General features: G+C 69.7%; 57 protein-coding genes (1 of these 57 cut by a window edge). 39 read left to right on the top strand and 18 right to left on the bottom strand.

All coding sequences use genetic code 11. The features are described from left to right. Window positions 1-111 precede the first annotated feature (111 nt). The gene (locus ACFWIW_RS22990; RefSeq protein WP_378370306.1) at window positions 112-687 is read right to left on the bottom strand and encodes a TetR/AcrR family transcriptional regulator; all 576 of its coding nucleotides are present in this window, start codon (window positions 685-687) and stop codon (window positions 112-114) included. Window positions 688-774: 87 nt separating this feature from the next. On the opposite strand from ACFWIW_RS22990, the gene ACFWIW_RS22995 reads away from it, so the two are divergent. Both ACFWIW_RS22995 and ACFWIW_RS23000 read left to right on the top strand, forming a co-directional pair. Further along, a complete protein-coding gene (locus ACFWIW_RS22995; RefSeq protein ID WP_378370307.1) occupies window positions 775-1,659 on the top strand; it encodes an alpha/beta fold hydrolase in 885 nt (294 codons plus the stop codon). Then, a complete protein-coding gene (locus ACFWIW_RS23000; protein WP_378370308.1) occupies window positions 1,656-2,276 on the top strand; it encodes a VC0807 family protein in 621 nt (206 codons plus the stop codon). The genes ACFWIW_RS22995 and ACFWIW_RS23000 overlap by 4 nt, the downstream gene beginning before the upstream one ends. Window position 2,277: 1 nt before the next feature. On the opposite strand, the gene ACFWIW_RS23005 is transcribed toward ACFWIW_RS23000, so the two are convergent. Then, complete coding sequence (locus ACFWIW_RS23005) at window positions 2,278-3,075, bottom strand: hypothetical protein (protein WP_378370309.1); 798 nt, start codon at window positions 3,073-3,075, stop codon at window positions 2,278-2,280. A gap of 242 nt (window positions 3,076-3,317) precedes the next feature. On the opposite strand from ACFWIW_RS23005, the gene ACFWIW_RS23010 reads away from it, so the two are divergent. The 4 genes from ACFWIW_RS23010 (at window position 3,318) to mshC (ending at window position 8,806) form a co-directional block, all read left to right on the top strand. Then, a complete protein-coding gene (locus tag ACFWIW_RS23010; RefSeq protein ID WP_378370310.1) occupies window positions 3,318-4,715 on the top strand; it encodes an ATP-binding protein in 1,398 nt (465 codons plus the stop codon). Between the two features lie 37 nt (window positions 4,716-4,752). Beyond that, entirely contained in the window at window positions 4,753-6,708 is a 1,956-nt protein-coding gene (locus ACFWIW_RS23015; protein WP_378370311.1) for a hypothetical protein, read from the top strand. A 19-nt stretch (window positions 6,709-6,727) separates the two neighbouring features. After that, window positions 6,728-7,492, top strand: coding sequence for a MerR family transcriptional regulator (locus ACFWIW_RS23020; protein ID WP_378370312.1), 765 nt, complete (start codon window positions 6,728-6,730; stop codon window positions 7,490-7,492). Window positions 7,493-7,567: 75 nt separating this feature from the next. After that, window positions 7,568-8,806, top strand: coding sequence for a cysteine--1-D-myo-inosityl 2-amino-2-deoxy-alpha-D-glucopyranoside ligase (gene mshC, locus ACFWIW_RS23025; RefSeq protein ID WP_378370313.1), 1,239 nt, complete (start codon window positions 7,568-7,570; stop codon window positions 8,804-8,806). 50 nt (window positions 8,807-8,856) lie between these two features. Here mshC and ACFWIW_RS23030 read toward each other — a convergent pair whose 3' ends face one another. Together ACFWIW_RS23030 and ACFWIW_RS23035 are read right to left on the bottom strand one after the other, a co-directional pair. After that, window positions 8,857-10,464, bottom strand: coding sequence for an ABC-F family ATP-binding cassette domain-containing protein (locus tag ACFWIW_RS23030; RefSeq protein ID WP_378370314.1), 1,608 nt, complete (start codon window positions 10,462-10,464; stop codon window positions 8,857-8,859). A 151-nt stretch (window positions 10,465-10,615) separates the two neighbouring features. Beyond that, a complete protein-coding gene (locus tag ACFWIW_RS23035; RefSeq protein ID WP_378370315.1) occupies window positions 10,616-11,083 on the bottom strand; it encodes a MarR family winged helix-turn-helix transcriptional regulator in 468 nt (155 codons plus the stop codon). Between the two features lie 243 nt (window positions 11,084-11,326). On the opposite strand from ACFWIW_RS23035, the gene ACFWIW_RS23040 reads away from it, so the two are divergent. From ACFWIW_RS23040 to ACFWIW_RS23050, 3 genes are read left to right on the top strand one after another with little or no spacing between them, the layout of a single operon-like run. After that, window positions 11,327-11,905, top strand: coding sequence for an ArsR/SmtB family transcription factor (locus tag ACFWIW_RS23040; protein ID WP_378370405.1), 579 nt, complete (start codon window positions 11,327-11,329; stop codon window positions 11,903-11,905). Further along, window positions 11,902-13,140 carry an MFS transporter gene (locus ACFWIW_RS23045; protein WP_378370316.1) on the top strand — a complete coding sequence of 413 codons (1,239 nt, stop codon included), beginning with the start codon at window positions 11,902-11,904 and terminating at the stop codon, window positions 13,138-13,140. The genes ACFWIW_RS23040 and ACFWIW_RS23045 overlap by 4 nt, the downstream gene beginning before the upstream one ends. 15 nt (window positions 13,141-13,155) lie before the next feature. Then, a complete protein-coding gene (locus tag ACFWIW_RS23050; RefSeq protein ID WP_378370317.1) occupies window positions 13,156-13,980 on the top strand; it encodes a metallophosphoesterase family protein in 825 nt (274 codons plus the stop codon). A gap of 58 nt (window positions 13,981-14,038) precedes the next feature. On the opposite strand, the gene ACFWIW_RS23055 is transcribed toward ACFWIW_RS23050, so the two are convergent. Continuing rightward, window positions 14,039-14,938 carry a PAC2 family protein gene (locus ACFWIW_RS23055; protein ID WP_378370318.1) on the bottom strand — a complete coding sequence of 300 codons (900 nt, stop codon included), beginning with the start codon at window positions 14,936-14,938 and terminating at the stop codon, window positions 14,039-14,041. Between the two features lie 178 nt (window positions 14,939-15,116). Between ACFWIW_RS23055 and ACFWIW_RS23060 the strand changes: the two genes are divergently transcribed. The 5 genes from ACFWIW_RS23060 (at window position 15,117) to hisG (ending at window position 19,039) form a co-directional block, all read left to right on the top strand. Next, window positions 15,117-15,797, top strand: a complete 681-nt coding sequence (locus ACFWIW_RS23060) for an HAD family hydrolase (protein WP_378370319.1) — start codon at window positions 15,117-15,119, stop codon at window positions 15,795-15,797. Between the two features lie 56 nt (window positions 15,798-15,853). Next, window positions 15,854-17,317, top strand: coding sequence for a DNA-3-methyladenine glycosylase 2 family protein (locus ACFWIW_RS23065; protein ID WP_378370320.1), 1,464 nt, complete (start codon window positions 15,854-15,856; stop codon window positions 17,315-17,317). Window positions 17,318-17,333: 16 nt separating this feature from the next. Further along, the gene (locus ACFWIW_RS23070; protein ID WP_378370321.1) at window positions 17,334-17,825 is read left to right on the top strand and encodes a methylated-DNA--[protein]-cysteine S-methyltransferase; all 492 of its coding nucleotides are present in this window, start codon (window positions 17,334-17,336) and stop codon (window positions 17,823-17,825) included. A 72-nt stretch (window positions 17,826-17,897) separates the two neighbouring features. Then, window positions 17,898-18,161: a phosphoribosyl-ATP diphosphatase gene (locus tag ACFWIW_RS23075; RefSeq protein ID WP_378370322.1), complete on the top strand. Its 264-nt coding sequence runs from the start codon at window positions 17,898-17,900 to the stop codon at window positions 18,159-18,161. A gap of 32 nt (window positions 18,162-18,193) precedes the next feature. Next, a complete protein-coding gene (gene hisG / locus ACFWIW_RS23080; protein ID WP_378370323.1) occupies window positions 18,194-19,039 on the top strand; it encodes an ATP phosphoribosyltransferase in 846 nt (281 codons plus the stop codon). Window positions 19,040-19,097: 58 nt separating this feature from the next. Here the strand turns inward: hisG and ACFWIW_RS23085 are convergent, their stop codons facing one another. The 3 genes from ACFWIW_RS23085 to ACFWIW_RS23095 form a co-directional block, all read right to left on the bottom strand. Further along, the gene (locus ACFWIW_RS23085; protein WP_378370324.1) at window positions 19,098-20,033 is read right to left on the bottom strand and encodes a ParA family protein; all 936 of its coding nucleotides are present in this window, start codon (window positions 20,031-20,033) and stop codon (window positions 19,098-19,100) included. 67 nt (window positions 20,034-20,100) lie between these two features. Then, on the bottom strand, window positions 20,101-20,886 hold the full coding sequence (locus tag ACFWIW_RS23090; protein WP_378370325.1) for a thioesterase family protein: 786 nt from the start codon (window positions 20,884-20,886) through the stop codon (window positions 20,101-20,103). Window positions 20,887-20,895: 9 nt separating this feature from the next. Next, window positions 20,896-21,789: a RecB family exonuclease gene (locus ACFWIW_RS23095; protein ID WP_378370326.1), complete on the bottom strand. Its 894-nt coding sequence runs from the start codon at window positions 21,787-21,789 to the stop codon at window positions 20,896-20,898. A 128-nt stretch (window positions 21,790-21,917) separates the two neighbouring features. Between ACFWIW_RS23095 and ACFWIW_RS23100 the strand changes: the two genes are divergently transcribed. Both ACFWIW_RS23100 and ACFWIW_RS23105 read left to right on the top strand, forming a co-directional pair. Beyond that, entirely contained in the window at window positions 21,918-23,069 is a 1,152-nt protein-coding gene (locus tag ACFWIW_RS23100; protein WP_378370327.1) for a M50 family metallopeptidase, read from the top strand. 98 nt (window positions 23,070-23,167) lie between these two features. Next, on the top strand, window positions 23,168-23,992 hold the full coding sequence (locus ACFWIW_RS23105) for a tRNA (adenine-N1)-methyltransferase (RefSeq protein ID WP_007035384.1): 825 nt from the start codon (window positions 23,168-23,170) through the stop codon (window positions 23,990-23,992). A 79-nt stretch (window positions 23,993-24,071) separates the two neighbouring features. Here ACFWIW_RS23105 and ACFWIW_RS23110 read toward each other — a convergent pair whose 3' ends face one another. Further along, a complete protein-coding gene (locus ACFWIW_RS23110) occupies window positions 24,072-24,527 on the bottom strand; it encodes a hypothetical protein (protein ID WP_378370328.1) in 456 nt (151 codons plus the stop codon). Between the two features lie 7 nt (window positions 24,528-24,534). Beyond that, a complete protein-coding gene (locus ACFWIW_RS23115; RefSeq protein ID WP_378370329.1) occupies window positions 24,535-25,356 on the bottom strand; it encodes a hypothetical protein in 822 nt (273 codons plus the stop codon). Between the two features lie 363 nt (window positions 25,357-25,719). Here ACFWIW_RS23115 and arc point away from each other — a divergent pair, with 363 nt between their 5' ends. Further along, a complete protein-coding gene (gene arc / locus ACFWIW_RS23120) occupies window positions 25,720-27,522 on the top strand; it encodes a proteasome ATPase (protein WP_037337492.1) in 1,803 nt (600 codons plus the stop codon). 55 nt (window positions 27,523-27,577) lie between these two features. On the opposite strand, the gene ACFWIW_RS23125 is transcribed toward arc, so the two are convergent. Continuing rightward, on the bottom strand, window positions 27,578-28,489 hold the full coding sequence (locus ACFWIW_RS23125; RefSeq protein ID WP_378370330.1) for a DMT family transporter: 912 nt from the start codon (window positions 28,487-28,489) through the stop codon (window positions 27,578-27,580). A gap of 144 nt (window positions 28,490-28,633) precedes the next feature. Here ACFWIW_RS23125 and ACFWIW_RS23130 point away from each other — a divergent pair, with 144 nt between their 5' ends. Genes ACFWIW_RS23130 through ACFWIW_RS23140 form a run of 3 tightly spaced genes read left to right on the top strand, consistent with a single transcriptional unit; the run spans window position 28,634 to window position 30,588 of the window. After that, complete coding sequence (locus tag ACFWIW_RS23130; protein ID WP_378370331.1) at window positions 28,634-28,978, top strand: hypothetical protein; 345 nt, start codon at window positions 28,634-28,636, stop codon at window positions 28,976-28,978. Continuing rightward, window positions 28,975-29,928, top strand: a complete 954-nt coding sequence (locus ACFWIW_RS23135) for an aldo/keto reductase (RefSeq protein WP_378370332.1) — start codon at window positions 28,975-28,977, stop codon at window positions 29,926-29,928. The genes ACFWIW_RS23130 and ACFWIW_RS23135 overlap by 4 nt, the downstream gene beginning before the upstream one ends. 54 nt (window positions 29,929-29,982) lie before the next feature. Then, window positions 29,983-30,588 (top strand): hypothetical protein, encoded by a 606-nt coding sequence (locus ACFWIW_RS23140; protein WP_378370333.1) that lies wholly within the window; start codon window positions 29,983-29,985, stop codon window positions 30,586-30,588. Here ACFWIW_RS23140 and ACFWIW_RS23145 read toward each other — a convergent pair. Beyond that, window positions 30,585-31,103 carry an NUDIX hydrolase gene (locus ACFWIW_RS23145; protein ID WP_378370334.1) on the bottom strand — a complete coding sequence of 173 codons (519 nt, stop codon included), beginning with the start codon at window positions 31,101-31,103 and terminating at the stop codon, window positions 30,585-30,587. The genes ACFWIW_RS23140 and ACFWIW_RS23145 overlap by 4 nt on opposite strands. A gap of 43 nt (window positions 31,104-31,146) precedes the next feature. Here ACFWIW_RS23145 and dop point away from each other — a divergent pair, with 43 nt between their 5' ends. From dop to prcA, 4 genes are all read left to right on the top strand, one after another. Then, window positions 31,147-32,649: a depupylase/deamidase Dop gene (dop, locus tag ACFWIW_RS23150; RefSeq protein WP_016334163.1), complete on the top strand. Its 1,503-nt coding sequence runs from the start codon at window positions 31,147-31,149 to the stop codon at window positions 32,647-32,649. A 97-nt stretch (window positions 32,650-32,746) separates the two neighbouring features. After that, on the top strand, window positions 32,747-32,941 hold the full coding sequence (locus tag ACFWIW_RS23155) for a ubiquitin-like protein Pup (protein ID WP_005150863.1): 195 nt from the start codon (window positions 32,747-32,749) through the stop codon (window positions 32,939-32,941). A 77-nt stretch (window positions 32,942-33,018) separates the two neighbouring features. Further along, on the top strand, window positions 33,019-33,855 hold the full coding sequence (prcB, locus tag ACFWIW_RS23160; protein WP_378370335.1) for a proteasome subunit beta: 837 nt from the start codon (window positions 33,019-33,021) through the stop codon (window positions 33,853-33,855). Between the two features lie 51 nt (window positions 33,856-33,906). Next, window positions 33,907-34,668 carry a proteasome subunit alpha gene (gene prcA / locus ACFWIW_RS23165; RefSeq protein WP_378370336.1) on the top strand — a complete coding sequence of 254 codons (762 nt, stop codon included), beginning with the start codon at window positions 33,907-33,909 and terminating at the stop codon, window positions 34,666-34,668. Window positions 34,669-35,035: 367 nt separating this feature from the next. Here prcA and ACFWIW_RS23170 read toward each other — a convergent pair whose 3' ends face one another. Continuing rightward, a complete protein-coding gene (locus tag ACFWIW_RS23170; protein WP_378370337.1) occupies window positions 35,036-35,674 on the bottom strand; it encodes an RICIN domain-containing protein in 639 nt (212 codons plus the stop codon). Between the two features lie 286 nt (window positions 35,675-35,960). Here ACFWIW_RS23170 and ACFWIW_RS23175 point away from each other — a divergent pair, with 286 nt between their 5' ends. Continuing rightward, on the top strand, window positions 35,961-36,935 hold the full coding sequence (locus ACFWIW_RS23175) for an ArsR/SmtB family transcription factor (protein WP_378370338.1): 975 nt from the start codon (window positions 35,961-35,963) through the stop codon (window positions 36,933-36,935). Here the strand turns inward: ACFWIW_RS23175 and ACFWIW_RS23180 are convergent. Further along, on the bottom strand, window positions 36,932-38,410 hold the full coding sequence (locus ACFWIW_RS23180) for a bifunctional phosphatase PAP2/diacylglycerol kinase family protein (RefSeq protein ID WP_378370339.1): 1,479 nt from the start codon (window positions 38,408-38,410) through the stop codon (window positions 36,932-36,934). The two genes, ACFWIW_RS23175 and ACFWIW_RS23180, sit on opposite strands and share 4 nt — an antisense overlap. A 147-nt stretch (window positions 38,411-38,557) precedes the next feature. Here ACFWIW_RS23180 and pafA point away from each other — a divergent pair, with 147 nt between their 5' ends. The 4 genes from pafA (at window position 38,558) to ACFWIW_RS23200 (ending at window position 42,455) form a co-directional block, all read left to right on the top strand. Next, the gene (gene pafA, locus ACFWIW_RS23185) at window positions 38,558-39,916 is read left to right on the top strand and encodes a Pup--protein ligase (protein ID WP_037337524.1); all 1,359 of its coding nucleotides are present in this window, start codon (window positions 38,558-38,560) and stop codon (window positions 39,914-39,916) included. Window positions 39,917-39,996: 80 nt separating this feature from the next. Next, the gene (locus ACFWIW_RS23190) at window positions 39,997-41,040 is read left to right on the top strand and encodes a WD40/YVTN/BNR-like repeat-containing protein (RefSeq protein ID WP_378370340.1); all 1,044 of its coding nucleotides are present in this window, start codon (window positions 39,997-39,999) and stop codon (window positions 41,038-41,040) included. A 139-nt stretch (window positions 41,041-41,179) separates the two neighbouring features. Further along, window positions 41,180-41,521: an ArsR/SmtB family transcription factor gene (locus ACFWIW_RS23195; protein WP_378370341.1), complete on the top strand. Its 342-nt coding sequence runs from the start codon at window positions 41,180-41,182 to the stop codon at window positions 41,519-41,521. Between the two features lie 70 nt (window positions 41,522-41,591). After that, entirely contained in the window at window positions 41,592-42,455 is an 864-nt protein-coding gene (locus ACFWIW_RS23200) for a TIGR03620 family F420-dependent LLM class oxidoreductase (protein ID WP_378370342.1), read from the top strand. Here ACFWIW_RS23200 and ACFWIW_RS23205 read toward each other — a convergent pair. Genes ACFWIW_RS23205 through ACFWIW_RS23215 form a run of 3 tightly spaced genes read right to left on the bottom strand, consistent with a single transcriptional unit; the run spans window position 42,452 to window position 44,567 of the window. Beyond that, window positions 42,452-43,150 carry an SDR family oxidoreductase gene (locus ACFWIW_RS23205; protein ID WP_378370343.1) on the bottom strand — a complete coding sequence of 233 codons (699 nt, stop codon included), beginning with the start codon at window positions 43,148-43,150 and terminating at the stop codon, window positions 42,452-42,454. The genes ACFWIW_RS23200 and ACFWIW_RS23205 overlap by 4 nt on opposite strands. Continuing rightward, window positions 43,147-43,599: an SRPBCC family protein gene (locus tag ACFWIW_RS23210; protein ID WP_378370344.1), complete on the bottom strand. Its 453-nt coding sequence runs from the start codon at window positions 43,597-43,599 to the stop codon at window positions 43,147-43,149. The genes ACFWIW_RS23205 and ACFWIW_RS23210 overlap by 4 nt, the downstream gene beginning before the upstream one ends. A 32-nt stretch (window positions 43,600-43,631) precedes the next feature. Further along, the gene (locus ACFWIW_RS23215; protein ID WP_378370345.1) at window positions 43,632-44,567 is read right to left on the bottom strand and encodes an NADP-dependent oxidoreductase; all 936 of its coding nucleotides are present in this window, start codon (window positions 44,565-44,567) and stop codon (window positions 43,632-43,634) included. A 104-nt stretch (window positions 44,568-44,671) separates the two neighbouring features. Between ACFWIW_RS23215 and ACFWIW_RS23220 the strand changes: the two genes are divergently transcribed. The 7 genes from ACFWIW_RS23220 to ACFWIW_RS23250 all read left to right on the top strand — a co-directional run bounded on the left by ACFWIW_RS23220 (window position 44,672) and on the right by ACFWIW_RS23250 (window position 49,608). Further along, window positions 44,672-45,103, top strand: coding sequence for a winged helix-turn-helix transcriptional regulator (locus ACFWIW_RS23220; protein ID WP_378370406.1), 432 nt, complete (start codon window positions 44,672-44,674; stop codon window positions 45,101-45,103). 9 nt (window positions 45,104-45,112) lie between these two features. Continuing rightward, window positions 45,113-46,093, top strand: a complete 981-nt coding sequence (locus ACFWIW_RS23225; RefSeq protein WP_378370346.1) for a helix-turn-helix transcriptional regulator — start codon at window positions 45,113-45,115, stop codon at window positions 46,091-46,093. After that, entirely contained in the window at window positions 46,090-47,067 is a 978-nt protein-coding gene (locus tag ACFWIW_RS23230) for a helix-turn-helix transcriptional regulator (RefSeq protein ID WP_378370347.1), read from the top strand. Before ACFWIW_RS23225 ends, ACFWIW_RS23230 begins: the two co-directional genes overlap by 4 nt. A 9-nt stretch (window positions 47,068-47,076) precedes the next feature. Continuing rightward, a complete protein-coding gene (locus ACFWIW_RS23235) occupies window positions 47,077-47,286 on the top strand; it encodes a bacteriophage holin (RefSeq protein ID WP_378370348.1) in 210 nt (69 codons plus the stop codon). A 38-nt stretch (window positions 47,287-47,324) separates the two neighbouring features. Then, window positions 47,325-47,657 (top strand): Sec-independent protein translocase subunit TatA, encoded by a 333-nt coding sequence (gene tatA / locus ACFWIW_RS23240; protein WP_378370349.1) that lies wholly within the window; start codon window positions 47,325-47,327, stop codon window positions 47,655-47,657. A 96-nt stretch (window positions 47,658-47,753) separates the two neighbouring features. Further along, on the top strand, window positions 47,754-48,725 hold the full coding sequence (gene tatC / locus ACFWIW_RS23245; RefSeq protein ID WP_378370350.1) for a twin-arginine translocase subunit TatC: 972 nt from the start codon (window positions 47,754-47,756) through the stop codon (window positions 48,723-48,725). A 7-nt stretch (window positions 48,726-48,732) separates the two neighbouring features. Beyond that, window positions 48,733-49,608 (top strand): diacylglycerol/lipid kinase family protein, encoded by an 876-nt coding sequence (locus ACFWIW_RS23250; protein ID WP_378370351.1) that lies wholly within the window; start codon window positions 48,733-48,735, stop codon window positions 49,606-49,608. Here ACFWIW_RS23250 and ACFWIW_RS23255 read toward each other — a convergent pair. Next, window positions 49,592-50,179, bottom strand: coding sequence for a hypothetical protein (locus tag ACFWIW_RS23255; protein ID WP_378370352.1), 588 nt, complete (start codon window positions 50,177-50,179; stop codon window positions 49,592-49,594). The genes ACFWIW_RS23250 and ACFWIW_RS23255 overlap by 17 nt on opposite strands. 112 nt (window positions 50,180-50,291) lie before the next feature. On the opposite strand from ACFWIW_RS23255, the gene ACFWIW_RS23260 reads away from it, so the two are divergent. From ACFWIW_RS23260 to ACFWIW_RS23270, 3 genes are all read left to right on the top strand, one after another. Next, window positions 50,292-53,069, top strand: coding sequence for a DEAD/DEAH box helicase (locus ACFWIW_RS23260; RefSeq protein ID WP_378370353.1), 2,778 nt, complete (start codon window positions 50,292-50,294; stop codon window positions 53,067-53,069). Window positions 53,070-53,290: 221 nt separating this feature from the next. Next, entirely contained in the window at window positions 53,291-54,067 is a 777-nt protein-coding gene (locus ACFWIW_RS23265; protein ID WP_378370354.1) for a DUF4333 domain-containing protein, read from the top strand. Between the two features lie 41 nt (window positions 54,068-54,108). Next, window positions 54,109-55,060: the 5' portion of a GNAT family N-acetyltransferase gene (locus tag ACFWIW_RS23270; RefSeq protein WP_378370355.1), read on the top strand. Its footprint extends 248 nt past the window's final position; the window shows 952 of its 1,200 coding nt (coding positions 1-952); it begins with the start codon at window positions 54,109-54,111; its stop codon lies off the right edge, out of view.

A 55,060-nucleotide genomic window follows, 5' to 3' on the forward strand; every position in this document is an offset into this window, starting at 1 on the left:
CCCCTTTTAATACACTCGTACTCTGGTCGGCCGGTTATTTGTTTTTTAACCGCCCGGCCCCGCCGGGGTGGGGGGGGTGGCGGTTTAAACCCGCCCCCGCCACTCACGAGGTCAGGCGGCGATCCTCGACAGGTGGAGATCGATCAGGGCGATCGCCTCGTCGCCGGATTGGTAGCCGAGCAGCACGGCGTCACCGAGGCCGGAAACCAGGGCCAGCAGAAGGACAGCTTCGGCGGCCGGGTCGACAGAGGGCGCGACATCACCCTCCGCCTGGGCGGCGGCGAGCAGGGCCGCCACCGCGTCGCGAAGCAGTCCGTGGCCGGTCCGGAAGTGACCGGCGATCTCCGGATCCTTGAGCGCGCGCACGAGGAAGGCGTTGGCGACCAGCGCGTCGTCCCGGCCGGCGTCGTCGAGGGGGAGCAAGGCGATCAGCAGGTCCCGGACACGGATCTCATTCGGGGCCGGAGTGGCGATGCGGTCTTCGACCGCACCACGCAAGGTGGTCGCCGCGAAGCGCAGCATCTCGTCCCGTGACGCGAAGTAGTGCTGGACGAACCCTTTCGAGATGCCGGCTTCGGCCGCGACCTCGTTCAGGCTGACCCCTTCGAGTCCTCTGTCGGCCGCGATGCGCCGGACGGCGGCGGCGATCTGCCGCCGTCGGTCCTCGTGATCGACGCGTTTGGGCACCCAATCCTCCTTTTGGCAGTCCGATCGGATTGCAAACGTCTCACCAACTGTTTACAATCCGATCGTACCGTAAAGAGGAGGGTGTGCATGAAGGTGGGCGGTTTCGCCTCGTCGGCGGCGCGAGCCGAATACGAGGCCGTGTACGAACGAGGTCTGGCGGCCTTGCCCGCGCCGGCCGGTGTCCACGACATCCAGACGGCGTTCGGGGTGGCGCGCGTGTACCGGTTCGGGTCACCAGGCGGGACACCGATCGTGCTGCTGCCCGGTCGCGCGGGCACCGCGGTGATGTGGGAACCCAACCTCGCGGCGCTGCTCCGGCACGGCGAGGTCTACGCGGTGGACCTCATCGGCGAGCCGGGCCGCAGCGAACAGACCGTGCCGATCCGCGACGGCGTGGACCAGGCCGCGTGGCTGAGCACGGTGCTCGCGGAACTCGACCTGCCGACGGTGCACCTGATCGGGTACTCGTTCGGTGGCTGGCTCGCCGCCAATCTCGCGGTACGGGTGCCGGAACGGCTGAGGTCGCTCACCTTGATCGACCCCGTGCTGACCTTCGGCGGACTGACCGCGGGACTGGTCGTCCGCGCCACGCTCGCCGCTATCCCCGGCGTCAACCGCTGGGCCCGCCCCTCGTTCCTCAACTGGATCTCCGGTGGCGCGGAGGTCGACGCCACGGATCCGGTCGCGCGGGTGATCGACGAGGGGATGCGGACCTACCGCATCGCCCTGCCGTCGCCGAGGTTGTTCTCCGACGAGCAGTTGCGCTCACTCCGGATGCCCGTGCTGGCCTTGATCGCCGGGCGCAGCGTCATCCACGATCCGGAACGCGCGGCCGCTCGCGCACGTGAGCTCCTGACGCGGGGGCAGGTCGAACTGTGGCCGTCGGCGACCCACGCCATCGCCGGCGAATCCGCGGCGGAGGTCAACACCCGTGTCCTGGAGTTCCTGGCCGACTGCGAAGCGGACTCGTGACCGCGCGCGGCAAGAACCCGACGCTGTCGTTGCTACTGTGGGACGTCGCGGTTCCTTTGGCCGCCTACTACGGGCTTCGGCTCGCCGGCCAGAGCGAGCAGGTTTCCCTGCTGGCCGGGGCGGGGTTGGCCGCGGCGCGGATCGCATGGGTCGCCGTCCGCGACCGGGCTTTCGACGGCTTCGCCGCGTTGCTGGCCGGTGTGCTCGGTGTCGGGCTCGTGCTCTCGCTGGTCACCGGTGACGCGAAATTCCTGCTGCTCAAGGAATCCTTCGCCACCGCGACCGCCGCGCTCGTGCTGTTGCTGAGCTGCTTCAGCCGCACGCCCATGGTGCTCGTCGCCGTGCGGGCCGGTTCCAGCGCGGCGAAACGCGCCGAGATCGACCGGCTCGTCGACGAAGTCCCCGCGTTCCGGCGGGTGTTCACCCGGATGTCGGCGGTGTGGGGAGTGGCGCTGTTGCTGGAGGCCGCGATCCGGGTGCCGCTGGTCTACACCTTGCCGGCCGACGTGATGAACGCGCTCAGCGTGATCCTGCTTCTCGCCGTCATCGGCGGGCTTTCGCTGTGGTCCGTCCGGTACGCCGAAAGGATCCAGCGGAAGCGCACCCTGGCCGCGTGACCTACGGGTGCCTGTCCGCCTGCTCGGCGAACACCCGCACCGCCTCGTTGATCGCCGCGCATCGGGCGTTGCGGACGGCTTCGGTCAGCGGCCGCAAGGCTTCCGCCCGCCGGAGCGCCGCCGACGAAGAGAGCGCTCCGCCCGGATCGTCGGATTCGGCGATGGCGAGGATCGCCGCGATCTCCTGGGATCGCTGGAGCACCCGCAGCGCCCGGCTGGGCATTCCGGCCGGCCAGGGGGCGTCGGTGGCCGCGCGGAGCCGTGCCGAGAGCTCCGCCCGCACCCCAGGACGTTCGCTGGCGACGTCCAGTGCCTGCAGCGCACCCGCGCTCGCGCGGATCGCGTCGGTCAGGCCGTGTTCGGCGTCGCCCAACGGGCGGTACTCGAGGACGCCCGGCATGGGCACCGAGTACACGGTCCAGCGCATGAGACCTTCGGCGATCGCCTCGGGGACCACCCCGTAGCCGAGATCCGGCAGCACCACGGCCTCGCCGGTCCGCAGCGCGGCCGCGGCGAACGGTCCGCCGCCACCGAGCCCTCGCACGTCACCGGGTACCGGGAGCAGCAGCTGCATGCTCTTCGCCCCCTGCGACCGGAGGGCGAGCAGCAGCTGGACCGGGGTCGCGGCCCGGTTGAACGCGAGCGGCAGGTCGAACGCCTCGGCGGCGGCCGCGTCCGCGGCGACGAAGTCGTGGGCTTCGCCCCAGACCTGCAGGGCGTCAAGGACGTCGTCGGAGGCCGCGGCTCCGTTCAGCCACGCCGAAGACCAGACCGCGAGGGTCGCACTAGGACGGCACACCGGACTGATTTTAGTCGTGCTTTCGGCGAAACCAGGAAATGGGCGGGTTAACCCCGGCTTGACTTCTCCTCTCTCCAGGGGGTGGACAACGACCTCGGACGGGCGCCATACCTCAAGCCTCCCGGACGGACGCCGTCGGCACATCGACCGTTCTTTCGAAGATCGATCAACCGAACGGTTGATGCGGAGCTGGAGTTGCTTCACGTCGACAGCGGCCACGCCCGCGACGTAGCGTCGAACGGGTGAACGATGTTCCCGCAAACCTGCCCCGGACCGCCGGGGACCTCCGCGCGGCGGGTCACCTGCCGCGGTCGATCAACCAAGAACTGCACGACAACCTGCTCGCCAAACTCCGTGCCGGCGAAGACGCCTGGCCCGGCATCGTCGGTTTCTCGCGCACGGTGCTGCCGCAACTGGAACGCGCGCTGCTGGCCGGGCACGACGTCGTCCTCCTCGGCGAACGCGGCCAGGGCAAGACCCGGCTGTTGCGGACCCTCATGGGACTTCTCGACGAATGGACGCCCGTCATCGAGGGTGCCGAGCTGGGTGAACACCCGCTCGACCCGATCACCCCGGAGTCGCGCCGCCGGGCCGCCGAACTCGGTGACGCTCTGCCCGTGACCTGGCGCCACCGCGACGAGCGGTACACGGAGAAGCTGGCCACACCGGACACCTCGGTCGGTGACCTCATCGGCGACGTCGACCCGGTGAAGGTCGCGGAAGGCCGCAGCCTCGGCGATCCCGAGACCATCCACTTCGGACTCGTCCCGCGTGCCCACCGCGGCATCGTGGCGATCAACGAGCTGCCGGACCTCGCCGAGCGGATCCAGGTCGCACTGCTGAACGTGATGGAGGAACGCGACATCCAGGTGCGCGGCTACACCCTGCGCCTGCCGCTGGACGTGCTGCTGGTGGCGACGGCCAACCCCGAGGACTACACCAACCGCGGCCGCATCATCACCCCGCTCAAGGACCGGTTCGGTGCCGAGATCCGCACCCACTACCCACTCGACGTCGAGGCGGAGATCGCCGTCGTCCGGCAGGAGGCGCGGCTGGTCGCCGAGGTCGGCGAGCCGTTGCTGGAGGTGCTCGCCCGGTTCGTGCGGAATCTGCGCGAGTCGCCCGCGATCGACCAGCGGTCCGGTGTTTCGGCCCGGTTCGCCGTCGCGGCGGCGGAAACGGTCGGCGCCGCCGCGCTGCGCCGGTCCGCGCTGACCGGCGAGGAACCCGCGGTGGCGCGCCCGGTCGATCTCGACGCCGTACCCGCCGTCCTGCGCGGCAAGCTCGAATTCGAGCCGGGGGAGGAGGGACGCGAGACCGAACACCTCGTGCACCTGCTGCGCCGGGCGGTCGCGGAGACGGCCCGCTCGCGGTTCGCCGGACTGGACCTGCTGCCGCTGGCCGACGCCGTCGAGTCCGGGCATCTGGTCGCCACCGGAGAACGCGTGCCCGGCAAGGACGTCCTCGCCGCGCTGCCGGAACTGCCGGTGCTGCACGACGTCGCGGCGCGTGCGGGCGTGGCCCCCGACGAACCGGCCGGGCGGATCGCGGCGGCGGTCGAGCTGGCGCTGGAATCGCTGTTCCTGTCGAGGAGACTCGCCAAGGATTCCGACGACTCGACGACCGTCTACGGCCGATGAGTTTCCCGCCGACGTACTTTTTCCCGCGGAGGCGGCGATGACACAGCCGGAGGGCTATTCGTACGGGCCGTGGCACGACGGCCCGGATCCGCTGGCGCCGCCCGCGGATCTGCGGGACGCGCTCGACGAGATCGGCCGCGACGTCATGGCGGGCGCCTCGCCCCGGTCCGCGCTGGAAGAGCTGCTGCGGCGCGGCACCCCGCGCACCGCCGGGCTCGACGAGCTGACCAGACGGCTCTGGCAGCGCCGGTCTGAGATCCAGCGGCGGCACCGGCTCGACGGCACGCTCCAAGAGGTCCAGCGGCTTCTCGACCAGGCGCTGGAGGCCGAGCGGCGCGAGCTGTTCCCCGACCCGGACGACGACGCCCGTTTCCGTGAAGCACAGCTGGACGCGTTGCCGCCGGGGACGGCCGCGGCGGTGCGCGAACTCGCCGAGTACGACTGGCGTTCGCGAGAAGGCAGGGAGAACTACGAGAAGATCCGTGACCTGCTCGGCCGTGAGCTCCTGGATTCCCGTTTCGAGGGGATGAAGGAGGCACTGCGGAACGCGGGGCCGGAACAGGTCGAGCAGGCGAACCGCATGCTCGCCGACCTCAACGACCTCCTGGCCGCACATGCCCAAGGTCGTGAGGACGTCCCGGAGCGGTTCGCGGAGTTCATGCGTCAGCACGGCGAGTTCTTCCCGGAGCACCCGAAGAACGTCGAAGAGCTGATCGACGTCCTCGCCGCTCGCGCCGCGGCCGCGCAACGGATGCTGAACTCGATGACCCCGGAACAGCGGGCCGAACTGGCCGAACTGTCACAGCAGGCGTTCGGCGACCCCAGGCTCGCACAGCAACTGTCCACTTTGGATGCCCAGCTGCGGGCGTTGCGGCCTGGTGAGGATTGGACCTCCTCGGAACGCTTCCGTGGCAACGATCCACTGGGCCTCGGTGAGGGTGCCCGGGCGATGTCCGATCTCGCCGAACTGGACGCGCTGGCCGAACAGCTCGGCCAGTCGTATCCCGGCGCAAGGCTGGAGGACATCGACGTCGACGCGCTGAGGCGCCAGCTCGGGCCGGACGCCGGTGTCGACGCGCGGCGGCTGTCCGAACTGGAACGCGAGCTCCGGCGGCAAGGACTTTTCGAACGTGCTCCCGATGGCACGCTTCGCTTGTCTCCCAAGGCTTTGCGAAGGCTGGGCGAGACGGCGCTCGCGGACGTCGTACACGCGCTGCGCGGCAAGACCGGGCAGCGGGAGACCGAGTCCGCCGGCGCCGCGGGCGAGCCGACCGGCGCGACCAGGCCGTGGCGGTTCGGGGACATGCAGCCGTGGGACGTCTCCAGGACGGTCCGCAACGCCGTCCTGCGCTCGGTTTCGGTGGGGGAGCGATCGGTCCGGATGGACGTTTCCGACGTCGAGGTGATCGAGACCGAGCACCGGTCGCGCGCGGCGGTGGCGTTGCTCGTGGACACCTCGTGGTCGATGGTGCAGGAGGGCCGCTGGCTGCCGATGAAGCGGACGGCGCTCGCGCTGCACCAGCTGATCAGCACCCGGTTCCGCAACGACGCCCTCCAGCTGATCACGTTCGGCCGCTACGCGACGTCGGTCGAACTGGCCGAACTGGTGGGTCTGGAAGGCGCTTGGGAACAGGGCACCAACGCCCATCACGCCCTGCTCCTGGCCGGACGGCATCTGCGGCGGCACCCCGACGCGCGGCCGGTGGTCCTGATGGTCACCGACGGCGAGCCGACCGCGCACCTGGAACCGGACGGATCGGCGGAATTCGACTACCCGCCCCAGCCGAGGACACTGCTGAAGACCCTGTCCGAGGTGGACCGGATGGCGAAGCTGGGCGCGTCGGTGACGGTGTTCCGGCTCGGGGACGACCCGCGCCTGACGGAGTTCGTCGACCTGCTCGCCCGCCGCTCCGGTGGCCGGGTGGTCGCTCCCGATCTCGACGGGCTCGGCGCCGCCGTGGTCGGCGACTACCTGCGGACCAGGAGGCGCTGAACTCACCTACGCTGAGCCGATGGGGTACTCGGTGGGGAAGGTCGCGGCGCTCTCGGGCGTCACCGTGCGCACGCTGCACCATTACGACGAGATCGGCCTGCTGTCCCCGAGCGGGCGGACGGCCGCCGGGTATCGCAGCTACAGCGACGACGACCTCGACCGGCTCCAGCGCGTCCTGTTCTACCGGGAGCTCGGGTTCGGCCTCGAGACGATCGCGAAGATGATCGAAGACCCGGGCGTGGACGCGCTGGAGCACCTGCGGCGTCAGCGCGCGCTGCTCGCCGACCGGATCGGCGAGCTGACGCGGATGGCCGAATCCGTCGAGCGGGTGATCGCGGCGAAGGAGGTCGGGAGCGCGCTGACCGCGGAAGAGCGGTTCGAGGTCTTCGGCGAGTTCCGCGAGCCGGAGGGCTACGCGGAGGAGGCCGTCCGCCGGTGGGGCGAGACCCCGCAGTGGCGGGCGGCGGCCGTGCCGCGGTCCAAGGAGGAATGGCTCGCAGCGGAGAAAGCCCGGGAGGACTGGGTCCGGCGGTTGCTCGCCGTCTTCGACTCCGGCGCGCCCGCCGACAGCTCCCCGGCGATGGACCTCGCCGAGGAACACCGCCGGATGCTCGCGGCGTTCATGGGTGACTGCGACCTCGCGACGCACCGTGAGCTCGCCGGGCTGTACGCGACCGAACCGGTCCAGCTCGGCTTCCTGGTGCGCGAGCCGGACCAGCGGCCGGGCCTCGGCGAGTACATCCGGGACGCCGTCCACGCCAACGCGGACCGGGCAGCCGGATAGGGGATCCGGTTACTCCGGCCGTGTTCGTCTCCCACCGGGCGGGAACGGCGCGGCGGCTCCGCTTACAGTCGGGGTATGCAGACTTGGTCATCGGTCGACGTGCCCCGTATCCCCGGCACCCCCCGTCCGCTGCGGCTCCACGACACCGCGACGGGACAGATCCGTCCCACCGCGCCCGGGCCCACCGCCCGGATGTACGTCTGCGGCATCACGCCGTACGACGCCACCCATCTGGGGCACGCGGCCACGTACCTGACGTTCGACCTGGTGAACCGCCTGTGGCGGGACGCCGGGCACGAAGTCCACTATGTGCAGAACGTGACGGACATCGACGAGCCCCTGTTGGAGCGCGCCGAGCGGGACAAGGACGACTGGGTCGTCCTCGGCATGCGCGAGACGGCGCTGTTCCGCGAGGACATGACCGCGTTGCGGGTGCTGCCGCCGCGGCAGTTCGTCGGTGCCGTCGAGAGCATCCCGGAGATCGTCGAGGTCATCGCGAAGCTGCTGGCCAACGGTAGCGCCTACCGCGCGGACGACGCGGAGTACCCGGACATCTACTTCGACCACAACGCCACCGGGCACTTCGGTTCCGAGTCGAACTACGACGCCGAGACCATGGCGAAGTTCTTCGCCGAACGCGGCGGCGACCCGGACCGCCCCGGCAAACAGCACCCGCTGGACGCGCTGCTGTGGCGGATGGCGCGCCCGGGCGAGCCGTCGTGGGAGTCGGAACTGGGCGCGGGCAGGCCCGGCTGGCATATCGAGTGCAGCGCGATCGCGGTCAACCGGCTCGGTCTCGGTTTCGACGTCCAGGGCGGTGGCTCTGACCTGATCTTCCCCCACCACGAGTACAGCGCCGCGCACGCGGAGGCGGTCGCGGGGGACAGGCCGTTCGCACGGCACTACGTGCACGCCGGGATGATCGGCCTCGACGGCGAGAAGATGTCGAAGTCGCGCGGGAACCTCGTGTTCGTTTCGCGTCTGCGGGCCGACAAGGTCGACCCGGGCGTCATCCGGCTCGCGCTGTTCGCCGGCCACTACCGCGAGGACCGGCCGTGGACCGCGCAGCTGCAGACGGACGCCGAAGCGCGGCTGGCGCGCTGGCGTGAAGCGGTCTCCCTCGGCACGGGCCCCGCTGCGGAGGACACCGTCGCGCGTCTGCGCGACCACCTCACCGACGACCTCGACACGCCCAAGGCGCTCGCGGCCGTCGACGCCTGGGTGGAGCAGGCGCTGAACCGTTCCGGCACCGACCCGGCCGCGCCGGGGCTGATCCGCAACGCGGTCGACGCACTGCTCGGCATCGAGCTCTGAAAACCACTGCTGGGGCGGACGAAAGCCGCCCCAGCAGTGTGTATAACGCCCTACACGGCGACGCGACCGGCTTCCAGCCGGAGGTGGTCACCCGCCCAGTCCCGCCGCAGCCATCGATCGTGAGAAGCGATGACGACGGCACCCGGCGCGGAATCGAGCGCGGTGAACAACTCCTCGGCCAGGGTGAGCGAGATGTGGTTCGTCGGCTCATCCAGCAGGAGGACCTCCGGCGGGTCGGCGATGAGCAGCGCCAGCGCGAGCCGTCGCCGCTGCCCGACCGACAACGCGCCCACCCTGGTCCCGAGATCGCGCGGGGCCAGCAACCCCAGCCCGCGCAACGGGGGAGCGTCTTCGCCGAGGGCTTCGGCGTAGGTCCGTTGAGCTGTCTTCTCCGGCTCGGCGAACGCGACGTCCTGTGCCAGCAGGCCGATGCGCACCCCGCGTCCGGAAAGGACGGTCCCGGAGTCCGGGGTCAGCGCGCCGGCGAGGACGGACAGCAGCGTCGATTTCCCGGCGCCGTTGCCGCCGGTGATCAGGAGCCTCGACGTGGTCGTGACGTCCAAGGTCGCCAGCCGCAGCCGTCCCGCGATCTCGATGTCCCGCACCGAGATCGCCGTCTTCCCCTCGCCGGGCGCGCCGGTCAGATCGCCCTGGAACCGCAGCGGCGCGGGCGGCTTCCGCACCTGGTCGCGTTCCAGTTCGTCCAGCCGCAGCTGGGCGTTGCGGACCCGGCGTGAGATCTGCTTCTGCACCCTCCCGGTCTTGAAGTCGTAGAGCATCTTGGCGTTGTCGCGCTGCGGCCGGTTGTGCGCGACGTCGCGCGCGGTGACGGCCACGGATTCACGCAGTTCCTTGAGCTCGTCCTGTTCCTCGGCGTAGCGCTGTTCCCAGCGCGCCCGTTCGGCCCGTTTCCGGTCCAGGTAGTCGGAATACGTGCCGCCGTACCGGGTCGGGCCGCCCAGCGCAGGGTCGAGGTCGACGATGTCGGTGCACACCGCGTCCAGGAACACGCGATCGTGCGACGACAGCACGACGACGCCGGTCAGCGAAGCGAGATGCTGTTCGAGGAACTCCATCGCGGCGTCGTCGAGATGGTTCGTCGGCTCGTCCAGCACGAGGGTGCCCGGCCGCCGGATCAGCAACGCGGCGAGGCCGAGCCGCGACCGCTGGCCGCCCGACAGCGTGCCCAGTTCGCGCGCCGGGTCGATCCCGCCCAGCCCGAGCCCGGCGCACACGACCTCGGCACGCCGGTCGGCGTCCCACAGGTCGTGGGCCTGGGCCCATTCGAGCACCGTGCCGTACTCGTCGAGCACGGCGGCGTCGTCCGGCTGCCGAGCGAGCGCCTCGGTCAGTTCGTCGAGTCTCGCCGACGTTCGCCGGATCTCGGCGAGCGCGTCGTCGATGACGTCGGAGAACCTCGCTGTCAGCGGGAAAGGCAGCTCCTGCAAGAGGAATCCGAGGTCGTCGCCCCGGAGCACCTCGCCACCCTGCGGCTCTTCGACACCGGCCAGCAAACGCAGGAGCGTGGACTTGCCGACGCCGTTCTCGCCGACCAGTCCGAGCCGTTGCCCGGCCGAAGCGGTCAGATTCACGCCGTCGAGAACGACGCGGGCGCCGTAGGAGTGGACGAGGTCCTTGGCGATCAGGGAAAGAGACATACGACATCACCGTGCTTCTTCGGACAGGGAACCCCCGCCGGGCTTCGTGGCTTACGGGAGCGGTGCTCGACCGAAGCCGCCTCGGAGCGGGGAAGGCGCGATGTCAGTTGTCCATGATGCGCACAGTCTAACGCAACACCTGTAGCGTTAGTCAACCCCTGTTTTCGGAGCGCAGGCGGGCGGCCTCGTGTTCGGCGAACGCGCGCCCGTCGGTCAGGACGCCGAGCAGTGCGGCGAGCTGGCGCCGGTCGAGCTTGCCGAGGCGGTCGCCGAAGAACCGGGCCATGGGGGAGTAGAGGTCGGCGACGTCGTCGAGCCGGTCGGGGAGCGGGCGGATCGCGAGGCGGCGACGGTCGGCGGGATCGGGGACGCGCTCGACCAGTCGCCGCTCCTCCATGCGGTCGAGCATCCGCGTCACCGCGCCGGTGGTCATGCCGAGCGCCCGCGCCAGCTGGGTCGGCGAGGTCGCGGCACCGCTGATGACCAGCTGGAGCCCGTGCAGCTCGGTGGGACTGATCCCGAGCCGTTCCGCCATGGCCGTCTGGAACAGGACGGTCGCGCTGACGAAGCGGGGGATCTCCAAAGCCGCCGCGGTGGCGAGTTCTCGCTGGTCAGGCATGTGCTTCCCTGGGGCAGTAGTTGAGCTGGGCAGTTGCTGTCCTGTGCAGCAACTGCTTCGGCAAGGGTATCCGGAGCGTGACTCGCGTGTCCGGGCGCGGTATTCGCGTGATTGAGGGCGGAACTCGCGTGATCGGAGGCGGAACTCGCCGGGTGGGCTCCATGGCGCGTCTTGACTTACGGACGGCCGCCTGTGAACCTGAAAGAGGACTTTCGAAAGATGTCTTTCAGATTGGATCGGGCGATGACCGGGTTGCCGCCGCGCAAGCGGATCGAAGACGTCGAGCTGATGCGGGCGTTGGCGCATCCGCTGCGTTCGGCGCTGGTGGACCACCTCATGGCGGTCGGCCCGCGGACCGCGAGTGAATGCGCGGCTGCCGTCGGCTCGACCGCCTCGAACTGCAGCTGGCATCTGCGTCAGCTGGCGCGGCACGGTCTCGTGGAGCGGGTCGAAGGGGAGGACGGGCGGGAGCGGCCGTGGCGGGCGTGCCAGGTCGGCATCGAGTTCGGTGACGACCCGGAGCTGCGAGGGGCGCAGCTGGCGGTCGTGGGGACGACCCTCGCGCGGGAGAAGGAGCTGACCGAGCGCTACCTCGACGCCGCCGACCGGCTCGGCAAGGAGTGGCGGGACGCGTCGGGGATCAACAACTACTCGCTGCGGGTGACCGCCGGCGAGCTGGACGAGCTGGTCCAGCGGATCGACGCGCTCGTGCGGCCCTACGTCGGCGCGATCCGTGAAGACGCTCCAGCGGAAGCCCTCCCGGTCCACTTGGGACTGCGGGCGTTCCTCCGCATCGACGCCGAGGGGAAGCCGAGCAGATGAAACCGTTGAGGGATCCCGCGTTCGCGCGGTTGTGGATCGCCGCCTTCTTCTCCGAGACCGCCGAGTGGATGCTGCAGATCGCGTTGCCGGTGTTCGTCTTCCAGGCGACCGGTTCGGCGGCCACCACGGCGTTGAGCATCGTCCTCGGCCTTGTCCCCGCGGTGATGCTGAGCCCGGTGGCCGGCGTGATCGCGGACCGCTGGAACCGGCGGCTGGTGCTGTGCGTGGTGTGCGCCGGACAGGCGTTCGTGGCGCTGCCTCTGCTGTTCGTCGCGTCCGGCGGCCCGGTCTTCGTGATCTACGGGGTGATGGCCGCGCAGGCGGGTCTGGCTTCGTTGTTCGAGCCCGCACGCAACGCGCTCGTGCCCGAACTGGTCCCTCCCGGCGAGCTGATCGGCGCCAACGGCCTGATGAGCATCAACGGCAGTGTCGCGCGGCTCGCCGGCGGCTGGGCGGGCGGTCTCCTGCTCGGATTCGGCGGTCTGGGCTGGGTCGTGGTGGCCTATCTCGGCGTACTGGTGATCGGGTCGGCCCTGCTGGCGCGTCCGTTCCGGCGGGTCGCCGCGCCGAAACCGGCCGGACCGCACGAACCGGTGTTGAGGGCGTGGCTCGACGGGCTCCACGAGATCGGCCGCGAAGGGCGCCTTCGCCTCGCCGGTGTCGTCGTGGTGCTGACGTCGCTGGCGCAGGGGATGTTCCTGGTGCTGTTCGTGGTCTTCGTGCTCGACATCCTCGACGGCACCGAAGGCGACGTCGGCTTGCTTCGCGGCGTACAGGCGCTCGGCGGGCTGGCCGCGGGATTCGCCGTCGCCACCGTTGCCCGGAAGGTCGCCCCCGCCGCGCTGCTCGGTTGGGGAGGGCTCGCGCTCGGCCTGTTGTCGGCGGTGATCTGGAACCTGCCCGCGCTGACCGCGTCACTGGGCGTCTTCCTCGGGCTTTTCGGTCTGGTCGGCGCCCCCGGGGTGCTCGCCGGATCCGGGCTGCTCTCGCTGGTCCAGACCGCCGCGTCACCGGAACGCTCCGGCCGTGTGCTGAGCACCGTGTTCGCCGGGACCGCGGGCTTCACCGCGCTGGGGGCTCTGCTGACGGGCTGGCTGCTGGACGTGCTGGGCACGGGGGTCTTGCTGAACGTGCAGGCGGGTCTGCACACCGTCTCGGCGTTGATCGTGCTGGGTGTGTCGGCGTCGGGCAGGCTGCGCGCCGACGCGATTCCGGCGGTTCCCCGGACCGGGTGAAGCTACGGTGGTGGAGTGCCGCATCTCTTCGCCACCAGCGACCTCCACGTCACCCATGAGGGCAACGCCCCGCTCGTCGACGAGGTCGTCCCCCGTACCCCCGACGACTGGCTGCTCGTGGCCGGTGACGTCGCCGAACGCGCCGAATCCGTGATCGGGGTGCTCAAGACCTTGCGCGAACGCTTCGCGAAGGTCGTCTGGGTACCCGGAAACCACGAACTGTGGACCACCCAGAAGGACGAATGTCAGCTGCGCGGACAGGCGCGCTACGAGCATCTGGTCGAACGCTGCCGCGAGATCGACGTCCTCACCCCGGAGGATCCGTACCCGGTGTGGGAGCACCAAGACAAGCCGCTGACGATCGCCCCGCTGTTCGTCCTGTACGACTACAGCTGGCGGACCCCGCTCGCCGACGGGCTGCCGATGCTGACGGCCATCGAGCAGGCGCGCGAAGCAGGCGTGCTGTGCACGGACGAGTTCTTCCTGCACCCCGATCCGTATCCCAGCAGGCAGGCGTGGTGCGCCGACCGGGTGAAGATCAGCACGGAACGGCTGGAGGCGATCCCCGAGGACCACGGGACGATCCTCATGTCGCACTGGCCGCTGCACCGCCACCCGACCGAACCGCTGTACTACCCGGAGTTCGCGCTGTGGTGCGGGACGACCGAGACCGAGGACTGGCATCTGCGGTTCCGTGCCGAGGTCGCCGTCTACGGGCATCTGCACATCCCGCGCTCCACGGAGGCGGACGGCGTGCGGTTCGAGGAGGTCTCGCTCGGCTATCCGCGTGAGTGGCGGAAGCGGGCACGGGGGCCGATCCCGCTGCGGCGCATCTTCTGACGCCTCGTGAGTGGCGAGGACGGTTCTAACCGTCCTCGCCACTCACGAGGCCGGAGGTTCAGCCGCGGCCGGGACCGTCCTGGCCGGGGCGGCGGCGCCGCAGGTACCGCTCGAACTCGGCCGCGATCTTGTCCCCGCTGACGTCGTCCAGCGTGAACTCGGTCTCCGCGTCGCCGCGCTCCTCGAGCCCCCGGACGTACTCGCTGATCTCCTCGTCCTCCTCGGCCATCTCGGTGACCGTCCGCTGCCACTCCTCAGCCTGCTCGGGAAGGGCACCGAGCGGGATTTCGACGTCGAGGACGTCCTCGAGTTTGTGCAGCAGCGCCAGCGTGGCCTTGGGCGACGGCGGATGCGAGACGTAATGCGGCACGGCCGCCCAGATCGAGACCGCCGGGACACCCGCCTGCACGCAGTAGTCCTGCAGGACCCCGACGATGCCCGTCGGTCCCTGGTAGTTGTTCAGCTCCAGCCCGAACTGCGAAGCGGTGTCCTTGTCGTACGCCGTCCCGGTGACCGGGACGGGCCGGGTGTGCGCGGTGTCGGCCAGGAGTGCGCCGAGGGTGACGACGGTGGAGACTTCCAGTTGCTGGATCTGCTCCAGCAGCTCGGCGCAGAAGGCGCGCCAGCGCATATTCGGTTCGGGCCCCTGGACCAGCACGATGTCCCGGCTGAAGCTCTCCGGGCGGCACACCGACAGCCGCGTGGTCGGCCAGTCGACCCGCCGGGTGACGCCGTCCACCATGCGCACGGTCGGTCTGCTGACCTGGAAGTCGTAGTACTCGTCAGGACTCAGCTCGCTCAGTGGGGTCGCATCCCAGTTGAGCTGGAGATGCTCGACCGCCCGGCTGGCCGCGTCACCTGCGTCGTTCCATCCTTCGAAGGCGACGATCATGATCGGCTTGGTGTCATCCGGGTGGTCGCGGCCGGGCCGCTGGGTCTCGTCGACGGGCTCACTCACCGGACCAGCCTACGACCAGGCGGCCGTGCGCCGTTGGGCATGTCCGGTGGTGTTTCGCGGGGACGAATCGCGCGGAGTCGGAACAATGTGACATTTCGGGCAGCTACCTGACCGTCGACGTGAATCCGTCTCGGCTACCGTGGGCTTTGGAAGGCCTGACCGAACGTGAGGGGGAGCCGTGACCGAACCGTCCACACCGGACGGACTAGCCGCCGTGCTGTGGGACATGGACGGCACGCTGGTCGACTCGGAGAAGCTGTGGGACGTCGCGCTCTACGAGGCCGTCGAAAGCCTCGGCGGCACCCTGACCGAGGAACAGCGCCTGAGTCTCGTCGGGTCCAATATGGACGACACGGCCGCGTTCCTGCTCGAAGTGTGCGCCAGGCCCGTGACGCCCGGGTCGATCGCGGAGATGGGGCAGTGGATCCGCCGCCGCACGGCCAACCTCTTCGACGGCCCGCTTCCGTGGCGTCCCGGCGCGCAGGAGCTGCTCGAACTGTTGCGCGCCAACGGTGTCCCGATGGCACTGGTGACCTCCACCGAACGGTCGCTGACCGAACTCGCGCTCAACACCATCGGCCGCGAGTACTTCGCCGCCACGGTCTGCGGTGACGAGGTCGATGGTCTGAACAAGCCGGACGCGAGGCCGTATCAGCTGGCCGCGGAGTTGCTGGGAGTCCCGGCTTCTCGGTGCGTCGCGATCGAGGATTCACCGCCTGGCGCGGCTTCCGCGGCCGCGGCGGGCTGCACGGTGGTGGTGATCCCGAACGACGTCGACGTCGAGCCGGGGGAGCGGCGGGTGTTCCGCTCGTCGCTGGTCGGGCTCGACGTGCCGGCGCTGACCGCGCTCCTGCCCTGACCGCCATGTCGCATTTCCGCTAGACCGCGCCCGGTGCGGTCGGTGATGCTGGCCTGGTGCATGAGGATTTCGAGCGCTGCGTCCGGGCGGTCCAAGCGAAGGACGCCCGGTTCGACGGCTGGTTCTTCACCGCCGTCCTGACGACGCGGATCTACTGCCGGGCGAGCTGCCCGGTCGTCCCGCCCAAGCCGGAGAACATGACGTTCTACCCGAGCGCGGCGGCCGCGCAGGAGGCCGGTTTCCGTGCCTGTAAACGGTGCCGTCCGGACGCCAGCCCCGGGTCGCCGCGGTGGAACGAACGCGCGGACCTGGTGGCGCGGGCGATGCGGCTGATCGCCGACGGCGTCGTCGACACCGACGGCGTGAGCGGGCTGGCCGCCCGGCTCGGCTACAGCGTCCGGCAGGTGGAGCGGCACGTGCGCGCCGAACTGGGCGCGGGCCCGCTCAGCCTCGCCCGTGCGCAACGGGCGCAGACGGCGCGGCTGCTGATCGAGACGACCGGCCTGTCGATGATCGACGTCGCCCTCGCCGCGGGGTTCGGCAGCGTCCGGACCTTCAACGACACGGTCCGCGAGGTCTTCGCCCTGTCCCCGACGGAACTGCGGGCCCGCGTCCGCACCGCGCCGTCGACCGCGCCCGGGACGCTGAACCTGCGCCTGCCGTACCGGAAGCCGCTGTTCCCGGACAACCTCTTCGGGCATCTCGTCGCGACCGGCGTCCCCGGCGTCGAGGAGTGGCGCGACGGCGCGTACCGCCGCACGCTGCGGCTCCCGCACGGCGCCGCCGTCGTCGCGCTCAAACCGGAAGACGGCTACATCGGCTGCCGGCTCACCCTGTCGGATCTGCGGGATCTCTCGACCGCGATCAGCCGCTGCCGCCGTCTGCTCGACCTCGACGCCGACCCGGTCGCCGTCGACGACGCGCTGGCCGCCGACCCGCTGCTGGGGCCGCTCGTGGCCGCCGCGCCGGGCAGACGGGTGCCGAGGACGGTCGACGGTGACGAGTTCGCCGTCCGCGCGGTCCTGGGGCAGCAGGTCTCCACCGCGGCCGCCCGCACGCACGCCGCCCGGCTGGTCCTCGCGCACGGTGACCCCGTCGACGATCCGGACGGCGGGCTCACCCACGTCTTCCCGGACGCCGCCGCGCTCGCGGAGATCGACCCGGAAAGCCTCGCGATGCCGCAGAGCCGCAAGCGGACCCTGCTCGGCCTCGTCGCCGAACTGAACGGCGGGGAACTCGATCTCGGCACGGGAAGCGACTGGCAGCGCGCCCGCGAACGGCTGCACGCGTTGCCCGGCTTCGGCCCGTGGACCGTCGAAAGCATCGCGATGCGCTCGCTCGGCGACCCCGACGCGTTCCTGCCCACCGATCTCGGCGTCAAGGTCGCCGCGAAGGGGCTCGGGCTCGGCCCGGCCGCGTTCGCCGCGCACGCCGAACGCTGGCGTCCGTGGCGCGCCTACGCCGTCCAGCACCTCTGGGCGACCGGAGACCACCCGATCAACCGGCTGCCCGCCGCCTGACTTCCCGAGGAGCGCCATGCGCACGCACACCGTCATCGACAGCCCTTACGACCAGCTGACCCTGGTCGCGGACGGCGAGAGCCTCTGCGGGGTGTACATGGTCCGGCAGCGGCACCGCCCGGCCGAGGAGAGTTTCGGCCATCCGGACCCGGGCGCGCCGATCTTCGTCGACACCGAGAAACAGCTGAAGGAGTACTTCGCCGGACAGCGGAAGGAATTCGATCTCCCGCTGAGCTTCGGCGGCACCGAATTCCAGCGGATGGTCTGGGAAGGCCTGCTCGGCATCCCATATGGCGAGACGGTTTCCTATGGTCAGCTCGCCGACCGTCTCGGCAGGCCCAGCGCTTCGCGCGCGGTCGGGCTCGCGAACGGGAAGAACCCGATCGGCATCATCGTGCCGTGCCATCGTGTGATCGGCTCCAACGGCGATCTCACCGGTTACGGCGGCGGTGTCGAACGGAAACGGCACCTGCTCGACTTCGAACGGGGTGGCGCCGCGCTGTTCTGAAGTGTGATGCGAGCGGCAACACACCGGCCCGGGGCAGCGCGGCGCGGGCGCGGATGGAAGGATCTCCAGACCGTGAAGACCTTCGATGAGCTGTTCGCCGAGCTTGCCGAGCGCGCCCGCACGCGCCCTGACGGTTCCGGCACCGTCGCCGCGCTGGACGCGGGAGTGCACGCACAGGGCAAGAAGGTGCTCGAAGAGGCGGGCGAGGTGTGGATCGCCGCCGAGCACGAATCCGACGAAAGGCTCTCCGAAGAGATTTCACAGCTGCTGTACCGCGTACAGGTGCTCATGCTCGGCCGAGGACTGTCGACAGAGGACGTGTACCGGTACCTGTGACGCCTTCGCGTCCGGAGAACCAAGGAGAAGCAATGCTGCGTGTCGCCGTGCCGAACAAGGGAGCCCTCGCCGCCGCCGCGTCGGAGATGCTCGGAGAGGCCGGCTACCGCAAGCGACATGAGGCCCGCGACCTGACCGTGCTCGACACGGTCAACGAGGTCGAGTTCTTCTTCTTGCGTCCCAAGGACATCGCGATCTACGTCGGATCCGGCGAACTGGATCTCGGCATCACCGGCCGCGACCTCGCGCTCGACTCCGGTGCCCCGGTCGAGGAGATCCTCGGCCTCGGCTTCGGTGGTTCGACCTTCCGCTACGCCGCGCCGGCGGGCCGGGAGTGGCGGGCCGAAGACCTGCAGGGCAAGCGGCTCGCGACGTCGTACCCGCGGCTCGTGCGCGAAAACCTGAAGCAGCACGGGGTGGAGGCGGAGGTCATCCGCCTCGACGGCGCCGTCGAGATCTCGATCCAGCTCGGCGTGGCCGACGCCATCGCGGACGTCGTCGAGTCGGGACGGTCGTTGCGCCAGCACAACCTCGTGGCCTTCGGGGACCCGATCTGCGTGTCGGAGGCGGTGCTGCTGCAGCGGGCGGGCACCGAGCACACCCGGCCCAAGGACCAGCTGAAGGCACGGCTGCAGGGTGTCGTGTTCGCCCAGCACTACATGATGCTGGACTACGACTGCCCGCGGTCGCTGCTCGACGCGGCCATCTCGATCACGCCGGGTCTCGAGTCGCCGACCGTCGCGCCGCTGGCGGACGAGGACTGGGTGGCCGTGCGGGCGATGGTGCCACGCAAGGAGGTCAACCGGATCATGGACGAACTCGCCGAGACCGGCGCCAAGGCCGTCCTGGCTTCGGACATCCGGGCCTGCCGCCTCTAAGACCTCGTGAGTGGTAAGGACGGTTAGAACCGTCCTTACCACTCACGAGGTCAAGGTGTCAGCGGGGCCGGTTGGGCTTTTTCGGCATCAGGTCGTAGAGCTTCTTCCGCGCTCCGTTGTCCTTCGCGCTGCGGGTCACCGAGACCTCGGTGATGAAATCCTCGAAGACGAATTCCTCGTCCGCGGGCACGATCGCCGCGGCCGGATGGTTGCGCAGGTAGCCGTCCAGCGTCTCCGCGATCTCCCGGAACGACAGTGCCTGCAGCGTTTCCGGTGCGTACGTCGTCACCGGCACGCCGTGCGCGGCGGCTTCGTTCATCACGACACCGAGCGGGACGTGCGACAGCATCGGGATCCCGAACGCGTACAGCTCCTGCAGCGCCGCGGCCGCGTAGTGCGAGATCGGGCGACGGTACAGGCCGGGAACGAGACCGTAGTAGGCGATCGGCGGACGGCCGACGGTCTGTTCGACGTAACGCACCTGGTCCGAAAGCAGGCGAAGGGCGCGGATGCTCGTCCGGTCCGGCTGCACCGGCACGAGGATCCCGTGCGAAGCGGCGAGCGCGTTGTTGGTCAGCACGTCGAGCGCGGGCGGGCAGTCGATGACGATGTGGTCGTAGTTCGCGAACTGGATGACCCTGGCCAGCTGCCAGCCGGGCACCCGGAACTGGTCCAGCCGCCGGATCAGGTCGAACATGCCCGGCGAGGTCGGGATGACGTCGAAGGCGCCGCCCCGCCCGAGGTTGCTGCGCGGATGCCGGACGACGAGTTCCTCGATCGGGCCCTTCCACACCTTGGTCAGGGCTTTCGCGAGGCTGGGCATGTCCGGCGCCACCTCGTCCAGCCCGAGGAGTTCGGTGGTCGCGTGGCCTTGTGGGTCGAGGTCGATCAGCAGCACCCGGCGGCCGCGTTCGGCCAGTGCGGCCGCCGCGCCCACGCTGAGTGAGGTCTTGCCGACCCCGCCTTTCTGGTTGACCACCGAGGTGATCTGCATGCCGAAGCGCTCCCTGTGTCTGTTGTTCCGGGAAGGCTATTGGAAACCCGCCGAGAAAGCGCGTCTATCAGCCCGCCTGTCGCGGTCGCACCAGCAACGCCTGTGCCCCGGAGGCGATCGGCCCCGACGCGTCGTGCAGTGTCGTCGTCGCCGTGCCGATCCCGTTCGGGCCGACCAGGGTGGCCGCGTCGACGCCGATCCAGTCGCCGAGAGGCGGGCGGCGGAGGTGCACCGTGAGCTCGGAGTTGATGAACCACCACTCCCGCGGGTCCAGGAAGTTCGAGATCCCGTTGCCGGAGTCCGCCAGTACGAACAGGCGCTGCAGCGGGCTCGGCTTCTCCCCGTCGACGAGCGCGACGCGCTGCCTGCCCCAGACGGTCGCGGGGCCGGGTTCGTCCAGCGCGCCCTCGACACGGCGCCATTCGACGGCTTGCAGATACCCGCCGTGCCAGCCTTCCGGCCAGGTCGACGCGGGCAGACCGTCCGGCGACGGCAGCGCGGGACCTTCCGCGGTGGCCACCGCGGTGGTGTCCGATGTCGCGATACGCCACGCCGAGGCGCGGGCGACGACCCGTTCGCCGTGGGAGAGCTCGGCCGTCAGCCACTCGACCGACCGGCCCGGGCGTTCCACCCGGGCGCGTACCGACAGCTCCTCCAGCGGAGCGGGCCCGAGGATCTCGACCGTCACTCGCGCCAGCTGGCTCGCGTGGGGCGCCTCGACCTCTTCGAGCGCGCGGACGAGCAACGCCGAGGGCGGCCCGAAGTGCTGCGCGTCCGGGGTCCACGGGCCGGCGGTGTGCGGGGTCGGGAGGAAGAGGCCGTCGCCGGACGGCACGTAGAACGCTTCTGTCACGAACGCACCCTAATCCGCACGGTCCAATACGGACTCTTCGCCGGGATCCGGCTCCGGCCAGCCGGGGTACGGCGGGGGAGTGCCGCCGTACTGCGGGCAGAGCGCCTGATGGTCGCACCACGCGCAGAGTTTGCTCGGATTCGGCCGGAAATCGCCGGTCTTGCCCGCTTTGAGGATCGCCTGCCAGATCGCCTCCAGCGTGCGCTCGAAACGGATCAGCTCGCCCTCGTCGGGTGTGTAGGCCAGTGACTGCCCGTCGGTGAGGTACATCAGTTTCAGCTGGCGCGGCACGACACCGCGGAGCCGCCAGAGGACCACGGCGTAGAACTTCATCTGGAACATCGCCTTGGCCTCGCCGATCTCGCGGGGCGCGGCACCGGTCTTGTAGTCGACGACGCGGATCTCACCGGTCGGCGCCACGTCCAGCCTGTCGACGTAGCCCCGGAGCAGCACTCCGGAGCCCAGCTCGATCTCGACGTGCAGCTCGCACGCCTCCGGCTCCAGGCGACGCGGATCCTCAAGGCCGAAATAGGTGTCGACGAGCTGCTCGGCCGACGAGAGCCACGACGTGACGGCGTCGGGATCATCCTGATCGAACAGCTCGATCCACTCCGGACGTTCCGAAGACAGCTCCTCCCACGCCGGCGCGAGCAGCTCTTTGGCCTGCGGAGGGGTGCGATCGGCCTGCGGAAGGGAGAAGAGGCGCTCCAGCACGGAATGCACCAGCGTGCCGCGCAGCTGGGCCTTCGTCGGGATCTCGGGCAGTCTGTCGACCGCGCGGAAGCGGTAGAGCAGCGGGCACTGCTTGAAGTCGCTGGCACGCGACGGGGACAGGGCCGGCCGACGGCGCGGGACTTCGGCGCCGGGCGGCGGATCGGCGGTGACCGTGTCGGTGTCGGGCATGCAAGGAGCGTATCGCCGGGCACCGACAGTTTCGGGACCGCAACGCACCGGAGCGGCATGACCGACACCACCCGGACGGGAAGGGCGGGTTACCGGCAGCCCACACCAGGGCATCTACGCTTCGACACATGGCGGTGACGGGTGAGCAGGGCCCGCCTCGACGAGGCGCGGCACCAGAGGGTGGGCTCCTGCTGTTCCGGGTCTCCGGGATCCCCGTGCTGCTGGCCCCTTCGTGGTGGATCGGCTCCCTGATCATCGTCGTGCTCTACACGCCGCTGGTCGGCCGGATCCTGCCCGGTGTCACCACACTGACCTCTTGGCTGCTGGCGGCGGCGTTCGCGGTCCTTCTCGGACTTTCGGTGCTCGCGCACGAACTCGGCCACTGCCTGGTCGCGCTGCGCCTCGGCATCCCGGTCCGGCGGCTGCGGCTGTTCCTGCTCGGCGGTCTCTCCGAGGTCGCCAGGACTCCCCGCCAGCCTCGGCAGGAAGGGCTCGTCGCCGCCGCGGGACCGGTGGTTTCGTTGCTGCTCGGCGGATTCTGCGGGCTGCTGATGTTCGCCGTCCCGCCGGAAAGCGCCGCGTGGCTGCTCATCGCCGAATGCGCCGTCGCGAACTTCGCCGTCGGGATCTTCAACCTCCTTCCCGGCCTCCCGCTCGACGGCGGCCGTCTGGTCCGCGCCGGGGTCTGGGCGGTGACGGGCCGCCGTGAGAAGGGCACGCGGGCGGCGGTCGTCGGCGGTGGAGTCGTCGCCGCCGGGCTGGTCGTCTGGGCGCTGTGGGGTTTGGCGGCGGGCAGCGAGGACCGTTGGCTCCGGCTCGGTGTCTGCGTCGTGACAGCGTGGTTCGTGGTCCTCGGCGCGCGAAGCGAGCTCGCCGCCGAAACGCGCCGAGGGTGGCCGGAAGGCGTGCGGCTCAGCGAACTCATCCGGCCCGTTCTCCAGCTTCCCGCGGAAAGCCCCGTTTCGGACGCGCTGGCCGCTTCGGCGGGCCGCGGAGTGGTCCTGGTGCGCGCCGACGGCGTCGCCGCCGGGCTGCTCGACGAGACGGCCGCCGCGCAGCTGGCAGGCACGTCGCCGCACGCGCCCGCGGAGATGGCCGCGGAGCCGATCCGCGCCGACACCGTGCTGCTCTCCTCGGAGTCGGGGGAGGAGATCGCCGAGCGGGTCAGGGAAACCGCCGCGTGGCAGTTCCTCGTCGTGGACGACGAAGGCAGGCCCGCCGGGGTGCTCCGGCGTGAAGACCTGCGCGCCGCGATGACCCGGAGCCGACCCCCGGCGTAGCGCGGCGGGGCCACCTGCGAGGATCGGTCGTCCCGTCCGAGGCACTCTTTCCCGCCGAGGACGGCATGGGCTCAGCAGTTCGCGGGTATGGAGGTTCAGTGTCGGTCCGAGGGCCGTTTCGTGTTGGTGACCGGGTTCAGCTGACCGACTCCAAGGGGCGGCACTACACCATGGTGCTGGCCGAGGGACAGCAGTATCACACCCACCGTGGCGCGCTGGCGCACGACGACGTGATCGGCGCGCAGGAGGGATCGGTCGTCACTTCCGCAGGCGGCAGCCATTATCTGGCGCTGCGCCCGCTGCTGCCGGACTACGTGTTGTCGATGCCGCGCGGCGCGCAGGTGATCTACCCGAAGGACGCCGCGCAGATCGTGATGTGGGGCGACATCTTCCCGGGGGCGCGGGTGCTCGAAGCCGGCGCCGGCTCCGGCGCGCTGACCTGCTCGCTGCTGCGGGCGGTCGGTTCGGAAGGCACCGTGCAGTCCTACGAGATCCGGGACGACCACGCCGAGCACGCCGAGCGGAACGTGGAGAAGTTCTTCGGCCACAAACCGGACAACTGGTCGCTGACGGTCGCGGACCTGTCGACGCACACCGGCGAGGTCGACCGTGTCGTCCTCGACATGCTGGCGCCTTGGGACCAGCTGGAGACGGTCGCCGCGCATCTGGTGCCCGGCGGCGTGCTCACGGTCTATGTGGCGACGGTCACACAGCTTTCGCGGATCACGGAAGCCTTGCGGGATCAGCAGTGCTGGACCGAACCGGAGTCGTGGGAGACCCTCATGCGGCCGTGGCACGTCGTGAGTCTCGCGGTGCGGCCGGACCACCGGATGGTCGCGCACACCGCGTTCCTGCTGACGGCGCGCCGTCTGGCGGACGGGACCGTGTCGCCCCGGGTGCACCGCCGGTCCGGCAAGGGCTAGCGAGACGCGCCGTTGCGAAAGCCACTTTTGCAACGTTGAAGGTTGCGAAAGTGGCTTTCGCAACACGGTCCCGGAGATTTCAGGGCACGCACCACTTGCCGTCGCGCTTCTTCAGCGGGAACGGCGTGTCCTTCTGGCCGCCCGCACCCTCGACGTGAACGGTCACGGAGGCGGAATCTCCGCGGACCGCGGGCGGCTCCGGGAGGGTCGCGGTGACCTTCCCGGCCGCCGCCCACTTCCGGCCGAGCTCGGCGAGATCGGCCGAGGACTGCTGAACGCAGGTGAGCTTCCCGAACGCCGTCGCGTCGTGGTTGACGATGGCCGCGGCGATCGCCTTGCCGACCACCTCGACCGCCGCCACGTCCGGATCCACCGGAACCGGACGGGACGAACTCGGCCCCGGCGAGGGCGTGACACTGCTCGACGCGGCCGGGTCGGAACCGGACGGGGCCACCAGGAGCAGCCCCACCACGACCCCGGCCACGACCGCGCCGCAAACCACCGCGACGGCGGTCAGCTTGTGGCTCACCGTCACGGGCAGGTCACTTCTTGTCGGCCTTGATGTCCTTGAGGCACCACAGATCCGATTCCTTGGCCGCCGTGATCGTGCCTTCCGCCATCTTGGTGCCCTGGGTCGCGCGGTAACGCCCGGTCGCCCGGTCGCCGCTTTCCTTGGCGGGCTCGATGATCTCGAGCTTGATGGGGTCGAGCGGCTTGCCCTCGTCCTTGGTGTTCTCGCTACGGCAGATCAGGTCGAGGAACGTCTTCTTGTCACCCGCGCTGTACGAGGTCGCGGCGCTTTCGAAGACTTCCTGCGGCGAGGCCTTGCCGCCCGGCGCCGGACCGGAGCTCTTGGTCGACGACGTGCTCGGCGAGCTGGACCTGGTGCGCGTCGAGCTCGGCTTCTGCGACGAGGACGGGGCCTCCGACGGGGCGGCGCTGCTGGAGGGCGGCGCCGCGACCGGGTTGTCGTCGCCGGAGTTCAGCGCGATGACCAGCGCGGTCACCCCGCCACCGACCAGCACGACCGCGCCGATCGCGATACCGACGATCAGACCGGTCTTCTTTTTCTTGGGTGGCTCTCCGCCGCCGTAACCGCCTTCCTGCGGGTACGCGTTGAAGCCGCCCTGCTGCCCATACGGATCCGGCTGGCCGAACTGCTGCGTGCCACCGGGGTATCCCTGCTGGGGCTGAGGACCGCTCTGCGGGTAACCACCCTGCTGCTGGCCGTACGGGTCCTGCTGTCCGTACTGGCCGGCACCGGGGTATCCCTGTTGCGGCTGGGGGCCGCTCTGCGGGTACCCGCCCTGCTGGCCGTACGGATCCTGTCCGTAGCCGCCGGGCTGCTGCGGCGGGTAAGTCATGGCTGGTGCCCCCTAGCTGTTCTGCGAAAATGCTCAACATGACCTGCGGGTCCGCCTCCCCGGCGAACGTCGGCCCGATGCTAGCCATCGAGCCGGATCGCCGCTCGATTAGGGCCGAACTGAGACCGGAAACCCGTTTGCACCCGGACGGAGCCGGGTATTCCGTCGCAGGTCAGGCCAGGTGGACGGATTGTGACCATGAGTGCACCGGACCCGGCACCGGGATGGCCTCTTGCGCGGCGCGAAGGTACGTGCTGGCGGGCCGTCCGGAACGCGACGCGCCGATCTTGTGATGCGGAAAGGCCTTTTATTGTCGGTGATCGCCGGTACCGTGGAATGAAAAGCACTCCGAGGAGGTGCCCGATGCATCATGACCTTCCCGGAGGTCGGCGCGAGGAGGCCGACCCTTCAGAAACGACCGGAGCTGGAACCACGTCCGACGAGCAGGCACGTCAGATCCGCTTCCTCGAGGAGGAAGTCGCCCTGCTGCGCCGGAAGCTCACCGATTCCCCACGCCAGAACCGAGTGCTGGAGCAGCGGCTCGCCGAGGCGTCGGAACGAGTGAGCCAACTCACGGAACGCAACACGAAACTGGTCGAGACGCTCCGCGAGGCGCGTGGCCAGTTGCTCGCGTTGCGGGAGGAGGTCGACAGGCTGGCCCAGCCTCCGAGCGGTTACGGCGTGTTCGTCACCGCGTACGAGGACAACACGGTGGACGTGTTCACCGCGGGCCGCAAGATGCGGGTTTCGGTCTCACCCGCGGTCGAGGTCTCGTCGCTGCAGCGCGGACAGGCGTTGCGGCTCAACGAGGCGCTCACCGTCGTCGAAGGCGGTGACTTCGAGCGGATCGGCGAGGTCTGCGCGCTGCGCGAGGTGCTGGCCCCGGACGTCGAGGGCGGCAGCCCCCGTGCGCTCGTGGTCGGGCACGCGGACGAGGAGCGGGTCGTCCTGCTCTCCGATCCGCTGGCCGAACAGCCCCTCAAGCCGGGCGATTCCCTGCTGGTGGACTCGAAGGCCGGTTACGCCTACGAGCGCGTGCCGAAGGCGGAGGTCGAGGATCTCGTGCTGGAGGAGGTGCCCGACGTCCGGTACGAGGACATCGGTGGCCTCACCCGGCAGATCGAGCAGATCCGCGACGCCGTCGAGCTTCCGTTCCTGCACGCCGATCTGTACCAGGAGTACCAGCTGCGCCCGCCGAAGGGCGTGCTGCTCTACGGGCCTCCTGGCTGCGGAAAGACCCTCATCGCCAAGGCGGTGGCCAACTCGCTCGCCAAGAAGGTCGCGGAAGCCCGCGGCGACTCGGCGGACGGGAAGTCCTACTTCCTGAACATCAAGGGTCCGGAACTGCTGAACAAGTTCGTCGGGGAGACCGAGCGGCATATCCGCCTGATCTTCCAGCGGGCTCGGGAAAAGGCCTCCGAAGGCACCCCGGTGATCGTGTTCTTCGACGAGATGGACTCGATCTTCCGCACCCGCGGTTCGGGCGTGTCCTCCGACGTGGAGACCACGATCGTCCCGCAGCTGCTTTCCGAGATCGACGGTGTCGAGGGCCTGGAGAACGTCATCGTCATCGGCGCCTCCAACCGCGAGGACATGATCGACCCGGCGATCCTGCGGCCGGGCCGGCTCGACGTCAAGATCAAGATCGAGCGTCCGGACGCCGAAGGCGCGAAGGACATCTTCTCCAAGTACCTGTCCGACGGTCTCCCGATCCACGCGGACGACCTCGCCGAGTTCGGCGGGGACGTGAAGGCGACCTTCGACGCGATGATCCAGCACACCGTCGAGCGGATGTACGAGGAGACGGACGAGAACCGGTTCCTCGAGGTCACCTACGCCAACGGTGACAAGGAAGTCCTGTACTTCCGTGACTTCAACTCGGGCGCGATGATCCAGAACATCGTGGACCGGGCGAAGAAGTCGGCCATCAAGTCGGTGCTGGAGACCAAGCAGCCCGGCCTGCGCGTGCAGCATCTGCTGGACGCGATCGTCGACGAGTTCGCGGAGAACGAGGACCTGCCCAACACCACCAACCCGGACGACTGGGCCCGGATCTCCGGTAAGAAGGGCGAGCGGATCGTCTACATCCGCACGCTCGTCACCGGCAAGAACCAGGATTCGGGGCGGGCGATAGACACCGCCACGAACACCGGTCAGTACCTGTAAAGCACGAGCGGAAGGGGCCCTTCACCGCAGGTTGCGGTGAAGGGCCCCCTTCGCGTCACACGGCTACGGGTTCCTCGGCCTTCTTACGCGGGCTCAGCCGCCCGTGCGCGGCCAGGATGCCCAGAACGACGAGCAGCGCGCCGACGGGCTGGTTCCACGCCAGGGGTTCGTCGAGCACGAGAACACCGAGCAGTACACCCACAACGGGTGTGAGGTAGGTCACTGCCGACGCGTTCGACGCTCCCCACGCCGCGATGATCGACGCGTTCCAGGCGTAGGCCAGCCCGGTGCCGAGCGCCCCGAGCGCGATCATGCTGAGCACGATCGGCGTGTCGAGACGCACCGGCGTCGTCGCGATGAACGGAGCCAGCGCCAGCATCACGACGGCGCCACAGCAGACCTGTCCCAATGCGATGGTCGGCGCGTCGAGGTTCCGCCACGAGATGAACCGTCGCACGTAGACGAACGAGATCCCGTAGCAGGTCGTCGCGCCCAGGCAGGCCAGCTGCGCGGTCAGCTCGTGGGACACGTCGATCCCTTGCCAGACCCCGACGATGGTGAGCACGCCGAGGAAGCCGAGGACCAGCCCGGTCGTTCGGGCCGTGGTGAACCGTTCCGACGGCAGGGCCGCGGCGGCGATGAGCATGGTGATCAGCGGTGTCGTCGCGTTGAAGATACTGGCGAGCCCGGAGGAGATGTACTGCTCGGCCCAGGAGAACAACAGGAACGGGATGACGCACAGCAGCACGGAAACGACCGCGAGATGCCCCCAGAGCGCCGGATCGCGGGGGAGTGGCTTACGGCGCCACGCGGCGATGGCGATCAGTGCGACGGCGCCGAGGCAGACGCGCGAGAGCGCCACCTGGGCCGGCGACAGGCCGGTGAGACCGACCTTGATGAACAGAAAACTCGCACCCCATACGATCGCGAGCGCCGCGAACCGGATCGCGATACTGAAACGTCCCAATTGTCCTTCTCCTGATTCCGCAAGTCCGCGCCCAGTGAATCCCGGCATCCCCCTTGCGCTCCAGCGGTTTTCGGACGATGTGTCCGACGCCTCCCGCGTGGCGCTCGCCCGAACCGGCCGTATAACGACCTATACTTCCGGGCTGTGAGCGAATCCTCCGGGCGCCCGCGCGCGCCGATCACCGAAGCCGATGTCCTGGCCTGGCTGGAAACGACGGCCGCCGCCGTCGGGTCGGGCGAGGTGAGCGCCCCCGAACTGATCGAGCTGCTGGGCGAGTTGCGCCGCGCCTCCGCGGCCTGCGCCGACGCCTCCGACTGGGCGCTGCTCGCCGCGAGGGAGGAGGGCGCCAGCCTCCGTCAGATCGCGCCGGTGTTCGGCAAGGGTTACGTTCGGGCCCCGGCGGCCCGCCTCGAAAAGCTGCACCGGCAGGCACAGAATTCGAGCCAGTGGCTCGCGATCCTCCGGCACAAGAACGAAGGAGCCCGGTGACGGACACGGAAATCCCCGTCGGCGACCGGATCGCCGTCGGGCTGGCGGCACTCGGCAGGCCCGCGTACATCAACCTCGGCCGGGCCGAGGCGCTGCCTCCCGGGCGCGGGTTCGAGGCGATGCGCGCGGCGACCTACGACGTGCTGGACGACGCGTACGCCGCGGGCGTCCGCTGGATCGACGTCGCCCGTTCGTATGGTTCTTCTGAGGAGTTCTTGGCCGGATGGCTCGCCGACCGCGGCCACGCGGACGTGACGGTGTCGAGCAAATGGGGCTACCGCTACGTGGGGGAGTGGAAGCTCGACGCGGCGGTGCACGAGGTCAAGGAGCACACCGCGGCGCGATTCGCCGAACAGTGGGCGGAAACCGTTGACCTGCTGGGGAAGGCGGTCTCGCTCTACCAGGTCCACTCGCTCACTGTGGACAGTCCGCTGTTCACCGACGACCGGCTGATCGGCGCGCTCGCCGAACTCGCCGCAGGCGGTGTCCCGGTGGGATTCTCCACGTCCGGGCCAGCCCAGGCGGACGCGGTGCGGCGGGCGTTCGAGCTGGAGGTGGCCGGAACTCCGGTCTTCAGTGCCGTGCAGTCGACGTGGAACCTGCTCGAACCGTCCGTCGGCCCGGCGCTCGCGGAAGCGCACGCCGCCGGGAAACGGGTGCTGGTCAAGGAAACCGTCGCGAACGGACGGCTGGTGGTCGAGCCGCCGCCCGCGCTCGCGCGGATCGCGCGGGAGCACGGCGCGGGTCCGGACGCGGTGGCCGTCGCGGCGGTGCTGGCGCAGGACTGGCGTCCGATCGCGGTCATCGGCCCTTCGAGCACCGCTCAGCTCACGGAGAATCTCGTTGCCGCGAAGGTGAAACTCACCGAGGACGAACTCGCGGAGCTGGCCGCGCTCGCGGAGGAACCGGTCGCCTACTGGCGGCACCGATCCTGCCTCGGCTGGCATTGAGGGGCTGGACTAGTCTCGCGGCAAACGTCAGGCGGAAGCCGGGAGGGCTCGAGGGTGCGTCATCGGCAGGTGCTCGCGGTGGCGACGGTCGCGCTGTTCGGTCTGTCGGGATGCGCCGACCGTCCCAACGACCTCGACACCTACTACGACGACCCGACCCCGACGCCGACGGTCGAGCCCGCACAGCCTTCGGTCAAGCCGCAGGCCAACCCGGTTCCGCCGCCGTCGACCCAGGCTCCCGTCCCCGCGGCCGTCTCCGCCGCGCTGCTGACCGACGAGGACGTCGCCGAGGAAGAGGTCGTTCCCGGTGAGGGCAAGGTGTCCGGCTGTCTGACCGGTCTCACCCGCGGCACGAGCCGTTCGGCGTCGTGGTCGTACCCGAGCGGCTCGACGCTGGAACACCAGGTCACCGAGTACACCGACCGTGACGCTTCGGACGTCGTCACCCAGGCGGACTGCGACGGCAGGAAACTCACCCTGACGAAGCAGACCGGCGTCGAGGTCCAGCGCGCCTGGTGCGAGGGCACGACGTGCACGGTGTTGCTCGCCAAGGGGAAGCTCGTCTCCGCCCTCAGCGTGACCGCCGGAACCGAAGCGCGGGCGACGGACGCGGCGAAGCGGTTGTTGCCGATCGTCGCGCAGCGGCTCCGTTCGGCTTAGCGGGCGTTCTCCCGCCGGAACCACTCCAGCGCACCGAGACGGCCGTCCGGTACGAACGCGCTCGCGGGATCGTCGAGCCATGAACGCAATTCGTCGAGGGTCAGCCACCGTCCTTCGACGACTTCCGACGGCTGATGGACGAACGGGCCGTCCCAGCGCGCCTCGAAGGCGAAGTTGTGGCAGCGGATCGTGCCCTGGTCGTAGACATGGGTGAAAAGCGGCCGTAGTTCCACTCCGTGAACACCCAGTTCTTCGGCCAGTTCCCGGCGCGCGCACTCTTCGGGGGTCTCGCCCGCCGCGACGACGCCGCCCGCCCAGCAGTCCCATGTGGAGGGATAGACGTCCTTCGTGGGTGTGCGCAGGTGCACGTAGACGGAGTTCCCGTCACCCGAACGGACCAACACCACGCCCGCCGCGTGCCAGAGTCCCTCGGCGCGGACCCGGGAGCGTGTCGCCGCTCCCACCGCGGTTCCGCCGAGGTCATAGAGCGCAACGAGTTCGTCACTGCCTGACATGGGGGGCATCGTCGCACGCCCCCGACCCCGTAGGGTGGTGGGTATGCGGCGGATCATGGGAACCGAAGTCGAGTACGGCATCGCGGTGCCGGGCGACGCGACGGCGAACCCGGTACTCACCTCGACCCAGGTCGTGCTCGCCTACGCGGCCGCGGCGGACATCCCGCGGGCGAGGCGGGCACGGTGGGACTACGAGGTGGAATCGCCCCTGCGCGACGCCCGCGGGTTCGACCTGACCGGCCCGAGCGGCCCAGGGCACGACCCGGACGTCGAGGACCTCGGCGCGGCGAACGTGATCCTGACCAACGGGGCGCGGCTGTACGTCGACCACGCTCACCCGGAGTACTCGGCGCCCGAGGTGACGAACGCGCGCGACGCGGTCATCTGGGACAAGGCGGGCGAACGGGTCATGGAGGAGGCGGCGCGCAAGGCGGCCACCGTCCCCGGGCAGCCCCCGTTGCAGCTGTACAAGAACAACGTCGACGGCAAGGGCGCGAGCTACGGCACGCACGAGAACTACCTGATGCAGCGGTCGACCCCGTTCACCGCGGTGATCGGGGGTCTGACGCCGTTCTTCGTCTCCCGTCAGGTGATCACGGGTTCCGGCCGGGTCGGCGTCGGGCAGCAGAGCGAGGAAGCGGGTTTCCAGCTCTCGCAGCGGTCCGACTACATCGAGGTCGAGGTCGGCCTGGAGACGACGCTCAAACGCGGCATCATCAACACCCGCGACGAGCCGCACGCCGACGCGGACAAGTACCGCCGTCTCCACGTCATCATCGGCGACGCGAACCTGGCCGAGTACTCGACGTATCTCAAGGTCGGCACGACGGCGCTGGTGCTCGACCTGATCGAGGCGGGTATCCGGTTCGACGACCTGAAGCTGGACGAGCCGGTGCGCGCCGTGCACCAGATCAGCCACGACCCCACGCTGAAGGCGAAGGTCTCGCTGGCCAACGGGCGCAAGTACACCGGGCTGGACCTCCAGTTCGCCTACCACGAGATCGCGTCGGCGAACCTGGAGCGCACGGGCGCGGACGAGGCATCCAAGGAGGTCCTGCGGGTCTGGGGCGAGATCCTCGACGCGCTGGCGCGGGACCCCCAGGAATGCGCGGACAGGCTGGACTGGCCGGCGAAGCTGCGGTTGCTCGAGGGCTACCGCGCGCGGGACCAGCTGGCCTGGGGCGCGCCGCGGTTGCGGCTGGTCGACCTGCAGTACTCGGATGTCCGGCTGGACAAGGGCCTGTACAACAGGCTCGTCACCAGGGGCTCGATGAAACGCCTGGTGACCGAGGAGGAGGTGCTGGAGGCGGTCACGACCCCGCCTTCGGACACCAGGGCCTATTTCCGGGGCCGCACGCTGGAGAAGTACGCCAACTCCATCGCCGCGGCGTCGTGGGATTCGGTCATCTTCGACGTCGGCAGGGAATCGCTGGTGCGGATCCCGACGTTGGAGCCGTTGCGGGGCACGAAGGCCCATGTGGGGAAGTTGCTGGACGACTCCGCGACCGCCGAGGAGCTGGTGGAGGCGCTCACCGGTTCGGACTAGCGGGATTTCCTTTCATCGGGGTTAAGCGATCACGGATCCCACGGAATGTCGGGACCGCTGGGTAGGCTAGGAAACATCGGCCACACCGGGAGGCGAGATGGCTCAGGAAAAGATCGAGAAGCACGGCGGAGGCGACTCGGACGAAGAGTTCGAGGGCGGCGGTCCGGCGGGCCAGGAGCGGCGCGAGAAGCTCGGTGAGGACGTCGACACGATCCTCGACGAGATCGACGACGTGCTCGAGGAGAACGCCGAGGACTTCGTGCGCGCGTACGTGCAAAAGGGCGGCGAGTAGCTCGTTTCCCGGCGGCCCCTGGCCGGGGCCGCCTGTGCGGAGCCGGCGGATCACACAGATTGGAACTTTGAGCACGTATGGAACACACCTCGGGTAAGTCGGCGCTGCCCGCCGCGTACTTCTCGTCGGCGACCTCGTCGTTCTCGGACTTCCTCCGGGCGCAGGCGCCCGAGCTGCTCCCGGAGCGGCGGGTCGCGACGGGCGCGGGCGGGCTGGACGCGCCGCACGGCACGACGATCGTCGCGGTCAAATTCGCGGGCGGGGTGCTGATCGCCGGTGACCGGCGGGCGACGTCGGGCAACCTGATCGCCTCACGCGACATGGAGAAGGTCCACGTCACCGACGAGTACTCGGCGGTGGGCATCGCGGGTTCGGCCGGGCTGGCGATCGAGATGGTGCGGCTGTACGCGGTCGAACTGGCGCACTACGAGAAGATCGAGGGCGTTTCGCTCTCGCTCGACGGCAAGACGAACAAGCTCGCCGGACTGGTGAAGTCCAACCTCGAGATGGCGATGGCCGGGCTGGCCGTGCTGCCGCTGTTCGTCGGGTACGACCTCGACGCCGAGGACGCGAAGCACGCGGGCCGCATCGTCTCGTACGACGCGACGGGCGGGCGCTACGAGGAGAACGCCGGTTACCACGCCATCGGCTCGGGTTCGTTGTTCGCCAAGGGCTCGCTGAAGAAGCTGTACGACCCCGACGCGGACGCCGAAGCCGCGATCCGGACGGCGGTGGAGGCGCTGTACGACGCGGCGGACGACGACACCGCGACCGGCGGGCCGGATCTGGTGCGCCGGATCTTCCCGACGATCGTGACGGTCACCGCGGAGCAGGGTTCCGTGGCGTTGCCGCTCGAGCAGACGACGGCGGTCGCCGAGGCGGTCGTCGCCGCGCGAGCCGAGCGCGGGCGCTGACCGTACTCCCTGTCCCTTCCCGATGAGAGCCCGAAAGAGCGGAGCACCACAGTGACGATGCCGTTGTACGCCTCTCCCGAGCAGCTGATGCGGGAGCGTTCCGAGATCGCGCGCAAGGGCATCGCGCGTGGCCGGAGCGTGGTCGTGCTCAAGTACCGCGGTGGCGTGCTGTTCGTGGCCGAGAACCCCTCGGCGACGTTGCACAAGGTGTCGGAGATCTACGACCGGATCGGTTTCGCGGCCGTCGGCCGCTACAGCGAGTTCGAGAACCTCCGTGTCGCCGGTATCCGGCACGCGGACCTGAAGGGCTACCAGTACGACCGGCGGGACGTCAGCGCGCGTGCGCTGGCGAACGCGTATGCCGCGACGCTGGGCAGCATCTTCACCGAGCAGCTGAAGCCGTTCGAGGTCGAGGTCTGTGTCGCCGAGGTCGGCGCGACCGCCGCCGAGGACCAGCTGTACCGGTTGACCTACGACGGTTCGATCTTCGACGAGCCGAATTTCGTCGTGATGGGCGGTCAGGCCGACACGCTCGGCACGAAGCTGAAGGAGAGCTTCGAGCCGGACCTGGAACTGGGCGCCGTGCTCGGTGTCGCGGTGAAGGCGTTGCGGGACAACACCCCCACGCCCGCGAACGGCGACTCGGACCCGGTGAAGCTCGAAGTCGCCGTCCTGGAGCGGGAGCGGCGCGGCCGCAAGTTCCGCCGGGTCGCCGGTGCGGCGCTGGACGCGCTGCTGCCCGCCGAGCCGGAAGAGCCGAAGAAGGACGACGCCGAGGGCGACAAGCCCGAAGGTGAGTCCAAGAAGGACTGAAGCCTCTCGATACGTGAAGGCCCCCTTCACCGCGCTGGACGCGGTGAAGGGGGCCTTCACGTACTTCGGACGATCGCTGTACACAGTGGACGGCCGCGAGGCAAACGTGTCGTGCTGCGAGGCGGAGACCAACCTGCAGGGCCAACCGTCCGCAAGGGACGCTGAGGCTCGCCTGATGCCCGATTCGAGCGCTTTGCGCGGCGGTCGTGAGTGGCAATGATCGTTCTAACCCTCATCGCCACTCACGACCCCCATGCGGGTCAGGCTGACAGTCAGTCCGGAACCACGCCAAGTCCCAAGTCCGTGAGGGCCTCCTTCCCTACCTTGAGAGTAGGGAAGGAGGCCCTCACGGAGCGGTCAGCCGGGATCAGGCGGGGGTGTCGCCCCACCACTGGCTGCGGCCACCGGCGATGAAGCTCCACAGCTGGAGCCGCGTGCCGTTGGTGGACGAGTTGCCCTCAGCGGTCAGGTAGCGGCCGCTGGCCGGGCTCTGGAAGCGGACGTAACCCTCGGGGTTGACGGTGCCGGCCCACCACTGGTTCTTGGCACCGGCGATGAAGTCCCAGAGCTGGACGATGGTGCCGTTCTTGGTGATGCTGTTGAGATCCGCGTCCAGGTAGCGGCCGCTGGCCACGTTCTGGAAGCGGGAGTAGCCCTCGGGGTTGTCGGTGATGTAGAACGCCTGGTGGTCCGCGTTCAGGTTGCAGTCCCAGAGCTGCATCTTGGTGCCGTTGCGGTTGATGGTGTTGAGGTCGGCGTCCCAGCACTTGTTCGGGTTGAGCCCGGACGGGATGAGGTACATGTCCGCGTCGGCGACACCCGCGGCCTGCGTGCGCGCGCCGGTCGAGGTGCGCTTGACCGGGATGAGCTTGATGCCGTGCACCGAGACCGTGTTGAACCCCTCGCCGGTGGGCTTCGGGGCCGCGGTCGCGGCCGGAGCGGTGACCAGGGTCAGGACACCCGCGGCCGCGGCGATGATTCCCGCCAGGCGCTTCATTTTCGTCATTTTCTTTCCCCTTTTGGAAAGCGTTTTCTCCCAGTGAGGTGAAGGGGAACGGCAGAAGACGACGGGCCGCGACGAAACGCGGCCCGTTGGCCAAGCCGGTGAATCCCCCTCGTGGAAGGTCCGCGTAAACCCCCGAGAAGCGGGCCTTCTCCGAACATCATTCAGGTCTGAACCACGGCCGTCGAGGAGATTTCCGATAGCGGCAATAAGGCTGTTCAGCGATGTAACGGAATGGTGCGCCTCGCGATCTCACGGCGACGACTCCGATCAAGGCGAGGACATATCCGTGCGCATCGAGCTGACGTTGCAGGACCTGACGCGCGTTCGGCTCGCGCCCGAAGCCGATCCCTTGGCCGAGCTGGTTTCGAGCCTGCAGATCCTGCAACGGCGCGACGCGGGCTCGGCGTTGTTCAACCGCTGGCGGCACCGGGTCCGGCTCGGCTTGGCGGAGTCGGCTTCGGTGCTGCTGTGGCTGTGCCGTCCCTATGCGCCGATTCCGGCGTTCCTCGTGCCGGGTGTGGACGAAAGTGGTTTGGAGGCGGGCCTCGCGGAGGTCGCCCGCACCGACTCGGTGAGCTTGAAATCGGCGTTGCGGGATTTCCCGGTGAACCGGGAACTGCCGTCGTGGGCGGCGGGATTGCCGGATGGCGACACGGCCGGGCTGCCAAAACTCGTCCAGGCGATGCAGGACTACTTCGAACTGTCGCTGGCGCCCGGTTGGGAGCCGGCGCGGGCGCAGGTCGACGCGGACCGGGGAATGCGCGCGCAGCTGCTCCTGCACGACGGGGTGGACGCGATGCTCACGAGCCTGCGGCCGCTGGTGCGCTGGTCTTCGCCGGTGCTGGAGGTCGGCGACGGGATCGTCGGTTCCCGCGGTGCGGACGGCGCCGGGCTGATCATCTCGCCGACGTACTTCGCGGTGTGCCCGGTGATCGTCCCGGCGGCGGGGCGGGCACCGGTTCGGCTGCTCTACCCCTCGGTGCGGCAGGCCGCCCCGTCGACCGGATACGGCCGCGACGTGCGGAGATCGCCGGACACCGCCCTCGCCGACCTGCTGGGCCCGACCCGGGCGGCGACGCTGGCGGTCCTGGCGGTCGGCTGCAGCACTTCGGAGCTTGCCGCCCGCCTGGGCGTGACCCCGTCGGCGGCGAGCAAGCACGCCGCCGTGTTGCGGCGCGCGGGGCTGATCACCACCGAACGGGACCGCAACGCCGTGCTGCACTCGCTGACGCCGTTGGGCACCGCGCTCCTGGGCTCCTAGAGCCGGTAGATGGTGAGCGCGCTGGGCCGCGACCGGAAGAGGAAGTCGTTGCCGAGCGGGCCGACCTCGCCGTCGGTGGCGACCCGGCGGTTGCCGTTGAGCAGCCGGACGTGCAGCTCCGGGACATCGAGCTCTTGGTAGACGTGGCTGGCGTTCAGGCTGTTCGTGATCGTGGCGAGGATGAACCGCGCCCGCGAATACGGCACGTCGGCGCGCAGGTAGCGCACGTCGAGAAGGCCGGTGTCGAGGGCCGGGCGGCGCGAGGGCGCGAACCCCTTCGGCGAGTAGGTGCCGTTGCCGACGAACAGCAGCCAGATGCTGGTGTGCTTGCCGTTGAGGGTCACTTCCAGCGGCTTCGCGCGCCGGAGGGTGCGGGCGAGCGCGATCGCCGCGGACGGCCATTTCGGATGCCGCTTCTGCAGCCTTTCCCGGATCCGGACCATCTCCGGGTAGCCGCCGAGGCTGGCGGTGTTGACGAAATAGCGGTGGTCGTCGTCGTGGTTGATCTCGACCTCGCCGAGGTCGACTCCGACGGCGTTGCCCGCCTCGGTCGCGGCGTCCGCGTCGGGCATCGAGCGCATGCCGACGTCGCGGGCGAAGTGGTTGAGGGTGCCCGCCGGGATGAGCGCCAGCGGCAGATCGTGGTCGGCCGCGACCGCGGCGACCGCGGCCACGGTCCCGTCACCACCGGCGACACCGAGCGCGCGCACGGTGTTGTCACGGGCGGCGATCTCGTCGCAGAGCTGATCGCGCAGGTCCCGTTTCGCGTCCGGGTACAGGATGGTGGCCTTGGGCCAGGCGAAGCGGGCTTCCTCGGTCGGGTCCTGGCCGTCGATCCCGGAATGCGGGTTGACCAGGACGAGCATGTCCTCGCCGTCACGCATCTCGGGCGCCTCGGCGGTGTGCGCGGTGCGGCCGGGGACGTCGTCGTTCAGCGGCCACCAGTGCCGCGTCAGCAGGCCCGCGCCGACGCCGATGCCGATCCCCACCCCGACGTCACTGGGCCAGTGGACGCCCGTGTGGATCCGGGAATAGGCGACCGCGGCGGCCAGCGGCACCAGTGCGGCGCCCGCCTTGGGCGATTCCATCGCGACGGCCGTGACGAAGGCGGCCGCCGACGCCGAGTGTCCGGACGGGAACGACGACGAGGTCGGCCGCCGGACGAGGCGCCGGTGCATCGGCACCTGCTCGGCCGCGGGGCGGCGGCGCGGGAACAGCGGCTTGCCGATCAGGTTCGCCGCCGCGCTCGCCCCGGCGATGGCGGCCACGCCGCGGAGCGCACCCCGGCGCGTCGGGCCCTTCTTCGCCGCGAGAGCGATCGCGACACACCACCAGAGCTTGGACTTGTCCGCACTTTTGGAGAGTGAGGTGATCACCTCGTCGGCCCTGGTCCTCGGCAGGGCCGCACTCCGTGCCATCAGCCGCCGATCGGTCCGTCCGACCTTGCGGAAAGGGCGCTTGAGCTGCTTTAACACGGGTTCCCCACTTCCGGGCCATGACGTCATGCGCGTGATACCCGATCGGGACTTCCCGCACACCTTTCACCGAATGCAACGTACCGACCGCGTGTCGCCGCCCGAACGGCGCACCGTCAGTGGGTCCTCACCGCCTACTCTGGTGGGATGCAGCGGCGGATCTTTGGCATCGAGACCGAGTACGGGGTCACGTGCACCTTTCACGGGCAACGCAGGCTCTCCCCGGACGAGGTGGCGCGTTACCTGTTTCGGCGTGTCGTGTCCTGGGGACGTTCGTCGAACGTCTTCCTGTCGAACGGCTCGCGGCTCTACCTCGACGTGGGCTCGCACCCTGAGTACGCGACGGCCGAATGCGACGACCTGGTCCAGCTCGTCACACACGACAAGGCCGGTGAGCGCATCCTCGAGGACCTCCTGGTCGACGCGGAGCGGCGGCTGGCGGACGAGGGCATCGGCGGCGACATCTTCCTGTTCAAGAACAACACCGACTCGGCGGGCAACTCCTACGGTTGTCACGAGAACTACCTGGTGACCCGTGCCGGTGAGTTCTCCCGGATCGCCGACGTGCTGCTGCCGTTCCTGGTGACCCGGCAGCTGATCTGCGGCGCGGGCAAGGTGCTGCAGACGCCGCGCGGCGCGGTGTACTGCCTGTCCCAGCGTGCGGAACACATCTGGGAAGGCGTCTCCAGCGCCACCACGCGTTCGCGGCCGATCATCAACACCCGCGACGAGCCGCACGCCGACGCGGAGCGCTACCGGCGCCTGCACGTGATCGTCGGCGACTCGAACATGGCCGAGCCGACCACCATGCTCAAGGCGGGCTCGGCGAACCTGGTGCTGGAGATGATCGAGGCGGGCGTCCAGTTCCGCGACTTCACCCTCGACAACCCGATAAGGGCCATCCGCGAGATCAGCCACGACCTCACCGGCCGCCGCCAGGTGCGGCTCGCCGGCGGCCGCGAGGCTTCGGCACTGGACATCCAGCGCGAGTACCACGCCCGCGCCGTCCAGCACGTCAAGGAGACGGGTTCGTCGCCGCAGTCCGAGCGCGTCGTCGAACTGTGGGGCCGGGCGCTGGAGGCGGTCGAGCAGCAGGACTTCAGCAAGATCGACACCGAGATCGACTGGGCGATCAAGCACCGGCTGGTCGAGCGCTACCGCAACAAGCACGACCTCGACCTGTCGAGCCCGCGGATCGCCCAGCTCGATCTGGCCTATCACGACATCCGGCGTGGCCGCGGCATCTTCGACCTGCTGCAGCGGAAGGGCCTCGTGCGGCGGGTCACCGACGACGGCGAGATCGAGCTGGCCAAGGACACCCCGCCGCAGACCACGCGGGCGAAGCTGCGCGGTGATTTCATCGCCGCCGCGCAGGCCGCCGGGCGTGACTTCACCGTGGACTGGGTGCACCTCAAGCTGAACGACCAGGCGCAGCGGACCGTGCTGTGCAAGGACCCGTTCCGCTCGGTGGACGAACGCGTCGAGAGGCTCATCAGCTCGCTCTGAATTACTCCGTGAAGGCCATCTGGGAGGGTGCTGCGCGCTCTAAGGTGGCCTTCACGGATCTTCGAGGGAGAGGTGCGCCGATGCGCCGTGCGTTGCTGGTCCTGCTGGGAGCGGTCGTCCCGCTGGCGTTCACCGGCGTCGCGCACGCCGCGCCGGAGTGTCCCGATCCCGTGTGGGTGGAGACACCGACGGGCACGGACGCCCAGCTTCGCGGTCTCTCCGCCGTGGATTCCCGTACGGCGTGGGTCAGCGGCAGCAGGGGCACCATCCTGCGCACCACCGACCGGGGTCGCACCTGGAAACCCGTCGCCCCGGCGGGCACCGAGGCGCTCGACTTCCGCGACATCGAGGCCTTCGACGCCGATCACGCGGTCGCCCTCTCGATCGGGCCCGGTGACACGTCCCGGATCTACCGCACGGACGACGGCGGTGCGAGCTGGCGACTGTCCTTCCAGAACAGCGATCCTGCCGCCTTCTACGACTGCGTCGCGTTCTTCGACCACCGACGGGGCCTCGCGATGAGCGATCCGGTGGACGGCAAGTTCCGGCTCCAGTCCACTTCGGACGGCGGCCGCACGTGGAAGCCCGTACCCGCCGAGGGGATGGTCCCCGCGCTCGACGGTGAGTTCGGCTTCGCGGCCAGCGGTCAGTGCCTCACGACGTCGGGTCCGCGTGATGCCTGGATCGCCACCGGCGGCGGGGCCCGCGCGCGCGTCCTGCACTCCGGCGACGGTGGGACGACCTGGGAGGCGGCCGACACCCCGTTGCCCAGTGGCGCTTCCGCCGGCGTCTTTTCGGTGACCTTCCGGGATCCGCGGCACGGCGTGGCCATCGGTGGCGACTACGCGGCGCCGAACGCGTCCGGCCCGGCGGTCGCGCTCAGCGCGGACAAGGGCCGCACCTGGCGGACGCCGTCCGAGGCACCGGTCGGCTACCGCTCGGGCCTGGCGTGGCTGGGGAACACGGTGCTCGCCGTCGGCCCCGGCGGGAGCGACCTGAGCCCGGACGGCGGACGGCATTGGAAGTCGTTCGACACCGGATCGCTGGACTCCGTCGACTGCGCTCGCGGCGCTTGCTGGGGGAGCGGGGCGAAGGGACGGGCCGCTCGCCTCGGCACGGCCTGAGCGCCGGGGCTTCAGGGTTGCGAAAGCCACTTTCGCAACCTTCAACGTTGTGAAAGTGGCTTTCGCAACGGTCGTCGGAGGTCGGGAGCGGGCTAAGGGCCGGGCCGCTCGGCTCGGCACGGCCTAAGCTCGAAGGACTATGACCGCACAGGCCGAACCAGTCCCGGAGACCACCGATCATCTGGTCGAGGTGTTGAAGGCGCTCGCCAACCCGATCCGGCTTCAGGTGCTCGGGTGGCTGCGCGAGCCGGACCGGCATTTCCCGCCGGAGAAGGCGATCGCCGACCAGAACGAGGTCGGCGTCTGCGTCAGTCATCTCCAGGCCAAGCTGGGGCTCGCGCAGTCCACGGTGTCCGCGTACATGGCGTTGCTGCAGCGCGCCGGGCTCGTCGAGTCCACGCGGGTGGGGAAGTGGACGCACTACCGCCGCGACGAGCAGCGGATCGCGCAGCTCGTCGACCTGCTGGGACGCTCCATCTGAACTTGCCGGGAGTAACATATCGAGAATCTGCGATACTTCGATATGTTGGACTCGACCTGAGGAGAGACAGATGGAACTGGGGCGTTTCGGGATCTGGACGTTCGACTTCGAGGATCAGCCCGCGAGCATGCTGCGAGATTCGGTGCGGGAACTGGAAGAGCTCGGCTGGCCCGCGATCTGGATCCCGGAACGGGACGGACGCGAAGCGCTGACCCACGCCGGATTCCTGCTCGCGTCCACCGAGCGCATGACCGTGGTCAACGGGATCGCGCGGATCGGCTCCCGCGGCGCGCGCTGGACCCATGGTGCGGCGCTCCTGCTCGCCGACGCGTATCCGGGCAGGCATGTTCTGGGGCTCGGCTTCGGTGGCGCGCAGCCGGGCGTCAAGCCGCTGGACGCGATGAGCGAGTACCTCGACGAACTCGACGCCGTCACCAGCTCGAACCCGTTGCCCGCCGCGCCGATCCAGCGGCTGCTCGCGGCGTACGGGCCGAAGATGCTCGGCCTGGCCCGCGACCGGTCCGAGGGGGCACACACCTACCACGTGACGGTCGAGCACACCGCGCAGGCGAGGGAAGTGCTGGGGGAGAAGGCCTTCCTCGGCGTCGAGCACGCCGTGCTGTTCGAAACCGACCCGGGCAAGGCGCGCGAGATCGCCCGCGAACACCTGCACGTGTACCTGACGTCGGAGTACAACGTGGCCAAGTATCGCCGTCTCGGCTACACCGAAGCCGACATCGACGGTGGCCGCGGCAGCGACCGGCTCGTCGACGACCTCGTGTTCTGGGGCGACCTCGACACCATCGTCGCGAAACTGCGCGGGCATCTCGACGCCGGCGCCGACCATGTGGGCATCCAGGTGATCGGTGTCGAGCGCGGCGAGTCGGCCATGCCGCACTGGCGGCGGCTGGCCGAGTCGCTGCCGCCGCACTAGCGGACCTGGCCGGTCGGGCGGACCACGATCTCGTTGACGTCGACCGAGGGCGGTTGCTCCAGTGCGTAGAGCACCGCCCTCGCGATGTCGTCGGGGTCCAGTTTCGGCTTGGACTTCGAGTCCTCGGGGATCATCGAGGTGTCGACCAGTCCTGGCTGCACGACGGTGACCCGGACGCCGGTGCCGACGGCCTCCTCGCGGATGGAGCCGGCGAGCCCGGTCACCGCCCATTTCGTCGCCGAGTAGAGGTTCCCCGGCCGGTGGTAACGGCCGGCGACCGAGCCGGTGAGCACGAGGTGGCCCTTCGATGCCGCGAGCGACGGCAGGGTCGCCCGCGCGGTGAGGGCGGTGCCGTAGACGTTCGTCAGCACCATGTCCCGCCACTGCTCGGGGTCCGCGCCGCCGTCGCCGAAGAACGAGACGACGACGCTCTGCCCCGCGTTGGCGAACACGGCGTCCAGCCCGCCGAAGGTGTCCTTCACCGTCTCGACGGCCGCGGACAGCGAACCCCAGTCGGTGACGTCGGCCGCGAGCGCGAGGGCGCGACCCTCGCCGAATTCGGCGACGAGCGGGAGCAGGGCCTCGCGGTCGCGGGCGACCAGCGCCAGCCGGAAACCGGCGGCCGCGGCGCGGCGTGCGGTGGCTTCGCCGAGACCGCGGGAGGCGCCGGTGATCAGCAGTACTCGATCGTTCATGCCTCCAAACTAGGCGGCGTGTAGGTGTCCCACTCCGGCACCGGCTCGCCGAGGAGCGCGGCCTCCAGCCGGTCGAGGTAGAAGTGCCAGCCCTTGAGGATGTCCGAGGTGTCCCAGTCGGGCCGGGGCATCCGGTGCACGAAGTCGAGCACCGTTCCGTCGCCGTGCGGGGTCAGGGTCAGCTCCACCCGCCAAGTGGGCTCGCCGGTGTTGTGCAGATCCATGGCAAGGCGTTTCGGCGGATCGCATTCGCGGATGACGGCGGGCCCCGGCTCGGCACCTTCCTCGGCGGTCATCGTCAGCATGATCGTGTTGCCGACCCCGGGTTCACCCGTCCAGGTTCCGATCCAGCGGGCCGTGCGGTCGGATTCGGTGAGCGCCGACCAGACGTCTTCGATCGGGTCCGGGTACTCGCGCCGGAGTTCGAGCCGGGTCTCGTCGTTGTCCATATTGCGAAGATAACCCTGAGCTTAATTAAGCGTCAACTTATGAGCACCAGTCGTCCGCGGAGACCGCCGGCCGCGAGGCGTTCATGGGCTTTCACCGCCTCGCCCAACGGCAGGGTGTCCGCGACCCGCAGGGCGAGCGTGCCGTCGTCGACCTGGGCGACCAGTCCGGCGAGCGCGGCGGCGTCGGCGTGGACCCAGACGTGGTCGACCTCGATACCGCGCAGGGGGAGCGGGGCGACGCCGGCCGCGAACACGATGAACCGGCCGCGATTCGCCACGGCGTCCAGGGCTTCGAGTCCGAGCAAGGCCGTGTCGAGTGCCGCATCGACGCCGCCGGGGACGACCGACCGCACGCGATCGGCGAGGAAATCCCCACGGGGCACGAAGAGCTCGGCACCGAACCCTCGGACCACTGCTTCGTCGGCGGTGTCGGCGACCGCGACCACCCGGAAACCGCGCGCCTCGGCCAAGGCGACCGCGTAGCCGCCGACAGCCCCCGCGGCACCGGTCACCAGGACCGTCGCTCCCGGCGGGAGGTCGAGAAGGTCGAGCGCCTGGACCGCGGTGAGACCGTTCAACGGCAGGGTCGCGGCCTCCGCGGGAGACGCCATCCGTGGTGCGGCGGCGAGCGCGTCCACATCGAGGACGACGAACTCGGCGTATGTGCCGAGCGCCGCCGACGGCCGGTCCCGCACGCCGATCACGCCGTCACCCGTGGCGAAGCCGGTGACGCCGTCACCCACGGCGTCGACCGTCCCCGCCACGTCCCAGCCGATCCCGAGCACCTCACACGGCGGGACGATCCCCGCCTCGGTCAGGAAACCCGACCGGGTCCCGGCGTCGACCGGGTTTACCCCGGCCGCCGCCACCTTCACCCGTACCTGACCGGGGCCCGGCTCGGGGACCGGGACTTCGGCGAACTCCAGGACTTCCGGACCGCCGAACCGGCGGACCACCACTGCACGCATCGTTCTCCTCCAAGGGGATCGTTCCCCGCGAACGTATGGGGAGTTACTCTCCATCGGGAAGTACGCACCTCGAGGTGCCCAACCCACGCGGAGGTACGCGCACCGTGGTCACGCGCACGGCACAGGAACGCCGGAACGAGGAGAAACGGGCCTACGACGCCTATCTCGCGGCCTGTCCCGCCCGGAAACTGCTCGACGAGGTCTCGGGCAAATGGGTCAGCCTCGTCCTCGTGGCGCTCGGCGACGGGCCTCAGCGCTACAGCGACCTCTCCCGCCGGATCGCCGGTGTCAGCCAGAAGATGCTCACGCAGACGCTGCGGACACTGGAGCGGGACGGCCTGCTGACCCGCACCGTCACCGCGTGCGTGCCGGTGCGGGTGGACTACGAACTGACCGAGCTCGGCCGGAGTCTCCGGCAGCTCCTGGCCGGGATCAAGGATTGGGCTGAGACCCGGTTCGACGAGGTGGAGACCGCCAGGGATCGTTACGACGCGCGATCGGCGGCTCTCACCATCGGGTCGGACGGCGCGGGCTAGGGTAGCCGGGTGTCCACCGCACGCGCCGAACGTCTGGTCAACCTGGTTCTCGCCCTCCTGTCCACCCGGCAGTACCTCACCGCCGAGCGGATCCGGGGCATCGTGCCCGGGTACGCCGACGCGGCCAGCGACGAGGCGTACTTCCGCATGTTCGAGCGCGACAAGACCGAACTGCGCGAGCTCGGCATCCCGCTGGAGACCGGCCGCAACTCGGCGTTCGACGCGATCGACGGCTACCGCATCGCGCGCCGCGACTACGAGCTCGGCGAGATCGACCTCGCGCCCGACGAGGCGACCGCGGTCGGGCTCGCCGTCCGGCTGTGGGATTCCCCGGAACTGACCGGCGAGGCCCAAGGCGCGCTGGTGAAACTCCGCGCCGCCGGGGTCGAGGTCGACGACCACGCCCCGACCGTCGTCGAGCCACGTGTGCGGGCCGAGCCGGCGTTCGGGCCGCTGCTGGCCGCCGTCCAAGCCGGACAGGCGGTGCGTTTCGAGTACCGCCGCAGTGGTTCGGCCGAGCGCAAGATCCGCACCCTCGAACCGTGGGGCGTGGTGTCGTGGAAGGGCCGCTGGTACGTGGTGGGGCATGACCGGGACCGTGGCGCGTCCCGCTGCTTCCGCCTTTCGCGCGTGACCGGGAAGGTCGACGCCTTCGGGGAAACCGGCGTCGTCGAACGCCCGGAAGGGGTCAACCTGCTGAAGATGGTGTCCGCGAGCAGCGGTGAGGATCCGTCCGCCCCGACCACCGCCAGTGTCTGGGTCGCCGACGGCAGGGCCGCCGGGGTCCGCCGTCGCGGCCGGGTGGTCGGCCGCAGCGACGCGGGGGGAGAAGAAGGCGACCTCGTGGAGATCGAGCTGTACTACCCGGAATCCGCCGCGGACTGGCTCACCGCCCACGGCCCGGACATCCTCGTCCTCGAACCCGAGGTCCTCGCGAAGTCGGTCTTCAGCCGTCTCGAAGCCATCGCGCACGCCGGTGGTGCCCGATGAGCACCACCGGACGGATGCCGCGCCTGCTCGCGCTCGTGCCGTATCTCCTCGCCCGGCCCGGGATCAAGATCGACGACGCCGCCCACGACTTCGACGTCACGCCCAAGCAGCTGCGCAAGGACCTCGAACTGCTGTGGATGTGCGGGCTGCCCGGCTACGGCCCCGGCGACCTGATCGACCTCTCCTTCGAGGGCGACACCATCGTCGTCACGCACGACGCCGGGATGAACCGCCCGCTGCGGCTCACCGGCGGTGAGGCGACGGCCATGCTCGTCGCGCTGCGAGCCTTGGCCGAGACGCCCGGAGTGGTCGACGCCGACGCGGTCCGCCGCGCCATCGCGAAGATCGAGGCCGCCGCGGGTCAGGCGCAGCCGTCGGGGATCGTCGTCGGCGGGGGAGTGCGCGAAGGCAAGAAGACCGCCGGAACGCGCGAAGCGGTCCGGTCCGCTCTCACCGCGAAGCGCGCGTTGCGAATCCGGTACTACACCGCGTCGAAGGACGAGATCACCGAACGCACCGTCGATCCCATGCGGCTGCTCATCGTCCAGGCGGTCGGTTACCTCGAAGCGTGGTGCCGCCGCGCCGAGGGCGTCCGGTTGTTCCGGCTCGACCGCATCGACGAGCTGACCGTGCTCGACGAACCCGCCGTCCCGCCGGCGCACGCCCAGCCCACTGACATTTCCGATGGTGTTTTCCGGCCGCGTCCCGACCAGCAGGAAGCCGTCCTGGTCCTCGATCCCGACACACGCTGGGTAGCCGAGTATTACCCCTGCGAGGAGCTCGACGAGCTCGACGGCGGTCGGCTGCGCATCCGGATGCGCTACGCGGACGAGTCCTGGATGGTCCGGCTTATCCTCGGCCTCGGCGGAGACGCGCAGGTCGAAAGCCCGGCCGCGCTCGGGGAGGCGGTTCGTCGACGAGCGGCCGACGCGCTGGCCCGGGCTCGTCACCTAACGTCAACCTACGAGCAGTAGGGTGACGCCGTGTCGTACCTGCCGAGCATCGCGCTCGCCGTCGCCGGGCTGATCCTGCTCTTTGTTCTGCTAATCAAATTACGCAGAGTCTTGCGCGTGCTCACCCATACGATAAGCATGGTGGCTACGAACACCCGAAAACGGACAGGGCTCCTTCGTGCCAGGTCGGCCGCGCTCCGCGTGGCGATCGCGCAACGGCGTGGGCTCGAAGACCGGTAACATCACATACGAGAGACTCGAGAAGGAGGCCGCAAACGATGAACGCGCTGCAGCCGTGGCACATCATCATCCTGGTGCTCGTCGTTGTCCTGCTGTTCGGCGCCAAGAGGCTTCCGGACGCCGCGCGGTCCATCGGCAAGTCCATGAAGATCTTCAAGGCCGAGACCAAGGACATGGCCGGGGACAAGGACAAGGCCGCCGAGACCGAAGAGGTCGACACCAAGCAGCTGCCGCAGGCCGCCACGCCCGCGCCCGCCGCGACCGCGCAGGACAAGCAGGTCGCCGACCTCCAGCGCCAGCTCGACGAGCTCAAGAAGCAGCAGGCCGCCACGCCCGCTCCGGCCGAGCAGGCGCAGAAGAACGCCAGCTGAGCGCTCTTCCAGTAAGCCCAGCGGAGCCTGTTCGCGGATGAGCGCGCCGAAGTCGCGGCGCGCTCATGGTGGACCCTGACGAGAACGGACTGTCCAGTGGCGGATTCCGCCTCCGGTGAGGAGCGCCGCGGCACGAAGCGGCGCAAGCGCAGCCGTCGGAGCAACCCCGACGGCACGATGACGCTCATCGAGCACATCTACGAGTTCCGCCGCCGCCTGGGCTTCGCGCTGCTCGCCATCCTGGCGGGCGGGATCATCGGCTTCCTCTGGTTCCAGACCAGGGTCGGCCCGATCCCGTCGCTCGGCGACATCATGACCGGCCCGTACTGCGGCATCCCTTGGGAGCGCAGGCTCGGAGCCAAACCGGATGGCCACTGTCAGCTGCTCCAGACGGTGCCGTTCGAAGCCTTCATGATCCAGCTGAAGGTCGGTCTCGCCGCGGGCGCGGTGCTGTTCGCGCCACTGTGGCTCTACCAGATCTGGGCGTTCATCGCGCCCGGCCTCTACTCGAAAGAGCGCAAGTACGCGCTCACCTTCGTCTTCTTCGCGTCGATCCTCTTCGCCTGCGGCGCGGTGCTCGCGTACCTGCTCATCCCGCACGCCCTCGAACTGCTGATGAACTTCGGTGGCGACCAGTTCATCACCGCCCTCACCGGCGACAAGTACATCTCGTTCATCCTGTCGCTGCTGCTGATCTTCGGTGTCAGCTTCGAACTCCCGCTGTTCGTGGTGATGCTGAACCGCGTCGGTGTCCTGAAGTACCAGACGCTGAAGAAGTGGCGCCGCGGCCTGATCATGGTCGTGTTCGTCTTCGCCGCCTTCGCGACGCCCGGCTCGGACCCGTTCTCGATGATCGCCCTGGCCGGAGCGCTGGTGGTGCTGCTGGAGCTCGCCATCCAGATCGCGCGCTTCCACGATCGCAAGCTCGACAAGGAACGCGGCACCGAGGGCTGGGACCAGCTCGCCGACGACGAGGCCGCCCCGTTCGACTACACGCCGAGCACGATCGACGAGGAGCCGTCGGCCGCCACGAACGGCAAGCGCACCAGCACCGACGACGTCACCTGAGCCGGGGATGCACGCGGCGCTGGCCGTCCACCCCGCCTCCGGTAACGGGGCCGCGGAACGGCTGATGGAGTCGGTCGCGGCGCGGCTACGGCCCGTCGTGGACCGGCTCGACGTCCTGGTGGCCCACACGGTCGAGGAATCCCGCGCGCTGATGACCGACTCGCGCGCGGCAGGGCTGGACGTCCTCGTCGTGCTCGGCGGTGACGGCGCGGCGCATCAGGGCGTGCAGTTCTGCGCCGAGTCCGGCGTCGCACTGGGACTCGTGCCCGCGGGCACCGGCAACGACTTCGCCAGGGCGCTCGGCATCCCCGAACGGCCGCACGCCGCCGCCGATCTCGTCGCCAGGCGGATCGCGGACGGGAAACGGCGGCGGGTCGACCTCGGCCGGGCCGGTGGCGAATGGTTCGCCACCGTGCTGTGCTCCGGCTTCGACGCGCTGGTCACCGAACGCGCCAACCGGCTGACCTGGCCGCGCGGCCCGCGCCGCTACGACGTCGCGATCCTGGCCGAACTCGCCGCGTTCCGGCCCCGGCCGGTGGTGCTTCGCACGGATGTCGAGACGCTCGAACTCGACGCCACCATGATCGCCGTCGGCAACACCCCGTACTACGGCGGCGGCATGCCGATCTGTCCTGGTGCCGATCCGGAGGATGGCCTGTTCGACGTCACCGTCGTGGGCAACGCGACCCGGCGTGACCTGCTCCGCATGTTGCCCGGGGTTCGGGCCGGGGAGCACATCGCGCATCCGGCGGTCCGGACCCTCAAAGCCAGTCAAATCCACCTCGCGGGCAGCGATCTGCCCGTCTACGCCGACGGTGAGCCGCTGGGCGGGCTGCCGATCGACGTCACCTGCGTCCCCGGAGCGCTCACCGTCGTCGGGTGAGCCCGGCGTAGTCGCCGGCCCGCCACACCTGCCCGCGGAACGTCGCGGCGGACATCAGGTCGCCGCGCGGGAAGAACACTCCGCCGCAGCGATGGCAGAACCACGCCTGGCGCCAGTACTCCAGCGCGTCCGGGATGCCGCGCCGGATCCGCGCGTTGCGCCGCGACCGGAGCACGAACAGCACGGCGAACAACGCGACCAGCGCGAAGGCGCCGAAGGGGAAGATCGACGCTCCGATGAACTGCGCGACCCTGCCGTCGGCGGTCGGCGCGACGTTCTCGTCCAGCACGTCGTCGGCGAAGGCGAGGAAGACGAACGCGGGGATCAGCAGCACGAGTGCGAGCGTCAGGAAGCATCCGCCGCCGCGGAGCACCGGATACGGGTTCAGTGACGCCGCGGTCGCGGTCACCGACACACCCGTATGCGTCGTCGCGGTGTAGACCACGCCGTCACCGGCCGGGACGGCCGTCATACCGCCTTGCACCCGGTAGGTCGTCTGCCCGCTCTGGAACACCGCCGGCACGCTCTGCACCTGGTCGACCTGCGCGCACTGCGGGCAAGCGAGCTCCATGGCGTCCCCTCTCGGTCACGAATCCGTCCCTTGGATGACCGAGGAGTGCGGGCCGTTCCCGAGATCGTCACACCGAGTGCGAACTGTCGGTGGGGTATGGAACCCTGACGAAGTGGTCAACAGCCCTTCTCAGACCCCGGCCGAGGCGTACGCAGCCTCCCAGCGCCGCGCTCGCTACCCCCAGCTGACCCGCTTCGCCTCGGAATCGTCGTTCGAATTCGACGACTTCCAGGTCCGCGGCTGCGAGGCGCTCGAAGACGGTCACGGCGTGCTCGTCTGCGCGCCCACCGGCGCCGGGAAGACCGTGGTCGGCGAGTTCGCGGTGCACCTCGCCCTCGCCGAGGGGCGCAAATGCTTCTACACGACACCCATCAAGGCGTTGTCGAACCAGAAGTACGCCGACCTCGTCGGCCGCTACGGCGCCGACGCGGTCGGCCTGCTGACCGGCGACACGTCGATCAATGGCAACGCGCAGGTCGTGGTCATGACCACCGAGGTCCTCCGCAACATGCTCTACGCCGGGTCCTCGACCATCGGCGAGCTCGCGTACGTGGTGATGGACGAGGTCCACTACCTCGCGGACCGGTTCCGCGGCGCGGTCTGGGAAGAGGTCATCCTCCACCTGCCCGAGCACGTCCGCGTCGTCGGCCTGTCGGCGACGGTGAGCAACGCCGAGGAGTTCGGCGAGTGGCTCGTCGAGGTCCGCGGCGACACCACCGTCGTCGTCGACGAGCACCGCCCCGTGCCGCTGTGGCAGCACATGCTGGTCGGCAACCGGCTGATGGACCTGTTCGCCGGCCAGGATGAACACGCGCCGGGCGCCGAACTGCGGATCAACCCCGGCCTGCTGCGCCGCACCGAGGAGGTCGGCGGACGGTTCGCCCCGGCGGGGCTGCGCGGACCACGCGGACGGCGAGGGGCGCCGTCACGGATGCCGCGGTTCCGGCCGACGTCCCGCACGGACACGGTCGAGCGGCTGGACAACGCCGGTCTGCTCCCCGCCATCGTGTTCATCTTCTCCCGCGCCGGCTGCGACGCCGCCGTCGGCCAGTGCGTCCGGTCCGGCCTGCGGCTCAACGGACCGGAAGAGGTCGAGAAGGTCCGCCGGATCGTCGCCGAGCGCACCAAGGACCTGCCCGAAGGCGACCTCGGCGTCCTCGGCTACTGGGAGTGGCGCGAGGCGCTCGAACGCGGCATCGCCGGGCACCACGCGGGGCTGCTCCCGGCGTTCAAGGAGACCGTCGAGGAGCTGTTCGTCCAAGGACTGGTGAAGGTCGTCTTCGCCACCGAGACGCTCGCGCTCGGCATCAACATGCCCGCGCGCACCGTCGTGCTGGAAAGGCTGGTGAAGTACAACGGCGAGGCGCACGTCGACCTGACGCCGGGGGAGTACACGCAGCTCACCGGCCGGGCCGGGCGGCGCGGGATCGACGTCGAAGGCCACGCGGTCGTCGTCTGGCAGCCGGGGATCGACCCGAAGCAGGTCGGCGGTCTGGCCTCGACCAGGACGTACCCGCTGCGGTCGTCGTTCCGGCCCGGTTACAACATGGCGGTGAACCTGGTCGCCCAGGTCGGCGCCGAGGCAGCCCGCGATCTGCTGGAACAGTCGTTCGCGCAGTTCCAGGCCGACCGGTCGGTGGTCGGGACGGCGCGGCGGATCGAGCGGAACAAGGAGGCCCTGCGGGGCTACACCTCCGCCATCACCGGCGATTTCGACGAAATGCTGGAGTACGTCGAGCTGCGGGCGAAGATCTCGGCGCGGGAGAAGGCGCTTTCGCGGCAGAACACCTCCGCCCGCCGGGCGGGCACCGCCGAGTCGCTGGAGAAGCTCCGCAAGGGCGATGTCATCGCCGTGCCCGCGGGACGGCGCGCCGGGCTGGCGGTCGTCGTCGACCCGGGGCTCGACCCGATCCGCGAACCGCGGCCCGTCGTGGTCACCGAGGACCGCTGGTCCGGACCACTTTCGGTTTCGGACTTCCCGTCGCCGGTCGAGGCACTGGGGAACATCAAGCTGCCGAAGCACATCGAGCTGCGTTCGCCCAAGACAAGGCGCGATATCGCGTCGAGCCTGCGCAACGCGGGAATCTCCTTGCCCGGCAGGCAAAAACGTCGCGCCGGGGCCAATGAGGACGGTGAGCTCGCCGCGCTGCGGCGGGCGCTCCGGGCACACCCGTGCCACGGCCTGGCCGAACGCGAGGCGAACCTGCGCTGGGTCGAGCGGTACCAGCGGCTCACCGCCGAAACCGAGCAACTGGAACGCAAGGTCGCCGCGACCACGCATTCCCTCGCGCGCGCCTTCGACCGGATCCTGCGGCTGCTCGGCGAGCGCGGCTACCTCGGTCCCGCGTCGAAGGGCGACGGCGAGGACCGGGTCACCGAACACGGCAAACGGCTCACCCGTCTCTACAGCGAGTCCGATCTGCTCGCGGCCGAATGCATCCGGCACGACGTCTGGAAGGGCTTGTCGCCCGCCGAACTCGCGGCCGTCGTCTCGACGCTGGTCTTCGAGGCACGCCGTGACACCGCCGGGGAGCCTCGCCTGCCCGCGGGCAAGGTGGTCGACGCCTGGCAGGCGACCACGCGCCTGTGGATGGAGCTCACCGAAGACGAGCGGCGGCACAAGCTGGACCGCACCCGCGAGCCCGACGCCGGTTTCGCCTGGCCCGTCTACCGATGGGCGCGCGGCGAATCGCTGGAGAAGGTCCTCACCGCCGCAGAGGCGAACGGGCAGGAGCTCTCGGCCGGTGACTTCGTGCGGTGGTCGCGGCAGGTCATCGACCTGCTCGACCAGATCCGGGACGTTCTCGGTAAGGCGGATCCGGTCGGGGCGGCCGCTTCGGACGCGGTGAAGGCGCTGCGTCGCGGGGTCGTGGCGGCCGGCGGCGCCTGATCGGCCTCGTGAGTGGTAAGGACGGTTAGAACCGTCCTTACCACTCACGAGGCGTTGGGCCGACCGGCGGAGTGAACGCGCCTCCGGTGTGAGCACGGTCGCGCAGAGTTGGCCCGACACCGGTCGGGAACAGTGGGCAGGGGCGCCGTCCTGTGGTTGGATCGCCCACGACGGCCATGCAGGTCGGCCGGTGACGATGGCGGAACAGGCGGAGGCGAACGATGAGCACGCCGTATGGCGGCAACGACCCGCAGCAGCAGCCCCAGTGGGGGCAGCAGCCGGGCTACGGCCAACAGCCGGGCGGCGCTCAACCGCCGAGCGGCCCGCAGCAGCAACCGCAATGGGGCCAGCAGCCGCAGTACGACCCGTCGCAGACCCAGCAGCAACAGCCCCAGTGGGGTCAGCAGCCCGCGCCGTACGACCCCTCCCAGCAGCAGCCCGGGTATCCGCAGCAGGATCCTTCCCAGACGCAGCAGCAACAGCCTCAGCAGTGGGGCCAGCAACCGCAGTACGGCCAGCAGCCGGGATATCCGCAGAGCGGGCCCCAGCAGCAGCCGGGCTACCCGCAGAGCGGCCCGCAGCAGCAGCCCCAGTACGGGCAGCAGCAGCCCGGCCAGTACGACTACGGCCAGAGCCAGTTCCCGGGCCAGGGTGAGGCGCAGGACAAGCCGAAGTCGAAGAAAGGCCTGTTCATCGGGATCGGCGCGCTCGTGGTGATCATCGCCGCGGTCGGCATCCTCGGGTTCGTCACGCCGGGCTGGTTCAACACCCAGGTCTTCAACAACACCCAGATGCAGACCGACGTGCAGAAGCTGCTCACCGAGACCTACGGGATCAAGGAGATCAGCGCGGTCACCTGCCCCTCCGGCCAGGAGGTCAAGGACGGGGTGAAGTTCAGCTGTACCGCCACGATCGAGGGCAAGCCGCAGGAGGTGCCGATCACCGTGAAGGGTGACACCGGCAACTACGAGGTCTCGCCACCCGCGACCACCAAGTAAACCGCGGGCGCCGGGCACGGTCGATCCTGCATGATCGGGTCATGAGCGACTTTTCAGTGCGGCTGCTGCGATCCGACGAGGAACGGGCCGCGACGGATCTGTTCAGGCGTGCCTTGCACGTCAAGGAGATGACCGACGAGGAATGGTCGGCCCTCGCCCCGTCGGTGCAGCCGGATCGTGGGTTCGGCGCGTTCGACTCGGAGCTGATCGGCACCCTCCGGTCCTTCGATTCGGAAGTGACCCTGCCCGGCGGCGGCACCACGCCGCTCGCCGCGGTCAGCCTCGTCGGTGTCCGTGCCGACCGCACCCGCCGTGGCGTGCTGACCGCGTTGATGCGGGCACAGTTCGAGGATTTCGCCGCGCGCGGTGTCCCCGCGGCGATGCTGCACGCGTCCGAGGGCGCCATCTACGGCAGGTTCGGGTACGGCGTCGCGGTCCGTGCGAAGACGATCGAGATCGACAGGCGCCGTGCCCGGTTCCGCCCCGAAGCACCGGCCGGCGGCCAGATTTCGGTGCTCGACCTGGAAAGCACCATCGAGCGGTGGCCGTCGCTGTTCGACGCCCTCCCGCGCACCCGGCCCGGCATGATCGCACGGAGCCCGAATCTGTGGCCGGGCTACGAACGCGAAGTGCGGCGCGCGACAACGCCGGTCACGACCGCCGCGCACCAAGGCCCGGACGGCAGCGACGGCTTCGTCACCTACACCGTCGAGAGGGCCCATTTCGGCGCCCCGGCGCTGCTGAAGATCCATTCTTTCCACCATGCGAACGCCGACGCGTTCGCCGGGTTGTGGCGCTACCTGCTGTCCGTGGACCTGGTCGACCGTGTCATCGCCGAGAAACGGCCGCTCGACGAACCGGTCGAGCTGCTGTTCGCCGACCCACGCGACGCGGGGGTGACGAAGGTCCAGGACGAGGGCTGGTTCCGCCTCGTCGACGTCGAGACGATGCTCGATGCCCGCACCTATCGGGGCGAACCGGTCGTCATCGAAG

This window comes from Amycolatopsis sp. NPDC058340 (genome assembly GCF_042723975.1).
GTDB lineage: Bacteria > Actinomycetota > Actinomycetes > Mycobacteriales > Pseudonocardiaceae > Amycolatopsis.

What these genes read in the sequence shown, in the direction of transcription:
- ACFWIW_RS23190 (WP_378370340.1), top strand. Translation starts at nt 39,997, where the DNA reads ATGCGCCGTGCGTTGCTGGTCCTGCTGGGAGCGGTCGTCCCGCTGGCG.
- ACFWIW_RS23205 (WP_378370343.1), bottom strand. Translation starts at nt 43,150, where the DNA reads ATGAACGATCGAGTACTGCTGATCACCGGCGCCTCCCGCGGTCTCGGC.
- mshC (WP_378370313.1), top strand. Translation starts at nt 7,568, where the DNA reads ATGCAGACTTGGTCATCGGTCGACGTGCCCCGTATCCCCGGCACCCCC.
- ACFWIW_RS23020 (WP_378370312.1), top strand. Translation starts at nt 6,728, where the DNA reads ATGGGGTACTCGGTGGGGAAGGTCGCGGCGCTCTCGGGCGTCACCGTG.
- ACFWIW_RS23045 (WP_378370316.1), top strand. Translation starts at nt 11,902, where the DNA reads ATGAAACCGTTGAGGGATCCCGCGTTCGCGCGGTTGTGGATCGCCGCC.
- ACFWIW_RS23265 (WP_378370354.1), top strand. Translation starts at nt 53,291, where the DNA reads ATGAGCACGCCGTATGGCGGCAACGACCCGCAGCAGCAGCCCCAGTGG.
- ACFWIW_RS23215 (WP_378370345.1), bottom strand. Translation starts at nt 44,567, where the DNA reads ATGCGTGCAGTGGTGGTCCGCCGGTTCGGCGGTCCGGAAGTCCTGGAG.
- ACFWIW_RS22995 (WP_378370307.1), top strand. Translation starts at nt 775, where the DNA reads ATGAAGGTGGGCGGTTTCGCCTCGTCGGCGGCGCGAGCCGAATACGAG.
- ACFWIW_RS23255 (WP_378370352.1), bottom strand. Translation starts at nt 50,179, where the DNA reads ATGGAGCTCGCTTGCCCGCAGTGCGCGCAGGTCGACCAGGTGCAGAGC.
- dop (WP_016334163.1), top strand. Translation starts at nt 31,147, where the DNA reads ATGCGGCGGATCATGGGAACCGAAGTCGAGTACGGCATCGCGGTGCCG.
- ACFWIW_RS23095 (WP_378370326.1), bottom strand. Translation starts at nt 21,789, where the DNA reads ATGCCCGACACCGACACGGTCACCGCCGATCCGCCGCCCGGCGCCGAA.
- ACFWIW_RS23170 (WP_378370337.1), bottom strand. Translation starts at nt 35,674, where the DNA reads ATGACGAAAATGAAGCGCCTGGCGGGAATCATCGCCGCGGCCGCGGGT.
- ACFWIW_RS23210 (WP_378370344.1), bottom strand. Translation starts at nt 43,599, where the DNA reads ATGGACAACGACGAGACCCGGCTCGAACTCCGGCGCGAGTACCCGGAC.
- ACFWIW_RS23100 (WP_378370327.1), top strand. Translation starts at nt 21,918, where the DNA reads ATGGCGGTGACGGGTGAGCAGGGCCCGCCTCGACGAGGCGCGGCACCA.
- ACFWIW_RS23030 (WP_378370314.1), bottom strand. Translation starts at nt 10,464, where the DNA reads ATGTCTCTTTCCCTGATCGCCAAGGACCTCGTCCACTCCTACGGCGCC.
- tatA (WP_378370349.1), top strand. Translation starts at nt 47,325, where the DNA reads ATGAACGCGCTGCAGCCGTGGCACATCATCATCCTGGTGCTCGTCGTT.
- hisG (WP_378370323.1), top strand. Translation starts at nt 18,194, where the DNA reads ATGCTGCGTGTCGCCGTGCCGAACAAGGGAGCCCTCGCCGCCGCCGCG.
- ACFWIW_RS23015 (WP_378370311.1), top strand. Translation starts at nt 4,753, where the DNA reads ATGACACAGCCGGAGGGCTATTCGTACGGGCCGTGGCACGACGGCCCG.
- ACFWIW_RS23250 (WP_378370351.1), top strand. Translation starts at nt 48,733, where the DNA reads ATGCACGCGGCGCTGGCCGTCCACCCCGCCTCCGGTAACGGGGCCGCG.
- ACFWIW_RS23040 (WP_378370405.1), top strand. Translation starts at nt 11,327, where the DNA reads ATGACCGGGTTGCCGCCGCGCAAGCGGATCGAAGACGTCGAGCTGATG.
- ACFWIW_RS23230 (WP_378370347.1), top strand. Translation starts at nt 46,090, where the DNA reads ATGAGCACCACCGGACGGATGCCGCGCCTGCTCGCGCTCGTGCCGTAT.
- ACFWIW_RS23070 (WP_378370321.1), top strand. Translation starts at nt 17,334, where the DNA reads ATGCGCACGCACACCGTCATCGACAGCCCTTACGACCAGCTGACCCTG.
- ACFWIW_RS23195 (WP_378370341.1), top strand. Translation starts at nt 41,180, where the DNA reads ATGACCGCACAGGCCGAACCAGTCCCGGAGACCACCGATCATCTGGTC.
- prcB (WP_378370335.1), top strand. Translation starts at nt 33,019, where the DNA reads ATGGAACACACCTCGGGTAAGTCGGCGCTGCCCGCCGCGTACTTCTCG.
- ACFWIW_RS23085 (WP_378370324.1), bottom strand. Translation starts at nt 20,033, where the DNA reads ATGCAGATCACCTCGGTGGTCAACCAGAAAGGCGGGGTCGGCAAGACC.
- ACFWIW_RS23145 (WP_378370334.1), bottom strand. Translation starts at nt 31,103, where the DNA reads ATGTCAGGCAGTGACGAACTCGTTGCGCTCTATGACCTCGGCGGAACC.
- ACFWIW_RS23115 (WP_378370329.1), bottom strand. Translation starts at nt 25,356, where the DNA reads ATGACTTACCCGCCGCAGCAGCCCGGCGGCTACGGACAGGATCCGTAC.
- ACFWIW_RS23155 (WP_005150863.1), top strand. Translation starts at nt 32,747, where the DNA reads ATGGCTCAGGAAAAGATCGAGAAGCACGGCGGAGGCGACTCGGACGAA.
- ACFWIW_RS23035 (WP_378370315.1), bottom strand. Translation starts at nt 11,083, where the DNA reads ATGCCTGACCAGCGAGAACTCGCCACCGCGGCGGCTTTGGAGATCCCC.
- arc (WP_037337492.1), top strand. Translation starts at nt 25,720, where the DNA reads ATGCATCATGACCTTCCCGGAGGTCGGCGCGAGGAGGCCGACCCTTCA.
- ACFWIW_RS23200 (WP_378370342.1), top strand. Translation starts at nt 41,592, where the DNA reads ATGGAACTGGGGCGTTTCGGGATCTGGACGTTCGACTTCGAGGATCAG.
- pafA (WP_037337524.1), top strand. Translation starts at nt 38,558, where the DNA reads ATGCAGCGGCGGATCTTTGGCATCGAGACCGAGTACGGGGTCACGTGC.